Origin of the sequence: Gilliamella sp. W8145 (assembly GCF_016101145.1) — a bacterium.
In the GTDB taxonomy this organism is placed as follows: domain Bacteria; phylum Pseudomonadota; class Gammaproteobacteria; order Enterobacterales; family Orbaceae; genus Gilliamella; species Gilliamella apis_A.
Genome location: NZ_JACFRC010000003.1, coordinates 1 through 57671, shown reverse-complemented (window position 1 = coordinate 57671; position 57671 = coordinate 1). Strand labels below are relative to the sequence as shown.

General features: G+C 34.1%; 56 protein-coding genes and 1 pseudogene. 35 read left to right on the top strand and 22 right to left on the bottom strand.

Annotation, left to right across the window (positions count from 1 at the left end):
- Nucleotides 1–11 precede the first annotated feature (11 nt).
- Nucleotides 12–1037: a flagellar assembly peptidoglycan hydrolase FlgJ gene (flgJ, locus tag H3T80_RS09300; protein WP_110448821.1), complete on the top strand. Its 1026-nt coding sequence runs from the start codon at nucleotides 12–14 to the stop codon at nucleotides 1035–1037.
- Nucleotides 1038–1329: 292 nt separating this feature from the next.
- On the opposite strand, the gene flgL is transcribed toward flgJ, so the two are convergent.
- The 8 genes from flgL to H3T80_RS09260 form a co-directional block, all read right to left on the bottom strand.
- A complete protein-coding gene (gene flgL, locus H3T80_RS09295; RefSeq protein ID WP_198201503.1) occupies nucleotides 1330–2268 on the bottom strand; it encodes a flagellar hook-associated protein FlgL in 939 nt (312 codons plus the stop codon).
- Nucleotides 2269–2283: 15 nt separating this feature from the next.
- Entirely contained in the window at nucleotides 2284–3927 is a 1644-nt protein-coding gene (gene flgK / locus H3T80_RS09290) for a flagellar hook-associated protein FlgK (protein WP_198201502.1), read from the bottom strand.
- A gap of 163 nt (nucleotides 3928–4090) precedes the next feature.
- On the bottom strand, nucleotides 4091–4978 hold the full coding sequence (gene motB, locus H3T80_RS09285) for a flagellar motor protein MotB (RefSeq protein ID WP_110448823.1): 888 nt from the start codon (nucleotides 4976–4978) through the stop codon (nucleotides 4091–4093).
- On the bottom strand, nucleotides 4978–5865 hold the full coding sequence (gene motA / locus H3T80_RS09280) for a flagellar motor stator protein MotA (protein WP_034900975.1): 888 nt from the start codon (nucleotides 5863–5865) through the stop codon (nucleotides 4978–4980). The genes motB and motA overlap by 1 nt, the downstream gene beginning before the upstream one ends.
- 58 nt (nucleotides 5866–5923) lie before the next feature.
- On the bottom strand, nucleotides 5924–6529 hold the full coding sequence (gene flhC / locus H3T80_RS09275) for a flagellar transcriptional regulator FlhC (protein ID WP_198201501.1): 606 nt from the start codon (nucleotides 6527–6529) through the stop codon (nucleotides 5924–5926).
- Nucleotides 6530–6542: 13 nt separating this feature from the next.
- Nucleotides 6543–6863, bottom strand: a complete 321-nt coding sequence (gene flhD, locus H3T80_RS09270) for a flagellar transcriptional regulator FlhD (RefSeq protein ID WP_034901072.1) — start codon at nucleotides 6861–6863, stop codon at nucleotides 6543–6545.
- Nucleotides 6864–7054: 191 nt separating this feature from the next.
- Nucleotides 7055–7771, bottom strand: a complete 717-nt coding sequence (locus H3T80_RS09265; protein ID WP_086357009.1) for an RNA polymerase sigma factor FliA — start codon at nucleotides 7769–7771, stop codon at nucleotides 7055–7057.
- A gap of 186 nt (nucleotides 7772–7957) precedes the next feature.
- Nucleotides 7958–8770 carry a flagellin gene (locus H3T80_RS09260; protein WP_034900970.1) on the bottom strand — a complete coding sequence of 271 codons (813 nt, stop codon included), beginning with the start codon at nucleotides 8768–8770 and terminating at the stop codon, nucleotides 7958–7960.
- A 557-nt stretch (nucleotides 8771–9327) separates the two neighbouring features.
- Between H3T80_RS09260 and fliD the strand changes: the two genes are divergently transcribed.
- The 3 genes from fliD to H3T80_RS09245 are packed head-to-tail and all read left to right on the top strand — an operon-like array spanning nucleotide 9328 to nucleotide 11513.
- Nucleotides 9328–10761 carry a flagellar filament capping protein FliD gene (gene fliD / locus H3T80_RS09255; RefSeq protein ID WP_198201500.1) on the top strand — a complete coding sequence of 478 codons (1434 nt, stop codon included), beginning with the start codon at nucleotides 9328–9330 and terminating at the stop codon, nucleotides 10759–10761.
- Nucleotides 10762–10770: 9 nt separating this feature from the next.
- Nucleotides 10771–11148 carry a flagellar export chaperone FliS gene (gene fliS, locus H3T80_RS09250; protein WP_198201499.1) on the top strand — a complete coding sequence of 126 codons (378 nt, stop codon included), beginning with the start codon at nucleotides 10771–10773 and terminating at the stop codon, nucleotides 11146–11148.
- A gap of 2 nt (nucleotides 11149–11150) precedes the next feature.
- Complete coding sequence (locus tag H3T80_RS09245; RefSeq protein ID WP_198201498.1) at nucleotides 11151–11513, top strand: flagellar protein FliT; 363 nt, start codon at nucleotides 11151–11153, stop codon at nucleotides 11511–11513.
- A 338-nt stretch (nucleotides 11514–11851) separates the two neighbouring features.
- Here H3T80_RS09245 and fliE read toward each other — a convergent pair whose 3' ends face one another.
- Nucleotides 11852–12154 carry a flagellar hook-basal body complex protein FliE gene (gene fliE / locus H3T80_RS09240; RefSeq protein WP_034900954.1) on the bottom strand — a complete coding sequence of 101 codons (303 nt, stop codon included), beginning with the start codon at nucleotides 12152–12154 and terminating at the stop codon, nucleotides 11852–11854.
- 175 nt (nucleotides 12155–12329) lie between these two features.
- On the opposite strand from fliE, the gene fliF reads away from it, so the two are divergent.
- From fliF to fliR, 13 genes are all read left to right on the top strand, one after another.
- Nucleotides 12330–14030, top strand: a complete 1701-nt coding sequence (gene fliF / locus H3T80_RS09235; protein WP_198201497.1) for a flagellar basal-body MS-ring/collar protein FliF — start codon at nucleotides 12330–12332, stop codon at nucleotides 14028–14030.
- Nucleotides 14030–15028 carry a flagellar motor switch protein FliG gene (gene fliG / locus H3T80_RS09230; protein WP_086358416.1) on the top strand — a complete coding sequence of 333 codons (999 nt, stop codon included), beginning with the start codon at nucleotides 14030–14032 and terminating at the stop codon, nucleotides 15026–15028. Before fliF ends, fliG begins: the two co-directional genes overlap by 1 nt.
- On the top strand, nucleotides 15021–15797 hold the full coding sequence (locus H3T80_RS09225) for a flagellar assembly protein FliH (RefSeq protein WP_198201496.1): 777 nt from the start codon (nucleotides 15021–15023) through the stop codon (nucleotides 15795–15797). Before fliG ends, H3T80_RS09225 begins: the two co-directional genes overlap by 8 nt.
- Nucleotides 15798–15819: 22 nt before the next feature.
- Nucleotides 15820–17163 (top strand): flagellar protein export ATPase FliI, encoded by a 1344-nt coding sequence (gene fliI, locus H3T80_RS09220; RefSeq protein ID WP_232350172.1) that lies wholly within the window; start codon nucleotides 15820–15822, stop codon nucleotides 17161–17163.
- 17 nt (nucleotides 17164–17180) lie between these two features.
- On the top strand, nucleotides 17181–17645 hold the full coding sequence (fliJ, locus tag H3T80_RS09215; RefSeq protein ID WP_198201494.1) for a flagellar export protein FliJ: 465 nt from the start codon (nucleotides 17181–17183) through the stop codon (nucleotides 17643–17645).
- Nucleotides 17635–18813, top strand: coding sequence for a flagellar hook-length control protein FliK (locus tag H3T80_RS09210; RefSeq protein ID WP_198201493.1), 1179 nt, complete (start codon nucleotides 17635–17637; stop codon nucleotides 18811–18813). Before fliJ ends, H3T80_RS09210 begins: the two co-directional genes overlap by 11 nt.
- Nucleotides 18814–19027: 214 nt before the next feature.
- Nucleotides 19028–19495 (top strand): flagellar basal body-associated FliL family protein, encoded by a 468-nt coding sequence (locus H3T80_RS09205; RefSeq protein ID WP_034900941.1) that lies wholly within the window; start codon nucleotides 19028–19030, stop codon nucleotides 19493–19495.
- Nucleotides 19496–19500: 5 nt separating this feature from the next.
- A complete protein-coding gene (gene fliM / locus H3T80_RS09200; protein ID WP_198201492.1) occupies nucleotides 19501–20538 on the top strand; it encodes a flagellar motor switch protein FliM in 1038 nt (345 codons plus the stop codon).
- A complete protein-coding gene (fliN, locus tag H3T80_RS09195; RefSeq protein ID WP_198201491.1) occupies nucleotides 20531–20911 on the top strand; it encodes a flagellar motor switch protein FliN in 381 nt (126 codons plus the stop codon). Before fliM ends, fliN begins: the two co-directional genes overlap by 8 nt.
- Before the next feature lie 20 nt (nucleotides 20912–20931).
- Nucleotides 20932–21333, top strand: coding sequence for a flagellar biosynthetic protein FliO (locus H3T80_RS09190; RefSeq protein WP_198201490.1), 402 nt, complete (start codon nucleotides 20932–20934; stop codon nucleotides 21331–21333).
- A gap of 6 nt (nucleotides 21334–21339) precedes the next feature.
- Nucleotides 21340–22080: a flagellar type III secretion system pore protein FliP gene (gene fliP, locus H3T80_RS09185; RefSeq protein WP_110448833.1), complete on the top strand. Its 741-nt coding sequence runs from the start codon at nucleotides 21340–21342 to the stop codon at nucleotides 22078–22080.
- A gap of 22 nt (nucleotides 22081–22102) precedes the next feature.
- Nucleotides 22103–22372, top strand: coding sequence for a flagellar biosynthesis protein FliQ (gene fliQ / locus H3T80_RS09180; protein ID WP_034900933.1), 270 nt, complete (start codon nucleotides 22103–22105; stop codon nucleotides 22370–22372).
- Nucleotides 22373–22377: 5 nt separating this feature from the next.
- Nucleotides 22378–23181 (top strand): flagellar biosynthetic protein FliR, encoded by an 804-nt coding sequence (gene fliR / locus H3T80_RS09175; protein WP_198201489.1) that lies wholly within the window; start codon nucleotides 22378–22380, stop codon nucleotides 23179–23181.
- 188 nt (nucleotides 23182–23369) lie between these two features.
- Here the strand turns inward: fliR and H3T80_RS09170 are convergent, their stop codons facing one another.
- The 6 genes from H3T80_RS09170 to miaB all read right to left on the bottom strand — a co-directional run bounded on the left by H3T80_RS09170 (nucleotide 23370) and on the right by miaB (nucleotide 30656).
- Entirely contained in the window at nucleotides 23370–24551 is a 1182-nt protein-coding gene (locus H3T80_RS09170; protein WP_198201488.1) for a serine hydrolase, read from the bottom strand.
- A 14-nt stretch (nucleotides 24552–24565) separates the two neighbouring features.
- Nucleotides 24566–25672 carry a peptidoglycan glycosyltransferase MrdB gene (mrdB, locus tag H3T80_RS09165; RefSeq protein WP_065579035.1) on the bottom strand — a complete coding sequence of 369 codons (1107 nt, stop codon included), beginning with the start codon at nucleotides 25670–25672 and terminating at the stop codon, nucleotides 24566–24568.
- Nucleotides 25673–25674: 2 nt separating this feature from the next.
- Nucleotides 25675–27615, bottom strand: coding sequence for a penicillin-binding protein 2 (gene mrdA / locus H3T80_RS09160; protein ID WP_198201611.1), 1941 nt, complete (start codon nucleotides 27613–27615; stop codon nucleotides 25675–25677).
- A gap of 29 nt (nucleotides 27616–27644) precedes the next feature.
- The gene (locus H3T80_RS09155) at nucleotides 27645–28658 is read right to left on the bottom strand and encodes a PhoH family protein (RefSeq protein ID WP_232350170.1); all 1014 of its coding nucleotides are present in this window, start codon (nucleotides 28656–28658) and stop codon (nucleotides 27645–27647) included.
- A gap of 31 nt (nucleotides 28659–28689) precedes the next feature.
- A complete protein-coding gene (locus H3T80_RS09150) occupies nucleotides 28690–29163 on the bottom strand; it encodes a hypothetical protein (RefSeq protein WP_198201487.1) in 474 nt (157 codons plus the stop codon).
- Between the two features lie 65 nt (nucleotides 29164–29228).
- A complete protein-coding gene (gene miaB / locus H3T80_RS09145) occupies nucleotides 29229–30656 on the bottom strand; it encodes a tRNA (N6-isopentenyl adenosine(37)-C2)-methylthiotransferase MiaB (protein WP_110448840.1) in 1428 nt (475 codons plus the stop codon).
- 254 nt (nucleotides 30657–30910) lie between these two features.
- On the opposite strand from miaB, the gene H3T80_RS09140 reads away from it, so the two are divergent.
- A complete protein-coding gene (locus H3T80_RS09140; RefSeq protein WP_198201486.1) occupies nucleotides 30911–32140 on the top strand; it encodes an N-acetylmuramoyl-L-alanine amidase in 1230 nt (409 codons plus the stop codon).
- Between the two features lie 29 nt (nucleotides 32141–32169).
- On the opposite strand, the gene rsmG is transcribed toward H3T80_RS09140, so the two are convergent.
- Nucleotides 32170–32769 (bottom strand): 16S rRNA (guanine(527)-N(7))-methyltransferase RsmG, encoded by a 600-nt coding sequence (gene rsmG, locus H3T80_RS09135; protein ID WP_198201485.1) that lies wholly within the window; start codon nucleotides 32767–32769, stop codon nucleotides 32170–32172.
- On the bottom strand, nucleotides 32747–34639 hold the full coding sequence (gene mnmG / locus H3T80_RS09130; RefSeq protein ID WP_198201484.1) for a tRNA uridine-5-carboxymethylaminomethyl(34) synthesis enzyme MnmG: 1893 nt from the start codon (nucleotides 34637–34639) through the stop codon (nucleotides 32747–32749). Before mnmG ends, rsmG begins: the two co-directional genes overlap by 23 nt.
- A gap of 512 nt (nucleotides 34640–35151) precedes the next feature.
- On the opposite strand from mnmG, the gene H3T80_RS09125 reads away from it, so the two are divergent.
- The 3 genes from H3T80_RS09125 to H3T80_RS09115 all read left to right on the top strand — a co-directional run bounded on the left by H3T80_RS09125 (nucleotide 35152) and on the right by H3T80_RS09115 (nucleotide 37839).
- Entirely contained in the window at nucleotides 35152–36171 is a 1020-nt protein-coding gene (locus tag H3T80_RS09125; RefSeq protein WP_198201483.1) for a putative type VI secretion system effector, read from the top strand.
- 202 nt (nucleotides 36172–36373) lie between these two features.
- Nucleotides 36374–37057, top strand: coding sequence for a DnaA inactivator Hda (hda, locus tag H3T80_RS09120; protein WP_065651976.1), 684 nt, complete (start codon nucleotides 36374–36376; stop codon nucleotides 37055–37057).
- Between the two features lie 2 nt (nucleotides 37058–37059).
- The gene (locus tag H3T80_RS09115; protein WP_198201482.1) at nucleotides 37060–37839 is read left to right on the top strand and encodes a Cof-type HAD-IIB family hydrolase; all 780 of its coding nucleotides are present in this window, start codon (nucleotides 37060–37062) and stop codon (nucleotides 37837–37839) included.
- A gap of 65 nt (nucleotides 37840–37904) precedes the next feature.
- Here H3T80_RS09115 and H3T80_RS09110 read toward each other — a convergent pair whose 3' ends face one another.
- Both H3T80_RS09110 and H3T80_RS09105 read right to left on the bottom strand, forming a co-directional pair.
- A complete protein-coding gene (locus H3T80_RS09110) occupies nucleotides 37905–39416 on the bottom strand; it encodes an MFS transporter (RefSeq protein WP_198201481.1) in 1512 nt (503 codons plus the stop codon).
- An 855-nt stretch (nucleotides 39417–40271) separates the two neighbouring features.
- Nucleotides 40272–40907 (bottom strand): RpiB/LacA/LacB family sugar-phosphate isomerase, encoded by a 636-nt coding sequence (locus H3T80_RS09105; RefSeq protein ID WP_110446869.1) that lies wholly within the window; start codon nucleotides 40905–40907, stop codon nucleotides 40272–40274.
- Nucleotides 40908–41157: 250 nt separating this feature from the next.
- Between H3T80_RS09105 and H3T80_RS09100 the strand changes: the two genes are divergently transcribed.
- The 4 genes from H3T80_RS09100 to kdgR all read left to right on the top strand — a co-directional run bounded on the left by H3T80_RS09100 (nucleotide 41158) and on the right by kdgR (nucleotide 44502).
- The gene (locus H3T80_RS09100) at nucleotides 41158–42330 is read left to right on the top strand and encodes an oligogalacturonate lyase family protein (RefSeq protein ID WP_110446870.1); all 1173 of its coding nucleotides are present in this window, start codon (nucleotides 41158–41160) and stop codon (nucleotides 42328–42330) included.
- 49 nt (nucleotides 42331–42379) lie between these two features.
- On the top strand, nucleotides 42380–43174 hold the full coding sequence (locus H3T80_RS09095; protein ID WP_110446884.1) for a gluconate 5-dehydrogenase: 795 nt from the start codon (nucleotides 42380–42382) through the stop codon (nucleotides 43172–43174).
- Nucleotides 43175–43269: 95 nt separating this feature from the next.
- Nucleotides 43270–43590 (top strand): cupin domain-containing protein, encoded by a 321-nt coding sequence (locus H3T80_RS09090; protein ID WP_110446871.1) that lies wholly within the window; start codon nucleotides 43270–43272, stop codon nucleotides 43588–43590.
- Nucleotides 43591–43707: 117 nt separating this feature from the next.
- The gene (kdgR, locus tag H3T80_RS09085) at nucleotides 43708–44502 is read left to right on the top strand and encodes a DNA-binding transcriptional regulator KdgR (protein ID WP_110446872.1); all 795 of its coding nucleotides are present in this window, start codon (nucleotides 43708–43710) and stop codon (nucleotides 44500–44502) included.
- 6 nt (nucleotides 44503–44508) lie between these two features.
- Here kdgR and H3T80_RS09080 read toward each other — a convergent pair whose 3' ends face one another.
- The 3 genes from H3T80_RS09080 to tusB all read right to left on the bottom strand — a co-directional run bounded on the left by H3T80_RS09080 (nucleotide 44509) and on the right by tusB (nucleotide 46619).
- Nucleotides 44509–45615 carry an anhydro-N-acetylmuramic acid kinase gene (locus tag H3T80_RS09080; protein WP_198201480.1) on the bottom strand — a complete coding sequence of 369 codons (1107 nt, stop codon included), beginning with the start codon at nucleotides 45613–45615 and terminating at the stop codon, nucleotides 44509–44511.
- 4 nt (nucleotides 45616–45619) lie between these two features.
- Nucleotides 45620–46183 (bottom strand): Sua5/YciO/YrdC/YwlC family protein, encoded by a 564-nt coding sequence (locus H3T80_RS09075; RefSeq protein ID WP_198201479.1) that lies wholly within the window; start codon nucleotides 46181–46183, stop codon nucleotides 45620–45622.
- Between the two features lie 154 nt (nucleotides 46184–46337).
- Entirely contained in the window at nucleotides 46338–46619 is a 282-nt protein-coding gene (gene tusB / locus H3T80_RS09070) for a sulfurtransferase complex subunit TusB (protein ID WP_110446875.1), read from the bottom strand.
- A 145-nt stretch (nucleotides 46620–46764) separates the two neighbouring features.
- On the opposite strand from tusB, the gene tsaE reads away from it, so the two are divergent.
- The 10 genes and pseudogenes from tsaE to purT all read left to right on the top strand — a co-directional run bounded on the left by tsaE (nucleotide 46765) and on the right by purT (nucleotide 57469).
- Nucleotides 46765–47238 carry a tRNA (adenosine(37)-N6)-threonylcarbamoyltransferase complex ATPase subunit type 1 TsaE gene (gene tsaE / locus H3T80_RS09065; protein ID WP_198201478.1) on the top strand — a complete coding sequence of 158 codons (474 nt, stop codon included), beginning with the start codon at nucleotides 46765–46767 and terminating at the stop codon, nucleotides 47236–47238.
- A gap of 59 nt (nucleotides 47239–47297) precedes the next feature.
- Nucleotides 47298–48002, top strand: a pseudogene (locus H3T80_RS09060) (N-acetylmuramoyl-L-alanine amidase); the annotation flags it as partial.
- A gap of 20 nt (nucleotides 48003–48022) precedes the next feature.
- Complete coding sequence (gene mutL, locus H3T80_RS09055) at nucleotides 48023–49882, top strand: DNA mismatch repair endonuclease MutL (RefSeq protein ID WP_198201477.1); 1860 nt, start codon at nucleotides 48023–48025, stop codon at nucleotides 49880–49882.
- A complete protein-coding gene (gene miaA / locus H3T80_RS09050; RefSeq protein WP_198201476.1) occupies nucleotides 49879–50790 on the top strand; it encodes a tRNA (adenosine(37)-N6)-dimethylallyltransferase MiaA in 912 nt (303 codons plus the stop codon). The genes mutL and miaA overlap by 4 nt, the downstream gene beginning before the upstream one ends.
- A gap of 317 nt (nucleotides 50791–51107) precedes the next feature.
- Nucleotides 51108–51353, top strand: a complete 246-nt coding sequence (gene hfq / locus H3T80_RS09045; protein WP_065555596.1) for an RNA chaperone Hfq — start codon at nucleotides 51108–51110, stop codon at nucleotides 51351–51353.
- Nucleotides 51354–51374: 21 nt separating this feature from the next.
- Nucleotides 51375–52670, top strand: a complete 1296-nt coding sequence (hflX, locus tag H3T80_RS09040; RefSeq protein WP_198201475.1) for a ribosome rescue GTPase HflX — start codon at nucleotides 51375–51377, stop codon at nucleotides 52668–52670.
- Nucleotides 52671–52693: 23 nt separating this feature from the next.
- Nucleotides 52694–53905, top strand: a complete 1212-nt coding sequence (gene hflK, locus H3T80_RS09035) for an FtsH protease activity modulator HflK (protein ID WP_110446880.1) — start codon at nucleotides 52694–52696, stop codon at nucleotides 53903–53905.
- Nucleotides 53906–53919: 14 nt separating this feature from the next.
- Nucleotides 53920–54879, top strand: a complete 960-nt coding sequence (gene hflC / locus H3T80_RS09030) for a protease modulator HflC (RefSeq protein ID WP_198201474.1) — start codon at nucleotides 53920–53922, stop codon at nucleotides 54877–54879.
- Nucleotides 54880–54898: 19 nt separating this feature from the next.
- On the top strand, nucleotides 54899–56197 hold the full coding sequence (locus H3T80_RS09025; RefSeq protein ID WP_198201473.1) for an adenylosuccinate synthase: 1299 nt from the start codon (nucleotides 54899–54901) through the stop codon (nucleotides 56195–56197).
- Nucleotides 56198–56287: 90 nt separating this feature from the next.
- Nucleotides 56288–57469, top strand: coding sequence for a formate-dependent phosphoribosylglycinamide formyltransferase (purT, locus tag H3T80_RS09020; RefSeq protein ID WP_198201472.1), 1182 nt, complete (start codon nucleotides 56288–56290; stop codon nucleotides 57467–57469).
- Nucleotides 57470–57671 lie beyond the last annotated feature (202 nt).

Below are 57671 nucleotides of genomic sequence, written 5' to 3'. Positions count from 1 at the left end.
GAACTATTGAAATGAAAAACCTAATAAATCAGTCTATAAATCGTTTTGCTTATGATTTTTCTAGCATTAATCAATTGAAACGTAATGCTGTTAGTGGATCAACTGACAGCATCAAACAAGTTGCCGATCAGTTTGAAACACTATTTGTAAATATGATGATGCAATCTATGCGCAAAGCGGTACCCAATGGCGGTTTATTTAATCAATCAGCAATGCAATTATTTACCTCTATGTTTGATCAACAAATTGCTCAACAAGCGGCAGGTAAAGGTTTAGGGCTATCTAATGTTATTGTTAAACAATTAACTAATCAGCCACATTCTACGCTTAATATTCATTCACAAGCTCAAGCGAATAATAATCAAACCAATATGCGATTGGCACAATCTTTATTTAGTGATAATTCATCCAATTTATCGCCAGCAGCATTAGGGCAAATGCTTTATCAACAGCATAAAGCCAACAATTTAACCAAAGCCAATGTTAATGAATCAACCTTGCCAACTTCGCTCAACAAAGTTGATAAAGACCATATTAGCCAATTTGTCGTCGAATGGTTTGAGCCAGCAAAGCAGGCATCCAAAATATCTGGCATCCCTTATGAAGTCATTATTGCTCAAGCAGCTTTAGAAACAGGTTGGGGTAAAAAACAGATAAAAACGGCTGATAATAAGCCGAGTCATAACTATTTCGGTATAAAAGCAACCTCATCATGGCAAGGTGATTCAACTCGGTTAACTACTCAAGAATTCTTAAATAACAATATGGTTAAAATTAAAGATGAATTTAGGGTATACAACAGTAAACAACATGCATTAACTGATTACCTTAATTTATTAACCAAAAGCCCACGTTATCGTGCAGTTGTTAATGCTCCCGATGCTAGAACAGCAGCCAAAGCACTACAAGATGCACACTATGCAACTGATCCTAACTATAGCGAGAAACTGATCCAAATTATTGGTCGAATCGAGCAAATTGCCAAAAATACACCGCAAAAATCAATATCTGGATTTAGACAAATTGCCTTTAAATAGTGCTTAAATAAATATAGCTGTTAAATAAATTACATTATCATCACAGCCAAAAAGTAGACCAAACTCTAAGCTATAGTCAATAATTAACCAATAATGTGTTAGTTGCATATATCGAGATCACCTATAATCACGTTTCTCACCCTTTGGCAAATAGCTGATCATCAGCATAGCAATATAAAAAACAGTATGACAAAAAATGATAGCAGTAAAAAATTTGATAATCAGGAGGTTGTAACCCCCCTGTTTGTTAGATGAATAGTCATGTTTAGGATGTGTAAAAATTAATAATAGATTATTTCATTTGAAATAATGACATGTTTTGCATGTTCATAAATGTATATTGTGCTGCTTGTAAATTTGCTTGTAGCATCACATAATCTGAAATCGCTTCATACCAATCAACATCTTCAATTTGACTAATTTGCGTTTCAAAATCAATATCTAAGGTTTTACCCAGTGCGGTTAATCTTTCGACTTCAGCCAATACATTTCCGCCTGCAGCTCTAACAGTCGAGATGTTTTCAAATGAGTTATCAACACCTTGACTGGCTTTAGATAAACCTAATCGAAACTGTTCAATAGCTTCAGGATCATTATCATCTAAACCAATTTGCAATGCCGCTATGGCATAATCGATACTCGCAAAGACATCACTTTCTACTTCTGTATTGGCGCCTGTCATAAAAATCTGTTGACCAGTAAAACTTAGCGATACTTCACGGGTATCATCGATGAAAACATTAATCGTGGTTGAACCACCGACATAATTCACTTTACCGCTTTCATCGACCACAAAAGGGGGGGTATCATTTTTATTACCAGCAAACAGATAATTACCATTGGTATCTTTAGCATTGGCTAACGAAATTAACTGATCTTTTAATCCTTGTAGCTTATTGGCTAAATCTTGTCTGTTTTCATCATTTAACGTCTCATTACCGGCATAAACTAAAGTTTCTTGGATTGATTGAATCACAGTATTCGCTTCTTTTAATACCGTATCTTGCCGACTTAATGATTTATCAACACTATCTCGTGCTGCTTGAAATTGGTTATTCCTTGATTGAGCTTGCCTTAAAATTAATGTTTGTGAAGCACCCATCGGATCATCTGAAGGTGATAATATTTTCTTGCCGGTTGCCAAATGTAATCCTGACTTTTGCCACTTGGTATTGGTATTTAAAATACTATTTAGATTTTTTTGATACATTGAATGAGTACTAAGTCGCATGTCTAAATCCTTTTATTATTTGGCCAAACCTAAAATGGTATCAAATATTGTCGTTGCCGCATCAATAACTTTGGCATTTGCTTGGTAATATTGCATATAAACTTGCATGGAAATATATTCTTCTTCGATATTCACACCAGAGATAGATTGATTCTGCTCATAAATTTCTTGAGTGATATTTTGACTCGATTGCGCTGAAATTTTAGCTGTCTGCGTCTCACTACCTATATAACTAACTAATGATGTATAAGCACTATTTAAGGTTTTAGTACCATTAACTAGTTTTTCATTTTGTATATCAAGTAGTTTTGCCACATTTCGATTATCACCACTACCATTTTCATCATCGTTAATACCGGTAGCGAGTTTATTTACATCTTTAACCAGTAACTGTAATGATGAGGCTACATCGGCAACAGGTTTAAGTAAAAAGCTATCACCAGCAACCGCATTGCCAGTAATTTCAATCGATAAGCCGTCAAACACTAACTTACCATCGCTAACTTGTGGGGTAATTTGTTGATTATCAGATAATCTGGTTACTACCCAATCATTGCCATTGAACTCTATTTTATAATCAGAAGCTTTGACTTCTGTTACCGAGTTATAATCCATTTTAACGGTAGCATTACCTTGATTTTGGCTATTAGCAATACTAGTTGGTTTGTGATAATCAAATAGTTTTTCGCCAGGATCGCCATTAACATCAACGCCAGCCGTATGTACTTCATTAAAGCGCTCAGCTAAATTTAACGCCAGCAACCCTAATTGATTGCGAGCTTCAAGGAGTGGTCCATCACGAAAAGCTAATAATCCATTTAATCGGCCTGATGCGATATTTTGACTTGTCAGTTCTTGTGTCGCACCAGAATTATGGGTGTAAATAATCGTATTTAAGGCAGGATCAGAGGCCGAAGGCTGCACCGCTAACTGATTTGTCGATGCGCCTTGTACTAAGCTTAAACCATTGCTAAGCGAAATATTATATTGGCCATTTTGCTCGCTAACAGTTATACCAATCAGTTCGCTTAATTCAGTTACCAATTGATCTCGTTCATCTAGTAAAGAATTAGGTTCATGACCACCACTGACAGCCTGTAATTTGGCAATTTTCTGATTGAGATCAGCAATTTGTTGGGTATAAGTATTAACTTTATCTATGTTATTCGTCAGTTCAGTATTGATATTGGCAATTTGATTTTTTAAATTCAATTCCGTTTTATTGAACTGACTGACTAAAGAGGTAAGATCGCTAATAACTGTCTGTTTGGTTGCTGCATCACCCGCATTGGAAGAGAGCTTATTTAAGCTAGCAAACAGATTATTTAATTGTGAGGAAATACTGTTTTCGTTTTCAGCTAGTAAATTATCGACTTTTGATAACTCATTGTAATAGGCTTTTATCGAACCATTTTGCGATTGTGATTGGCGTAATTGACCAACCACAAAACTGTTATATGCGCGGTTAACTGATGATACCGCAACACCATTACCTACAAAGCCAAAATTATACTTAGTGCCGTTTGCTTGACGCAAAATTTGCTGCTGGCGATTATAACCAACTGTATGTGCATTACTAATATTATTGCTAATCACATTAAGCATATTTTGTGCTGTATTTAATCCACTAATACCGGTATTCATCAATGAATTTGACATAAAGGCTCCTAAATATAATCTCAGTTAATAATAAAATTATTAAACTAAAGTGTTATTATTTATATCGGCCTACAATTTAAAAACTTTAGTTATTTTTAGATAAAAATGGATTTTTTTTGATTTTAATTTTTTAACCAGCTTAATCTGAGTATTTATGTTGATATTATTCTGATTTAATTTGTTTGGCCTGTTTTAAAAAATCGATGCCAGTCATGGTATTTTCATCTTCAATATACTGCTGTGCTGATTTGTTCAAAATTAAAATACTAATACGACGATTGGCATCTTTGCTGTAATTTGGGTTATTTAATCCCACCGTATCGGCTAAACCAATAATACGAATGATTTTATTGGAATCTAATCCACCAGCGATCAGTTCTCTTCTTGATGAATTTGCTCTATCTGCGGATAACTCCCAGTTACTATAACCACGATCACCGGTTATATACTGACGCTCATCAGTATGACCAGATAACGTCATTTTATTAGGTAACGAATTTATGATTGGCGCTAAAGCATACAAAATTTCTTGCATATTAGGATGAATAACCGCACTACCAACATCAAACATCGGTTTATCATCGGTGGCTAAAATCTGAATTCTTAGCCCCATTTCTGTTAGTTCAACAATAAGATTAGCGGCTAATTTCTGCAATCGAGGATCAAGTTCAAATACTTCATATATTTTATTCGCTGTATCAATTAATTGCTTTTTTTCATCTTGATTCAAATCAGACTCGACATTCAATATGGTATTTTTATCTTCACCTACATTTTTAGATACATCATCGCCACCACCCGGTATCGGACTTTCACTATCACTGATATTTTTGCCACCATTTTGACCTAATATCAATGGTGTTCTAAAGTATTCAGCAATGCCTTGTAACTCTTGTGGACTGGACTTAGCAATTAACCACATGACGAGAAATAGCGCCATCATCGCCGTCATAAAGTCAGCATAAGCAATCTTCCATGATCCACCATGATGGCCACCGCCATGACCGGATTTCTTTTTAGAAATAATTATTCTTACTGACTTCTTTTTCATTATTCATTATTTTCTGTTGGGTTAGCGTTTTTATCTTTCACTTCTTGAATATATTTTTCTAATTCAAAGAAAGATGGCCGTTCGTGGGAAAAAATTGTTTTGCGACCAAACTCAATACAAATTTGCGGAGCATAATCATGCATACTGGCAATAAGAATCACTTTAGTGCATTCTAAAATTTTTACTGTATCGGCATTTTTTTGCCTTAATAATGCTGCTAAAGGCGACACAAAACCATAAGCAAGTAAAATACCTAAAAAGGTACCAACCATAGCATGGGCAATAAGCTCACCCAATTCGCTAGCTGGTCGGTCAGCTTGTGCTAAGGTGTTAATAACCCCCATAACTGCTGCCACAATACCAAAAGCGGGTAAACCATCACCGACGCTAGCAATAGCATCAGCTGGTTTTTCAAGTTCATGAGTATAGGTTTCTATTTCCTCATTCATTAGTGCTTCGATTTCATATACTTCCATATTGCCACTGATCATCAAACGTAAATAATCAGTGATAAAATCACAAACTTGCGGATTGGCTAAAATAAGTGGGTATTTTTTAAATAACTCACTCTCTTTGGGATTATCGATATCTTCTTCAATCGATAAGCCACCACTTTGACGCACTTTAGTTAATATGGTGTACATTAAATTAATTAATGTTAAATAAAGTGTTTTATTATATTTTGAGGTTTTAAATAAATTACCTAGTGATTTAAGTGTCGCTTTGATAACTTTCTTTTCATTACTTACAATGAAAGCACCAATAGCTGTCCCACCAATAATGAGAAACTCTAAAGGTTGAAAAAGTACCGCCAAATACCCGCCACTTAGCACATAGCCTACTAAGGCTGAAGCGATAACCACAATATATCCTATAATTATTAGCATTGGCTTTCCTTTATCTCCATAAAATATAACTAACTCTGTTTTACTGCTTAATATTTACTTAAATTGTTACCTGATTTGCAGTAACTAAATTAAATGCATTTGGTATTGATAAAACTTGTAAACATTTGGCATGACTCTCTTTATGTGTTTTATTATTTTTTTCTGCTCTTGATGGTGGCTGACATAAACTGCACACAAAGCTATTATGCGGTTGATAAGCATGGGTAATAAATCGCCCTTTGCACTCCTTGCAACTTGACTGCTGCATAACATTACTTTCAACAAATTTAACTAAAATCCATGCTCGGGTTAATCCTAAAATAGGCTCTTCATCTTGAGGAAAGGAACACTGTTCTAAATAGAGTTGATAGGCTTTTAAAATGGCCTGAACACCAGGTTTAATGCCATTTTTAACTAAAAAATGGTAAGCATTATAAAACATACTTGAGTGAATATTGGGCTCCCAAGTCATAAACCACGTAGTTGAAAAGGGAAGTAAACCTTTAGGAGGAGGACATCCTTGAATTTCTTTATATAATTTAATTAATTTACCACGGCTTAAATTGGTTTCACTTTCTAACATTTGGATTCTAGCGCCGAGTGAAATTAATCGAATAGCTAATTGAACTTCTTTATACTTTTGAATAATACTTGTGCTACTCATCTTTATCATCTACCTACTTATTAATTGAATCTAAAAGTAAGCTTGATAGAAGGATCCCTGTATGCATCTGCTTTATATCACTAACGCGAGATTCCTCAGTTAATTTTTCCATCATTGCCGAATTTTTAAATCTAAATTGAAATGTTAATTGATTGGTTTCAGATAGAACCAACATTTGAGAAGCACTTAAATTACTCAAGATATCAGCTGTTTTTTCATCAATTCCTAATCGATACATCGCCATCACTTTATCTTTTTCAAGCATCTTTTGACTTAATAAAAGCGTTGAAAGATTTAAATGATGAATACATTTCAAAATATCGTCATCTTGTATATTTCCCAATTTAACCACCACAATCCATATCTGCTTGCGTTCGTATAAAAAAACGCAAAATTAATAAAATACAACTAATACCACTTTTTTAAACTTAAAGTTACATTTTTAAATTCGAAAGGTCAATAAAAAAATCATTTCAATTTATTTTCGATTTATTTTTCCATGTTTTACTGTTTTAATTCTTTTTTTTATAAAACAATTTTACTTTGTATTCGTTTAATTGCTTGGCTATGTAATTGACTTACTCGAGATTCGCTAATATCCAACACTTTTCCAATCTCTTTTAAATTTAATTCCTCTTGATAATAGAGAGCTAAAACCATTTTTTCTTTTTCTGGTAAGTTACTAATTTGTTGAACAATAATATTGCGAATTTCATCATTAATAATGGAAGCAAAAGGATTGTTATCTGCGTCAGGCTCAATTAACGCATCCAAATTATCGCCGAGTTTTTTGTGAATCTCATCATAAGAACAGATTTGGCTATAATTTGAATCTAATAATACTTTGTGATATTCAGTAAGAGATAATTGCAGATGTGCAGCTATCTGCTGATCATTGGGAGGTATGCCTAATTTTTGTTCTAATTCATTAATAGCATTAGTGACATCTTTAATTTTTTTCCGTGTTTGCCGTGGTAACCAATCTCGACTACGCAATTCATCTAGCATAGCCCCTTTTATTCTCGGAGTAGCAAAGGTAGTAAAAGTATAACCTTGAGATGCATCATAGCGTTTTATAGACTCTAATAAACCTATATAACCAACTTGCAGTAAGTCATCAAGTTCAATCGTTGTTGGCAATCGAACAGCTAATTTCAACGCTTCATTACGAACTAAATATAGATATTGTTGCCAATCGATTTGATTCACTACACCTTGAGAGTTATACAGGCTATCACTCATTTTTCTGAACCAATGTAAAAAAATGCTAATGATTATTATGACGATAATTGATTGAATTAATGGCAAGAATAAGATATTAAAAAATAGGTAATTAACATTATTAACAATAGTGGTATTAAAAAATACCACTATTGTTATCGTACAAAATTAGAGTGACCGAAATTCTAGTTATGTACTTGTATTGTTTTATTGTAATAAAGACAATACTGATTGTGGTACTTGGTTAGCTTGTGCTAATACTGAAGTACCTGCTTGTTGTAAGATTTGACCACGAGTCATATTAGATACTTCTTCAGCATAATCTGCATCTTCAATACGGCTACGTGCTGAACTTAAGTTATTTACAGTATTGTTGATGTTAGTTACAGTTGACTCAAAACGATTTTGTACCGCACCAAGCTCACCACGTAATTCATCAATTTTTGATAATGCCGCATCAATTGTTTTTAATGGATCTGCGGTTGGCGCATCTGATACATTAAAACTAGCTAAACCTAATTTGTCGCTGTCAATTTGTTTTAAATTGATAGCAATGATTTCACCATCATTTGCACCAACTTGAATGTTAAGGGTTTTGTCTTCTGATAATACTTTAGTACCATTGAAGTCAGTTTGTGCTGATACACGGTCGATCTCTTGTAAACGTTGATCGATTTCATTTTGGATTGATACAAGATCGCTTTCAGAGTTAGTACCGTTTGCTGCTTGAACAGTTAATTCACGAATACGTTGTACGTTATTATTGATTTCGTTTAACGCACCTTCTGTAGTTTGTGCAATTGAAATACCGTCATTGGCATTACGTGCAGCTTGAGTTAAACCACGAATACTAGAAGAAAAACGGTTAGCGATTGCTTGACCAGCGGCATCGTCTTTAGCACTGTTGATACGCATACCAGATGATAGACGCTCAATTGCAGTTCCAAGCACGCTTTGAGAATGATTAAGGTTGTTTCTTGCCATTAAAGACATAGTATTAGTATTAATTACTTGTGCCATTTTTATCTCCTTTAATATGATTAGTTAGATCAACGAGATATTGAAAAATAATTCAATATATATGCTGATGGTTTAGTTATCGGTATTAAAAAAAGAAACTTTAATATTTTTTTGAATTTTTATTTATTGAGGTTAAATAAAGCGGAATAACTAAGTTGTTTGATGAACATGATTAAAGGGCATCATAGATATTTATATGTATAGTAATCAAAGTTATGTATCGCTGAATCGACTGGTTGATAGCCTTAATTTGTGGCAACAAAACTTAAGTTTGTCCCCGTTTAATTCATAGCAATATATTTTCTAATCAATCAATAGTAATGATATTGGAAGTTTCACTACACAATTTTAATGTTAGGCAACATAAAGGACAGCTAACAACACTATTGATTGAGATAACTAACTCATTTTTTAATAGATAAAACTGATTATCAATATTCTCATTGCCAAAACCGACTTATTTATTAGTAAAGATAAAAAACTAAAAACAGCTAAACTTTTTACGGTATTGGTCGATAAAACAAGGGATGAAAGAATTTATATTAGGATAATCAATCATGGCAATGAATATATTAGGAATTGGTTCTGGTATTGATTTAAATGAAGTATTAGATCAATTAGAAGCCGTTGAGAAAAATCGTCTTACACCGATAAAAGCCCAACAAAAAGCTGTTAATAATAAAATAAGCGGTTTTGGTAAATTAAAAAGTGCATTATCAACATTCAACAGCGCAACAGCAAAACTGCAAAAAAAAGAGCTGTTTCAAGCGCGTTTTGCATCTGGTAATGACAACTATTTTACCACTAATGTAAATAGCAAGGCCCAATTAGGTAATTATGCAGTTAGCGTCGAACAACTTGCCACTGCACATAGTGTTGCCACGAATGCTATAAATGATAAAACATCAGCTTTAGGTAATGATAATGAAACCCGTACCCTCACAATAGAACAAGCTAATGGCCAAAAATTAAATATCACGTTAGGCAAAGATGATACATCGCTCGAATCAATAGCCAATGCAATCAATCAAGCTAAGGTGATTAATGAAGATGGTTCAACCAGTGACACAACGGTAAATGCAACTATTGTCCGTTCTGGAACTGATAGCTATCAACTGGTTATCACATCGAAAGAAACTGGTGAACAACAAGCCATTACTTCTATTTCATCCGATGATGATAAACTTAATTCACTAATTGGTTTTAATGCTAATCAAGCTGATTCATCAGCTATGAGTGAAGTAGCTAAAGCGCAAGATGCTAAATTTAGCTTTAATGGTATAACGATTAATAGCTCATCAAATACCGTTAAAGAGGTTATTCCTGGTGTCGATATCACATTAAAAGCAGTCACTACAACAGCGCAAAATTTAACCATCAGCGCTGACAATGACAAAGCTCAAGAAGCCCTTAAAGAGTGGGTTGATGCCTTTAATCAATTACAATCAACCATATCAAGCTTAACGCAATTTACCGCTGGTGATGCCAATTCAGATGAATTAAATAATAGTAATGGCCCACTGATTGGTGATTCAACTTTACGTAATATTGATCAAAGTATTCGCTCTATATTTTCTAAAGGTCAAACAGGAGAATTATCGGTACTAGCACAAATTGGTATCAATATGGATAGTAATGGCAAGCTGGTGATTAAAGAAAACGAATTAGAAAAAGCCCTTAAAGAAAACAGTGAAGCAGTCGCCATTTTATTTACTGGTGATGGTGAAACAACTGGCATTGCCAACGAAGTCTTTGCCAAAGTAAGTAGCTTTATTGATAACGATGGCATGATTGATACGGCAACTAACGGTTTAAATTCTACCTTAAAATCATTAGATAAACGCTATGACCAAGTTAATAACTCTATTGACCAAACTATCGAGCGTTATCGGGTACAATTCACAAAACTAGATATCTTAATCAATGAATTAAATGGTATGAGTAATTATCTTACCACCCAATTTGAAATGATGGCGAATTTGAAAAAATAAGGCATAACAATGTATAAAATGGGATCTCAAGCTTATAAACAAGTTAATTTAGAAACCAGCGTTGGTCAGGCTTCACCTCATCAGCTTATTGTTTTGTTATTTGATGGCGCATTAAATGCTATTCGCTTAGCTGAGTTATATATACAAAAGGGTAATATTGCTGGTAAAGGAAAAGCCATTTCTAAAGCTATCAATATCATTGATAATGGGCTTAAAAGTTGCCTTGATTTAGAGCAAGGCGGTGAAATTGCTGAAAATTTAGATCAGTTATATCAATACATCAGTCAGCAACTGGTTTTCGCTAATCTACATAATGATACGCAAATACTACAAACTTGTTTTGATCTGCTTAATAATATTGCTCAAGCTTGGCGTGAGATAGCATAGTTATGGATGTAGCAACATTGAATACCAGTCTAGTACTAGAACAATACGAGCAACTTAATTATGTTGTTGAGCAAATGCTAATTAATACACAACAAGAAAATTGGGAATTATTAATTAGTTGGCAAACTAAATATCAGCAGTTAGCACGTGATATTCAACTCAAAAATGGGTTAACTACTATTGATAATATACCATTATCACAACAAGATATTCTTCAAATGTATATCAATAATATTCTTAGTTATCATGAGCAATTAAAGCAATTAATCCATCTTCGACATAATGAATTAAGCCAATTAATTGGTGAGCAGGTTGATTATCAAGCCAAAATAGATAGCTACCAAACAATCGCCAATTTAGTTTAGATTATTCACAGAGTAGTTAAAAAAAAGAATAAAAATAATTGAGGAACGGGGTTTTTTAGCTATTTTTATCTGCCAAAAACCCCACTCCGCAAACTTTTTTTTATTAATTTTACATCGTTAATGTATACACTTTGCTTGTACTGGTGACTAGCTCACTTCGCAATAACTAAAGCATTTTTAACTTCAAAAATAATCTTATAACGAGTATCTCGATAGTCGTTGTAATAACAATAGTGGTGAGGTTAAGCCAATTTAGGATAAAAATTGGTGATTAATTAATACTATTTTTTAAACCAAAATATTATCATCTAGTCGATAAGTAACCATCCGATAAAGGTTTAAACATTCATATTCATAATTTCTTGATATGCTGCGACTAATTTATTGCGAACTTGAATACCAAATTGTAAAGAAACTGAAGACTTTTGCATGCTAACCATCACCTCATTTAATGCGATATTGGCTTCACCCATCTCAAATGCTTTGGCTTGCTGGCTAGCGTCTATTTGTGTTTGACTGATTTTATCTAATGCCATTTTTAATTCAGCCATAAAATTTTGTTCACTATGATTAATAGATTGCTTATGTGAAAAATCAAGTTGGGTTAATGTTGTGCTATTAAAGGCATCAATACTATTCATAATAAAGGTCACGGTTATTCGTCTTAATCAAGTTATAACGTAAATTATCATAAAGATAACAATCTAAAAGCGATAACTAAAGGGTAAAGCATATGCTTTTTTAGCTATTGATTTTTTTAAATACACAGATAATAAACCCTAGAATTAATCTAGTCAGTTTAGTGTTAGGATACATATGGATAGCCAGGCAGTTGGTAACAAAGGCGAATCAATATTGAGTAAGTTACCTTTTATTAATCAATTAAAAATAAATCGTAAAATGCTACTCCTTATTGTAGGAGTAATTGTAATAGCAATTAGTAGTATTACTTACTTATGGCTTAAAGACGATAATTATGGCGTATTATTTAGTAATTTGAATGATAAGGATGGCGGTGAAATCATTAGCCAACTTGATAAGTTAAATATTCCCTACAAATTTTCATCCTCTGGCACAACTATCTTAATTCCCCAAAATCAAATTTATCATACTCGTTTACGAATAGCCCAGCAGGGTTTGCCTAAAGGTGGTGCAATTGGTTTTGAACTACTCGACAAAGAAAGTTTTGGCATGAGTCAGTTTAATGAACAAATCAACTATCAACGAGCATTAGAAGGCGAACTATCGAGAACCATTGCAATTATTAGTAGTGTAGATGATGCCAGAGTGCATTTAGCGATGCCTAAACCCTCTTTATTTGTTCGAGAAAGAAAATTCCCTTCCGCCTCTGTTGCACTAACTTTATTACCAGGTCGAGCTTTATCTCAAGGTCAAATTGATGCCATCATCCATTTAATTTCGAGTAGTGTTCCAGAATTACAAGCGGATAAGGTGACGATTATTGATCAAAAAGGCAATTTATTAACCGGTGAAAGATACCGTGACAGTAACGTTAATATTGCCCAATTAGAATATAGTGAACGGATTGAAAATCTAATTCGAGAACGAGTAGAAAAAATTATTATCCCTATTTTGGGACAACAAAATGTTAAGGTACAAGTGAATGCGGATATCGATTTTAGTCGGCAAGAGTCAACATCAGAAATTTATGATCCCAATAGCGATGCCAGCAACCAAACTATTCGTAGTAAGCAACAAATTGAAAATAGCCAATTAGCATCAAGCAATATTATCGGTGGTGTGCCGGGCGCTTTATCTAATCAACCGGTACCAACGCCTAGTGCACCAATTGATGGTGAGAACGATAGCAAAGATAAAGACGATAAACAAAAAATGTATCATTTACAGTCAAATAAAACATTGAACTTTGAAGTTAATCGTCAAGTTATTCATAGCAAAATCCCTGAAGGTCGTATCAAGCGTTTATCTGTCGCTGTTTTAGTTAATTATAAATTTATTTCAGCCGATGAAATCACATCGGCAAATGAAGAAAATTCAGAACAGGAAGCTGTTGAAAAATGGGTAAAACTAGATCAAGAGGAACTCACCCATATTGAAGCGCTTGCCCGTCAAGCAATGGGGTTTTCTGACTTGCGTGGTGATTCATTAACAGTGGCTAATTTGAAATTTACCGATCAAATTGAAGATGAAAATGCCGCCATTGTCTTTTTACAAAAACATGAAGTTTTCGACATGCTGAAAGTCGCAATTAAATATCTGATTTATATTTTAATAATCTGGTTTGCATGGCGCAAAGTATTACGCTCGATATGGATTAAAATTCAAAGACAATATCTTAATACTGATAACAGATCATCTGATGGCACAATGGCTAGTGAAGATAAGCTTGATTACAAAGCACACAGTAAACTGCAACAGAAGATTTTTGAAGATAATATGCAACAACAGCAATACATCCGCAAAATTGTCGAGAAAGATCCTCGTGTAATGGCTCTGATTATACGTGGTTGGATGAACAAGAAGGACACCGAGTAATGAATTTAACTGAAGCGCAAAAAGCAGCGACAATTTTAATGATTTTAGGTGAAGAATTAGCAGCCAAAGTAATGCAATTTTTAAACCACAAAGAGGTACAAAAAATTAGTAGTGCCATGATGGGATTGCCACAATTAACTCAAGAACAACTGAAAAATATTCTTAATGAGTGTCAAAATACTCTTGATGATTGTGCAGTATTAAATACAGATACCAATGGCTATTTAAGAAAAGTTCTAGAAAAATCAATTGGTAGTGATAAAGCTAACCGATTGCTTGATGAACTATTAGATACCGATATCGAAGATACCACTGATGGTTTAAAAATGCTTAACTTTGTCGATGCTGCACGCGCGGTTGATTTAGTTAAAAAAGAACATCCACAAATTATCGCCACCATTTTAGTTCACTTAAATCGCGATTTGGCTGCTGAGATTTTAAATTTATTTGATGACCAATTACGTAATGACGTCATGCTACGTATTGCAACTTTCGGTGGCGTAGAGCCATCAGCATTAGAAGTGTTATCGACATCATTATCAACCTTACTACATGGACAAAATATTAAACTTAATAACATGGGTGGCATCCGCACCGCAGCAGAAATTATCAATCTGATGAAATCACAACAAGAAGAATTGGTTATCAATGCATTACGAGATTATGACAATGAGCTTGCTCAAAAAATCATTGATGAAATGTTCCTATTTGAAAATCTGATTGATGTCGATGATAGAAGTATCCAACGTCTACTCAAAGAGGTGGATAATGAAACCTTAATCATCGCTATGAAAGGGGCAACAGAAACGCTACGCGACAAGCTATTAGCAAATATGTCACAACGCGCTGCCTCAATATTACGAGAAGATTTAGAAAACAGACCACCAGTTCGCTTGTCGCAAGTCGAAACCGAACAGAAGAAAATTTTGGTTATTGCACGGCGCTTAGCAGAAACTGGTGAGATGATCTTAACAAGTGGTGATGATGAATATGTATAATCATACTAATAGTGTAAGTTGGAAACCATTGCATTTCCAAGATTTGGCACTTAGCGAATTGTCACCATTAACCAGCCAACAACAGTCAGAAGAGTTGGAAGAATTTGCGCCACCATTAGAGCCAGATAGCCAAGATGATCAAAATGAGGACTCTTTTGATATTAATAGCCCGACAATATTGCTAGAACTCGAAAATATTAAACAACAAGCAAGAGATGAAGCATACCAAGAAGGCTTTAATCTAGGTAAAGAAGAAGGTTTCAATATTGGCAAACAGACTGGCTATGAGCAAGGATTCACTCTCGGTCACCAAGAAGGGCTGGACACAATAGAACAACAGTTAACGGCAGAAAAATTAACTAGCATAAATGCCATCAAAAATTTAGCAATCAGCTTTCAACAATCGATTAGCCAAATTGATGAGAAAATTGTACCAAAGCTATTTGACTTAGCTTTACTTGCTGCCGAAAAAACAGTTGGTTCATTATCAAAAGTAAAACAAAAACAATTATTACATATTATAAAATCATTAATTGAACAAAATACAATTGTTAACCCACCAATTGTAGTACGAATTAATCCAACAGACTTGTTATGGCTTGAACCACAACTAAATAATGAGTTGCAACCACAGCAATGGCAGTTTATAGCCGATGCCAATATCGAATTAGGGGGTTGCAAAATATTTACCCAAACCAATGAGATCGACGCCAGTGTAACCCATCATTGGCAAATCATCTCAGATAATGTACATGGAGTTGAACATTAAGGTGGACTTTTGTAGGCAATGGATGACTAAAATTGATTGTGCGCAACAAAAATTACAGTCAATATCGTTAATCCGTCAATATGGTCGCTTAGTTAAAGCTTCGGGCTTAGTTTTAGAGGCCGTGGGTTTAAAATTACCTTTAGGTTCTAACTGCTTTGTCGAACGGCAATTAGATGGAAAAGTACAAGCTGTTGAGTGTGAAGTTATTGGTTTTAATGGTAAAACCTTATATCTGATGCCATTTGAATCAACCGATGGCATATTACTTGATGCCAGAGTATATACCTCACAATATGATTTAACCCATTTTAGCCATAAAGTTTTACCTATTGGTACGGGCTTATTAGGACGAATAGTTGATGCAATGGGCAAACCATTGGATGGCAAACCTTTACCAAAAAATATTGAATATGAAGGATTAATCAATAAATCACTAAACCCTCTGACTCGCACACCTATTCATCAAGTATTAGATGTCGGTATTCGTGCTATCAATGCATTATTAACCGTTGGCCAAGGTCAACGAATGGGGCTTTTTGCCGGTTCTGGTGTTGGTAAAAGTGTACTACTTGGCATGATGGCTAGGTATACCAAAGCTGATATTATTGTGGTTGGTCTGATTGGCGAACGAGGCAGGGAAGTAAAAGATTTTATCGAAAATATACTTGGTGAAGAAGGCTTAGCGCGTTCAGTAGTTGTCGCGGCACCAGCCGATGTATCGCCATTATTACGTCTACAAGGTGCAGCTTATGCCACAAAAATAGCCGAAAATTTTCGTGATCAAGGGTTTAATGTATTACTGATCATGGATTCACTAACCCGTTATGCCATGGCACAACGGGAAATAGCCTTAGCCATCGGTGAACCGCCGGCAACCAAAGGTTATCCACCATCAGTATTTGCAAAATTGCCAGCATTAGTTGAAAGAGCAGGTAATGATGCCAAAGGAAAAGGTGCAATTACTGCTTTTTATACTGTTTTAACCGAAGGTGACGACCAACAAGATCCTATTGCTGATTCAGCAAGGGCAATTCTTGATGGTCATATAGTGTTATCACGTTCACTAGCTGAATCGGGGCATTATCCAGCCATTGATATCGAAGCGTCAATCAGTCGTGTAATGACCGATCTTACCCCGCCAGAAAATGAAAAAAAATCACGGTTATTTAAACAATTATTTTCAAGTTTCCAGCGCAATCGGGACTTGATTAATGTTGGTGCTTACGTAGCTGGAACCGATCCATTATTAGATAAAGCTATCTCACTTTTTCCAGCTATGCAGCAATTTTTACAACAAGGAATCAATGAGCATTGTAGTTATCAAGACGCTTATCAACAATTAATCAATATTGTTGCTGCTCGCTGATAAATTAGGAAAGAATTATGGCCAATCAACATCATGGTAAATTTGCATTTATAACGTTAAAAAAGCTCGCTGAAAAAGCAGTTGATGAAAAATTGATTAAATTAAAACATGCACACGAAAATAAACATAATGCACAATCACAACTAAATGTATTAAATGATTATTATCACGAGTACCAACAACGGCTAAATAATGCTTTATCCAGTGGCATTAAGGGATCGGAATTAAATAATTTTAATGCTTTTATTACAGCTATTGAACAAGGTATAGCTCAACAAAAAAAACTACTATTAACTTTAGATATAAAACAAAAGCAGATCACCAATGAGCTTAATCAATCACAAAAAAGCCTAAATACTTATACTACATTATTAGATAAACAACATAAAAAACTGTTACTACAACAGAGTCGTTTACAACAAAAATTAACCGATGAATTTGCTCAGCAGCAGATAGCAAGGAGAACATTGAATGAATATTAATCAGTTTAGCGATATTCCATTAATCTCATCTCAACAATTTGAATTAAACGACAACCAGTTATCTATTCTTGATGATGATTTTTTCCAAAAATTATTACAACTTACCGAAAAACAACAATGGCTAAGTGATAATAATAATCACGTTAATGCTACAAACTTAAAAGACAATGAGTTAGAGCAGAAAGAACGAATGGAAAGTGAAGAGTTGTTCATACTATTTTCTATGCCACTCAATCAGCAAGAGGATATACAGCAAAATAGACAATCGGATGCTCAACCGAAAAATCAACCAATATATGAAACTAAACTATTATTAGAAGCTAATCCAACCATGATTGATCCAAAGTTGGATACACAATGTACTGATGATATCAAACAGCGCATCAATATTGATGAAAAAGCTGCCGAAATTATTGCTTCAATTAATCACAGTGAGCAATTAATCAACAAAACCAATAAACCAAACCCTAGTCATTTATTGGCTTGGGAAAATAATCAGCCACAAACGACCAAAAATGCACATTTGAGTATTAATCAAACACAGTCAACAGATACGCTGATAAATAATCATAGCAATGATCATCAAACTGATTTAGCGTCAACTCTGACAGATAAATTGTTTACTACTAATTTGACTAATACACCATCAGAAATGGCTTTATCAATAGATCTAAATGGCCAATCATCGTTATTTAATCCGCCAACCTCTACAACAAATCCAACCATCTTAAACTTAAATTTACCGATGCCCATGGATATTAGTAAGTGGCAAGCGTCTTTAAACGAACAAATTTGTTTGATCAGTAGACAAGGTATTCAAAATGCCGAAATAAAATTAAATCCACAAGAACTAGGTTCATTACATATTAAATTAGCCATGATTGATGACAAAATCGATCTGCACATGGCGGTTGCGCATAATATGGTTAAGGGTGTGTTAGAATCAGCACTCCCCATGTTAAGAACCTCATTGGAACAACAAGGTATCACTTTACAACACACTAACATTAGTGATTTTTCAATGATGAATGATTCTAAACAGTCATCTTCTTATCAACAACCACAACAATTTGAAACAGAACAACTATTAGATGATATCAATCCAATTCAACAAAAAATTGATCATCATACTGAGGTTGTTCAATCAGGATTAAGTATTTTTGCCTAAATAACGGTTATGGCAATATTTATAAAATGATTGATATCTAAGCGTATAACAGTGTTTAACGTTGATAACTTAATATTAAAAAGGTCGAATAGATAATATTTTTATTGCCTATTCTTCCGATTAATTCTTACGGCATGATTTATTATTTTGGTAATTTTTGGTTATTTAAATAGCTACAAATCTTTCGTTAATTTTCATTGAGACAATAATAAATATGCAAACCACCAATAAAAAAGTAAGAATTTTAAACCTAATACTTATTCTAATTACCTTACTCGCAATAGGTTCAGCAGCTTATTTATGGTTCGAAAATCAAGCTAAAAATACGACGCACACTCATCAAGAACCTCAAGTTTCATCACCAGTTTTTTTAACCTTAAAACCATTTACCATAACATTACCACCTTCTGAAGATAATTTAGATATCAATAAAATTCTATATGTTGGTATGGTGTTACGTGTCGAAGATGAAGATCAAAAAACGGTATTATTAGAATATTTGCCTGAAGTAAGAAGTGATGTATTGCTGTTAACCTCAAAACAATATGTCAATAATTTGAAAAAAGAATCTGGCAAACTCGAATTACAAGAGCAAATAAAAACAGCATTATCACGTCAATACGATGCCAAACATTCAGTAAAAATTGATGAAGTGTTATTCACTGATTTCATTATAAGGTAATTATCATGTCTGATAAGCTTCAATCTACTAGCGATAAAAGTGAATCTTTAACTAAACATTCACCGAATAATGCTGCCAGTATTGAAAAAAATATTGTGCAAAATTATCAATCACAGCAAAGTAAACGGACTGAAGTAAAACCTTATGATATATCAGTTAAACATAGTTTTATCCCTGAAAGACTAACAGCATTAGAAATCATTAATGAACGCTTTGCTCGTCAATTTCGAATTGGTTTATTTAATTTATTACGTCGTAACACGGATGTTATTACCTCGCCAATTGAGCCAAAAACATTTAAAGAGTTTTCGCATATTTCGGCAACTTACCATTTAAATTTAGTTCATCTTAATCCTTTACGGGGAAGCTGCTTATTTTCTTTTTCACCAGAACTGGTATTTATTGTTGTTGATACGCTTTTTGGCGGTGATGGACATACCACCAATATGGAAACGGAAGGACGTGAATTTACTCATACCGAACAAGAGATTATTAGACGAGTATTAGATCTTGCTTTAACTACATACCAAAATTCATGGATTGACGTATACAGTATTGAAACTGAATATATTCGTTCTGAAGTTGAGAGTAAATTTACTAATATCACCAGCTCTCCCGATGATGTTGTGTTAACTTCCACCTTTTTAATTGAAATTGGTAGCTTTAAAGCAACTTTCTGCATATGCATTCCATATACAATGGTTGAACCTATCAAAGAGCTATTAATTAAACCACCGATCGAAAGTCAAACCCATCAAGATGATAATGTCTGGATGAGTTCCCTCACTAGTGGTATTAAACAATCAACGGTTGAGTTAGTCGCTAATTTTACAAATATTCAAACAACTGTTGCCAAATTATTAGCATTAAAAGTAAACGACATTTTAGATATTGAAAAACCAACCAGCCTAGATGCCACTGTTGGTGGCGTACCGGTTTTAAAAGGCCAATATGGTAGTGTAAATAAACAATATGCAATTCAAGTAGAGCAAATAAGCAACCCTGTATTAGAACAATTGAATGAAGGAGTGTTCAATGAGTGATATGCCAAATAACAGTGATGATAGCCAAGCAATTAACTTAACTAATGAAGAATCGGTAACGACAGAAGCTATTTTTGAAACCCTTTCACCCCAACCATCAAATGTAAAAGAACAAGATATTAATCTTATTTTAGATATTCCGGTTAATTTAAGTGTTGAACTTGGCCGTACAAAAATGGCCATTAAAGACCTATTAAATTTAACTCAAGGCTCAGTTATCGCCTTAGATGGTTTAGCTGGTGAGCCATTAGATATTTTAATTAACGGTTACTTAATTGCGCAAGGCGAGATCGTGGTGGTGGGTGACAATTATGGTGTACGAATTACTGATATTATTACCCCATCAGAACGAGTACGTAGATTAAGTCGTTAATAACCATTAATGAGATAACCATGAGCGAATCAACAATCAACTCCGGTATACAAAACTTTTCTTCTATTCCTGCTGAATCAAGTTTATATAGCCAAATAGGAATAGCCTTTTTTACTGTCATCACCATTATTTTCGTTTTAATCTGGCTAATAAAACGGTTAGGTTGGCAAAAATCTACTAAGCAATTCATTGATGTTAAAGCAACTTACAATATAAATGCCAAAGATCGCATTATGCTGGTTTATGTTGATCATCAATTACTGGTGGTCGGAGTTACAGCCCAACAAATGACTTTACTCCATACTATCAATGAACAACGTACTGAAATGTTATTCGCAGATCCTGCTGACGTTGAACAACAGTCAAAAAATAATCTGTTCAATCAGATATTAAGATCTGTGTTAAACAGTAAAAAGGTGTGATTAATTGTGCGGTTAAAACTTGTTATTTTATTTAGCTTATTGCTGGCCAGCCAATATAGTTATGCTGAATTATCACCGTTAACAATTGTTACTCAAACCTCACTACCAGAAGGGCAAACTTGGTCATTACCAGTTGAAACTTTAGTTTTTTTAACCCTACTAACTTTTATCCCAATTATATTATTATTAATGACGAGTTTTACTCGTATCATTATTGTGTTAGGACTATTACGTAGTGCACTTGGTACCCAATCCGCACCGCCTAATCAATTAATTTTAGGTATTGCACTATTTATGACATTTTTTATTATGTCACCAACATTGGATAAAATATATCAAGATGCTTATATTCCCTATTCACAACAACAAATCACTATGCAACAAAGTTTGACGGAGGCAAGCAAACCACTGCGTGAATTTATGTTGAGTCAAACTCGTGAAAGTGATTTAACACTATTTGTTAATATGTCCCATACTGGTGATATTCAAACGCGTGAAGATATCCCGCTACGAGTTTTAGTCCCCGCTTTTGTGGTTAGTGAACTTAAAACCGCTTTTCAAATTGGCTTTACTCTGTTTATTCCTTTTTTAGTCATTGATTTAGTTGTTGCCAGTACATTAATGGCATTAGGGATGATGATGGTACCACCAGCAACAGTATCACTACCTTTTAAAATTATGTTGTTTGTATTAGCTGATGGCTGGCATTTATTGTTAGGTTCATTAGCACAAAGCTTTTTCAGTTAACAACAACAGTATAAGGGATTATATGCCTTCTGAATATATTAGCCATTTTGCCATTCAAGCAATCAAAGTTGCCGCATCACTTGCAGGTCCTTTACTACTCGCAGCATTAGTCACTGGGCTAATTATCAGTTTGTTACAAGCTGCAACCCAAATTAATGAAATGACCTTATCTTTTATTCCTAAGATTTTAGCGGTGGTGTTAGTATTAATCATTTTAGGCCCCTCAATGCTGACGACTATGATCGATTATATCCGTCTGGTTATTACTGATATTCCTAACTTAACTAGTTAACCTTAATGGACGCCGCGATTCACGATCTGTTTAATATTGATTTTTTTGCTTGGGTTCGATCAAGTTTTCTGCCTTTTACCCGTATTTTAGCGCTAATTATGGTCGCACCTATTGTCGGTGAAAAAGAGGTGCCAAATCGGTTAAAGATTGGTTTAGCAGGGCTGATCGTCATTTTATTACCTTTACCAAAGTTAGACGACAACCTTACCCTTTATTCATTACTCGGTATCTGGGTTATTGCCCAGCAAATCATGATTGGCATCATAATCGGTTTTACCGTACAACTTACTTTTTTAACGGTAAGATTTGCAGGTGAATTAATTGGTATGCAAATGGGGTTAGGCATGGCGACCTTTTATGATCCTATTGGTGGACCATCTACTTCTGTACTGTCACGTTTCATTAACATTATTGCCTTGTTGATATTTCTCAGCTTAGATGGCCATCTATGGTTACTGTATGGATTAGCTAACAGCTTTGAGATTATTCCTATTAGCGTTTCACCTTTAAAGGCCAACGGTCACTTAGCCTTAATCGAAACAACCGGTCTATTATTTAGTAATGGCGTTATGTTGGCATTACCATTAATGACGTTATTGCTGATTATTAATTTGTCGTTAGGGCTATTAAATAGAATTACCCCTCAGTTATCAATTTTTGTAGTGGGCTATCCACTCACCTTATTATGTGGCTTAATGATGTTAAGTTATTTATTTTCCACCTTGCCTTCATTTGTGGAATTTATTTTAGAACAGATATTTTCAACCACTTCGCAAATTTTAATCTATCTTGCAGCCACCAATAATTAAGCCAATTAAGCTTAATAAAATTCAGGGGTATTTTTTAACAAAAAATTTTGAGGAACGGGGTTTTTTAGCCTTAACATTAAAGGTTATTAACCATGTATATAACTAATGGTTGCTTATACGAGATAATAAAAAAAACCGCTGTGTAGCTTTGCGTTACACAACGGTTCAAGTTAATTATAAATTAAAAATTAATTAAATAATTTATGGAATTGTAAGCTTATCCAATCCCAAATATTTCCAAAGAAGCCTGCTTCTTCAACATTTTCAAGTGCAACTAAAGGTTGTTCGTTGATCACTTTATCATCTAATAAAAATTGAATTTTACCAACCGCAGCACCTTTGATAATTGGCGCATAGATGTAATCATCAATGGTGTATTGTACTTTAACATCAGCTGAACGGCCTTTTGGCACAGTAATATAAGCACCATTAATAGCCCCTAAATTTACTTTGTTTTGATCGCCATACCAAACTGACTCTGTCACTAATGGCGCATTAGGCTTAACTGGATTAGCCGTTTCAAAGAATCGGAATCCCCAAGTGAGTAATTTTTTACTCTCTTCTTCACGACCTTTAAAGGTTCGGCCACCAAGCACGGCTGAAATTAAACGGGTATTACCATCAACTGCTGATGCAACAAGGTTATAACCAGCAGCATTCGTATGACCGGTTTTAATACCATCTACGTTTAAAGTTGTATCCCAAAGTAAACCATTGCGATTCAATTGTGGTTTAGACAGGTTATAGGTGAACTCTTTTTCTTTATAGATAGCATATTCAGTTGGTAAGTCACGAATCAAAGCTTGACCTAATAGTGCCATATCTTTAGCTGTTGTATACTGTCCTGGCGCATCAAGACCATGTACCGTTTCAAAATGGGTATGTTGCAAACCTATTTTTTTGGCATATTCATTCATTAAATTAACGAAAGCACCCTGACTACCTGCAACATGTTCAGCCATAGCGATACATGCATCATTACCCGATTGAATAATGATACCTTTATTCAAATCAGCAACCGAAACTGTTTTACCCACCTCTAAAAACATCAATGATGAACCTTTTAAAACAGGATTACCGGTTGCCCATGCATCTTTACTCACCAGTACCATATCATCATTTTTAATACGGCCTGATTCTAATGCTTGACCAACAACATAACTTGTCATCATTTTAGTTAAGCTTGCTGGATCACGTTGTTGTTCAGCATTATATTGTGCTAGGATTTCGCCAGATTTGGCATCGATTAAAATATAGGCTTCTGCATCTAATTGAGGGATAGCAGGAATAGGAAATGCCATTTCCGCAGAGGCAGAAGAACATATTGCAAGCGCCAACAAGCCAAAAGATAATTTTAATTTCTTTTTCATTTATAAAAATTCCGTTAAATGTTTTTAGATAACATGTATCGATGAGTGTGAATAGACATCATAATGCCAAAACTTGCCATTAAAACGACCAGAGAAGAGCCACCATAACTTATTAGAGGTAATGGTACACCAACTACTGGTAAGATTCCACTGACCATACCGATATTAATAAATACATAGACAAAAAATACCAAAATCAAACCACCAGACAGTATTCGTCCAAACGTCGTTTGTGCCTGAGCAGCAATAATTAATCCACGTATAATTAAGCATAAAAACAAGACTAACAAAACAATAGAGCCAATAAAGCCAAACTCTTCAGCGATAACTGAAAAGATAAAGTCAGTATGTCTTTCCGGTAAAAATTCTAGCTGAGATTGCGTACCTTCAAGCCAACCTTTACCCCATATTCCCCCCGATCCTATCGCGGTTTTCGATTGCAAGATATGATAGCCAGCACCATTAGGATCACGCTCAGGATTAAATAATGTTAATACTCGTTCACGTTGATAATCATGCATTAAATAAAACCACATAATCGGTAAAAATATGGCTATCAATATCAAAGCAACAAGAATAAATCGCCAGTTAATCCCAGCTAAAAATATAATAAAAATACCCGACATAATAATTAAAATAGCCGTTCCTAAATCGGGTTGCATTGCTACTAATAAGGTAGGTACACCAATAATAGCTAAAGTTTGCAAAGTTGTTTTAAGCGGTGGTGGGCAGCCGTCACGATGAATAAACTTAGCTACCATTAATGGTACAGCAATTTTAGCAATTTCTGACGGTTGAAAACGAATGACGCCTAAATCTAACCAACGTTGAGCACCTTTACTGGTATAACCGAAAATATCAACTAATAGTAATATAATAATACAGGCAATATAGAGATAAGGTGCCCACTGTTCATAGCTTCGCGGTGAAATTTGGGCAAAAACAATCATCACAAAAAAACCAAGAATTATTTGGATTACTCGTTTTTGCATCATATCTACATTTTGGCCACTAGCACTCCATAAAATATAAAGGCTATAACCAAGTAGTAAGGTTATAAATAAGCAAAAAAGTGGATCGATATGTATCTTTTGCCAAAAAGATTTCTTAATATTGTTCATAATTAATCTTCATGTCCTGTCGTCGATGATGATGCATCATCTAATTCTGTTGAGTTATCACCCTCAAGATAATAATCCAATATTTTACGGGCTACTGCACCACCATTGGAGCTACCACCGCCACCATTTTCAAGGACTATAGCTAGCGCTATTTTCGGTTTATCATAAGGTGCATAAGCGATAAATAAGGCATGGTCACGTAAATGTTCGGGTATTTTATGGGCATTATAAGTTTCGTTTTCTTTTAAACCATAAACTTGAGCGGTACCTGACTTACCTGCCGCTTGATATTTAGCACCAGCATAAACTTTACGTGCAGTACCTCGAGCACCAAACATAACTCGATGCATACCTTCTTTAGCTAATGCCCAATAGGCTGGATTAACATCAACTAGGCTATTAGGTTCAACATATTTTTCGGGATCAATAGTTGGCTGATTCTGATTAGTATTAATAATGTCACTTTTTTTATAGAGTAAAAAGTGCGGCGTAAAAGTTTTACCGTTATTAATTAATGTGGTTAATGCTTTAGCCATTTGCATAGGTGTGGCAGTCCAATAACCTTGACCTATACCAACCGGAATGGTGTCACCTTGTAACCAAGATTTTTTATGGCGCTTCAATTTCCATTCGCGACTTGGCATAACCGCACGAGTCTCTTCATTAGCCGAAATATCAATGCCGGTACGCTCACCATAACCAAACTTAGTCATCCATAAATTTAGGCGATCAATACCCATATCATAAGCAACTTGGTAAAAATAGGTATCTACCGATTCTTCAATTGCTCGTAATACATCAACATGGCCGTGCCCCCATTTTAGCCAATCTCGATAACGTCTTTCAGTACCGGGTAATTGCCACCAGCCAGGATCATTAACCACACTTTTTGGTGAAACGACTCCTTCACTTAAAGCGGCTATCGAAATAAATGGTTTTACCGTTGAAGCAGGAGGATAAGCACCAAGTAAAGCTCGGTTAAATAGTGGTTTACTTGGATCATTAAGTAACTCACTATATTTTTTACTGGAAATACCACCAACAAAATCATTTGAGTCATAACTAGGGCTAGATACCATTGCTAATACTTCACCATTATTGGGATCAATAGCAACAACTGATGCTTTTCGTCCAGTAAGTAGTGATTCAATATAGAGTTGTAATTTAAGGTTGATGGATAAATAGATATCTTCACCAGCTTGTGGTGGATGTTGTTCAAGTAAGCGAACAATACGACCTCGGCTATTTACTTCAACTTTTTCATTACCAGCCGTACCATGTAAGACATCTTCGTAATACCGTTCAATCCCCATTTTACCAATATTGAAAGTAGCCACATAATCGCTGGCTTTATTTTCTTCTTCTAAACGTTGTTTATCTTGAGTATTTATTTTAGAGATATAGCCAAGAATATGGGTAAGTGAAGCGCCATATGGATAATATCGATGTTGAATTTTAACAATCGACACAAATGGAAAACGATGCTGATCAACAATAAAACGTGCTATTTGTTTTTCGGTTAGATTTTCTTTTAGTGGCACAGGTCGATGAGCCCGATAATTACGGCGTTCCTTTTGGAAATTCTCAATATCTTCATCAGTTAAATCAACAATCATTTTTAACTGTTCAAACTGTTCATTAAGGTTTTTGGTTTTATCAGGAACAATATTAAGTTGATAGGTAATATTATTTATCGCCAATGGTGTACCATTACGATCATAAATCATACCGCGACTAGGAGGAATAGGGATAATTTCAATACGATTGTTGTTTGATTTGGTACTGTAATAACTAAAGTTTGAAATTTGTAGATCAGCTAAATTGGCTAATAACACAAAAATTAATAGAATAATTACCACAAATGCAAACAACGCCCTACGCAAAAATAAGTTTGTTTCTGCTGAGTGATCGCGAATATTACCCTTTTTTGTTTTACCTGAAATAGAGATAATATAACTCCTCTAAATTCTGTTTATGACTGTTGTTGCTTGTGTTCTTGTTGTTCCCATTTTTCATAAGCATTAACAATTCTAGCTACGACAGGATGGCGAACGACATCTTCACTCTTGAAAAAATTAAAACTAATATCATCAACTTCGCTTAAGACTTCGATAGCATGGCGTAATCCTGATTTTTGGTGACGAGGTAAATCAATTTGCGTAATATCACCAGTGATGACCGCTTTAGAATTAAAACCAATACGCGTTAAAAACATCTTCATTTGCTCTATTGTGGTATTTTGGCTTTCATCAAGAATAATAAAGGCATCATTAAGAGTACGCCCACGCATATAGGCTAATGGAGCAACTTCAATAACACTTTTTTCGATTAGTTTTTCAACTTTTTCAAAACCAAGCATTTCAAACAATGCATCATAAAGTGGACGTAAATAAGGATCGACTTTTTGACTTAAATCACCAGGTAAAAAACCTAGTTTTTCGCCGGCTTCAACCGCAGGGCGAGTTAAAACGATACGTCTAATTTGCTGTTTTTCTAGTGCATCAACCGCTGCGGCTACCGCTAAATAGGTTTTTCCGGTACCAGCCGGACCAATACCAAAAGAAATATCATAATCTAATACATGAGCAATATATTGAGCCTGATTAGGTGTACGTGGTTTTATTACTCCACGTTTGGTTTTTATCATGACTTGCTTACTACCATGCAGATCAACATACGCAGGAAGATGCTCTTTAGCTTTTTCTAAAGCACCAGATTCTTTAATAGCTAAATGTATCTGCTCTGGCTCAATATCGATAATATTATCTTTTTGTTTAGTTTGCTTATAAAGCGATTGTAATATTTCTGATGCAGCTTTTACACAAATGGTATCACCAGTGATGGCAAAGAGATTACCACGATGATTTATTTCAATCCCTAAACGACGTTCAAGTTGTTTAATATTGTCATCATAAGGACCACAAAGACTATTAAGTCGCTGATTATCTGCTGGCTCTAGCACGGTTTCATGGGTCGTAATATTCAATGATAAGTCCTCTAATTATTCAGGTTAATGATCAAATACGCTCTTCACATAAAGAACATTTTTCAACACCTTTTAAAAAATCCATATGGCAATGATGACAAGTCACTATGTTGTCACCAACTACATTATTCACAGCACTAGTTGCTTGATTATTATCGAGCCCTTGGTTTTTCAACTTATTGATAACCATCGTGATAGGTGTACCACTTTTTAACTCTTGCTCGACATAAGATGCTACTTGCTGTTCAAATGTAGGTGGAATATAAGTTAAAACATTTTCATTAAAATCAGAATTACAGTGTTGGCATTTAATATATCGACCTAAAGTTTGAAAACTAAAAATAGGAATAAAAAATAGCGTAAAATATTTGGCTACCTTTATTTGCGTATACTGATGTTGTTTTTTATCACCAGCAATATTTTGCTGTGCACAACAGTTCGGGCAATTAAATGGTCCTGTATGTTCATTAACTTCACGTCCTTTTGTACCAAATATAATAAACACTTAATATTCCTTATTTATAAATTACCATCTTTATTATTAATTAAATTACACCACTATTTGTATAATTATGGTTGATAAATACCAACGCCTAAATTATTTTCTTTACGAGTTCGGGAAATAACTGATATTGGTGATTCACTAACCCGTAGATCCATCTGATCTTCAGTTCTCACTACTTTACCACGCAATGAGTTAGGATAAACATCGGTAATTTCAACATCAACAAATTTACCAATCATATCTGGATGTCCAGCAAAATTAACAATTCGATTGTTTTCAGTTCGGCCGGTTAATTCCATAAGATCCTTTTTAGATGGACCTTCAACTAAAATACGTTGTACGGTATTTAACATGCGACGACTAAATTGCATAGCTTGTTGATTGATTCGCTCTTGAAGAATATAGAGCCGTTGTTTTTTCTCTTCTTCAGAAACATTATCTTCCATTTCTGCAGCAGGCGTACCTGGACGAGCTGAATAGACAAAACTATAACTTAAGTCAAAATTAACATCAGCGATTAATTTCATAGTTTGTTCAAAATCTTCTTGAGTTTCACCAGGGAAACCAACAATAAAATCAGAACTGATTTGAATATCTGGGCGAACTTTACGTAATTTACGAATAATTGATTTATATTCAATTGCAGTATGAGTTCGTTTCATCAAATTCAATACGCGATCAGAACCACTTTGTACAGGTAAATGTAAAAAATTAACCAGTTCAGGCGTATCACGATAAACATCGATAATGTCATCTGTAAATTCAATTGGATGGCTAGTGGTAAAACGAATACGATCAATACCATCAATAGCAGCAACTAAACGTAATAATTCAGCAAAAGAACAGATATCACCATCAAAGGTTGGTCCGCGATAGGCATTTACGTTTTGCCCTAATAAATTCACTTCACGAACACCTTGTTCTGCTAACTGAGCAATTTCATAAATTACATCATCACAAGGTCTACTTACCTCTTCACCACGAGTGTAAGGTACCACACAATAAGTACAGTATTTGTTACATCCTTCCATTATGGATACAAATGCCGTTGGGCCTTCACTACGTGGTTCAGGTAGACGGTCAAATTTTTCAATTTCAGGAAAACTAACATCAACAACATGCTGACCATTACCACTGCGGATCTGTTCAATCATATCTGGCAAACGGTGAAAAGTTTGTGGTCCAAAAATAATATCAACAAAAGGCGCTCGTTTACGAATATGGGCACCTTCTTGTGACGCTACACAACCACCAACACCAATAATAATATTAGGATTATGTTGTTTTAAATTTTTCCAACGACCTAGTTGGTGAAAAACTTTTTCTTGGGCTTTTTCTCGAATAGAACAGGTATTTAATAATAAAATATCTGCTTCTTCGGCATTTTCTGTTAATGTTAAACCATGGGTGGATTCAAGGAGATCTGCCATTTTAGTTGAATCATATTCGTTCATTTGGCAGCCCCAAGTTTTGATATGTAATTTTTTGCTCATCAATAACTCAGCTATATTTAATTGTTAAAATGAAAACGGGTTTAAATCCGCGATTTTAGCGAGCCATATTGTAATCCTTTGTGATTGTAGGGTCTATAATAAATATAAAAAACTATATTTATTACTTTATATATAAAAAATAAACAATTAGTAATTAATTTATCGAAAAAACAACTAATTATAATAATCATTCTATTTATTTTATGTTATTATTCTCGTCCTATTAATATTATTAACAATATAAGTGTTTAGGTATGTCAAAAACATTTAGTCCAACAAAGCGCTTTTTGATTAAAGGCATTATGGCAACTTGTTTATTGTCGGTCACACGGGTTGGTTTTGCTGCATCAATGGCTCAGATTATTGCTGTGCGTGTTTGGCCATCATCAACTTATACACGAATAACGTTAGAATCGAACGCAAAACTTAACTATAAACACGCAAAGTTACACAACCCCGATCGTATTGTTATTGATATTGATAATCTCAATTTAAATCCAACGTTAAAAACGATTTCAACAAAAGTACTAAGTCGAGATCCTTTTATTAAATCGATTCGGACATTGCAGTTAGATCCCAAAACTGTTCGTTTGATGATTGAATTAAAACAAGGTATCGATCCAAATACATTTACATTACCACCGATTGCTGAATTCAAACATCGATTAGTCGTTGATCTTTATCCTTCTAAACCAGCTGTAACTGATGATGATCCGCTTTTAGCACTCTTAGAAGAGTATCAAAAAGGCGAGCTCAATAAAAAACAATCACAAATAAAATCATCTAATAAGAAGAAAAATTCACCTATTATCGTTATGCTTGATCCTGGTCACGGTGGTGAAGATCCTGGCGCTATTGGTTATAAAAAAACTCGGGAAAAAGATATAGTGTTGCAAATTGCACGCCGCACTTACAATTTGCTCAAAAAAGAACCTAATGTAAAAGTCTATATGACTCGTAAGGAAGATGTGTTTATACCTTTAAATGTTCGTGTGGCGAAAGCACGATCTTTACATGCAGATCTATTTATTTCTATCCATGCTGATGCTTTTGCTAATCGCTCAGTTAAAGGATCATCAGTATTTGCGTTATCTACCCGTGGAGCTAGTAGTTCAGCAGCCAGTTATTTAGCTCAAACCCAAAATAATGCCGATCAAATAGGTGGGGTGAGTAGAAGTGGTGATAAATATTTAGATAATACGATTTTAGATTTAGTACAAAAAACAACGTTGTCTAATGGGGTATTATTAGGTACAGCTATTTTAAACCGAATGAAGAAAGTAAATAAACTACATAGACCATCAATTGAAAAAGCTGGTTTTGCAGTATTAAAAGCACCAGATATTCCATCAGTTTTAGTTGAAACAGCCTTTATTAGTAATATCAATGAAGAACAAAAACTTAAGACTGCTTCCTTCCAAAATCAAGTATCTAAAGCAATAGTTGATGGTATTAAAGATTATTTAAAACGTCGTAAAAATTGATCTAATCATTTTTTAGATCAATTTTACCTTTACTGAATGATCATTAAACGTCGTTCAGCATTTAACTCCGGAATAGTCAGTTTAATATTTTGTTTAAGAGTAAACCCTTCAGGGATCACATCAAGATCGCTACCTTTTAATGCGTAAAATGATCCTTGTTGGTTAGGAAGATGTTTACACCAAGTCAGCATATCTTGCAAAGAAGCAAATGCTCGGCTAATAACTCCATCAAATTTTTTCTCATTATATTCTTCTATACGACTTTGAATAGGTTGAATATTAGTTAATTTTAATTCAAATTGAACTTGTTTTAAAAAACGAATTCTTTTACCTAAACTATCCACCAGATCAAATTGTTTATCAGGATTTATTATTGCTAAAGGGATCCCTGGTAATCCAGGGCCGGTTCCCACATCAATAAAAGTATTGCCAACTAAATAAGGCGAAACAACTAAACTATCCATAATATGTTTAATTAACATTTCACTAGGATCGCGCACTGCGGTTAAATTGTAAGCTTTATTCCATTTATTAAGCATTTCAACATAATCGATCAATAGATCAATTTGTTGAGAAGTGATCGAAAGATCCGTTTGATCAATAAGATTAATGAGTTTCTTTTTTAACATAGTTTTTCTTTTTTAAATAAACCAATAACATTGAAATTGCCGCTGGTGTAATACCAGAAATACGTGAAGCTTGACCAATTGAAACAGGTTTATGCTGTTTTAATTTAGCAACGACTTCGTTAGATAACCCTGATATTTCAGCATAATCAATGTGCTCAGGAATAAGAGTTTCTTCATTTCGTTTTTGTCTTTCAATTTCTTCAATCTGTAATTTTATATAACCATCATATTTTACTTGTATCTCAACTTGTTCAGCAGCTTGAGTATCAGTTAAACCAGGCGCAAAAAGCGATAATGATTGTAGTGTTTTATAGCTCATTTCAGGGCGTTTAAGTAACTCTTCACCATTGGCCTCTTTGGTGAGATTAGCACTTAAAACAGCATTCACTTCGTCGATGTTTTCAATATGAGGATGAACCCAGATATCACGAAGACGGGCTCTTTCTTGTTCAATAGCTTCAAATTTTTCATTAAATCGTTGCCAACGATAATCATCAACCATGCCTAATTGTCGGCCGATTTCAGTCAAACGGATATCGGCATTATCTTCACGTAACATTAAGCGATATTCAGCACGCGAAGTAAACATACGGTAAGGTTCGTTAGTGCCTAAAGTACAAAGATCATCAACTAATACCCCTAAATAAGCTTGATCACGAGTAGGGAACCATTGATCTTGATCATATACAAATCTTGCTGCATTTAAACCTGCTAACAGACCTTGAGCAGCTGCTTCTTCATAGCCTGTAGTGCCATTTATTTGACCAGCTAAAAATAAACCTTTGATCACTTTACTTTCTAAAGTTGGTTTAAGATCACGTGGATCAAAATAATCATATTCAATCGCATAACCCGGTCTTACGATATTCGCGTTTTCTAGTCCTTTCATACTACGAACAAAAGCTAATTGTGTGTCAAAAGGTAAACTGGTCGAGATCCCATTAGGATAAATCTCATTACTATCTAACCCTTCTGGTTCTAAATAGATCTGATGAGAATTACGATCAGCAAAACGCATTATTTTATCTTCAATAGACGGACAATATCGCGGGCCAACACCTTCAATCACACCTGTGTACATAGGACTTCGATCTAAGCTATTGCGAATGATCTCATGGGTTGTTTCATTAGTACTTGTTATATAACAAGGGATCTGTCTAGGATGCTGTTTAGCATCGCCTAAAAATGAAAATACTGGCACTGGATCATCACCATATTGAGTGCCTAATTTAGAAAAGTCTATTGTTCTGGCATCAATACGTGGTGGTGTTCCTGTTTTTAATCGTCCCATTCTAAATGGGTATTGATGCAAAGATTTAGATAAACCAATCGAAGCGGGATCGCCAGTTCTACCACCACTATAATTATCTAAACCTATATGGATCTTACCATCTAAAAAGGTACCAGTTGTAAGGACTACTGCTTTTGCTTTAAAAGAAACACCCATTTGGGTAACAACACCGGTGATCTGATCGTTTTCAATGATCACATCTTCAACAGATTGTTGAAACAACATTAGGTTTTCTTGGTTTTCCAGTGTAGTTCTTATTACTTTACGATATAAGGATCGATCCGCTTGAGCACGTGTTGCTCTTACCGCTGGCCCCTTACTGCTATTTAAGATCCGAAACTGGATCCCTGCAAGATCTATAGCTTGCGCCATTAATCCGCCCATAGCATCAATCTCTTTTACTAAGTGACCTTTACCAATACCACCAATAGCTGGATTACAAGACATTTGTCCTAATGTATTGATATTATGCGTTAAAAGTAATGTTTTTCGGCCCATTCTTGCTGATGCCATTGCAGCTTCAGTTCCGGCATGACCTCCACCAACAATGATGACATCAAAAAGATCTGGATAAAACATATAAAGCCTCGTTTTTTATATTACTGATAGATGATCACTATTTTTGATCAGGTGATTTGGTTTTATTTAGTGTTACGAATTTTACGCATCTTTTTTATTACGTCAAATGATCTATTTTGATCGCGATCTAAATTAAATAAGATCTTTTATATGATCTTTTTATTTTTACTATTATTAGCTTGGATCCTTTTTGTTGATAACTGGTTTTTATGTTTATTTTATATGATCTTATTGATCAGTTAATTCTGTTAATTGATCGGATCTTTTTTTAATTAAACTTGTTTATAACTCTCTTATTTATCCACAACATTGACTTCAATTAAGGTTATTAATGCGATCATAACAGCTTATGATCGTTGTTTGTCACAGAGTTATCCACAAAAAATAAATTTGTTTGCTTAAATTTTTATCTTTTATTGCTCATAAATTAAGCTAGCTAATTTAAGTTAATTAGAGGATTTTAGTTAAAAACAATTTATAATAGCAGAAGTTGTATAGATAAATATGTTGTTATGAGTATTAAACAGTTCTACAAAATTCAAAATAAGATCGTCAGTCGTTCTTGGCGCCATAAACCAACTTATCCTGTTCTACCGAGCTGGGAGACTGAATTTGTCTGCATTAAAGGAATAATTGAGCGTATAGATTTAGAAGAAGAGTATAATTATTTTGAATTCGTACCTAAAAGCGAACTTAAAAATAGGATAATTAATACTTATATTAATGATTTATCTCCTGAGTATAATTTTGAGGAATTAAAAAAAGATTTCTTAGCAAAAGAAGTTAATTCTTCTATTGATACAGCATCTCTTGAGTTTGATTTTAAGGAATTTAAAAAAAGCTTATTAGCAAAAGAGCCTTCTATTAATGCTGCATCTCTTGAATTTGATTTTGAGAAATTTAAAAAAAGCTTCTTAGCAGAAAAAGTTAATCCTTTTTTAATTAAGGCTAATTTTGTTAATGTTCAAATTGATGGTGTTATTTATCGAGGTTGGATAGGTGATTGCCCTTTTCAAGCGGGTGAAAAAGTTGCTGTTATAGCGCAGTGGCAAGAAGATCATTATGAACTTTATGCTTTAACTAAACCTGACGAAAGGATTATTAGTATATGTCCTAATTGCAGTAAAGGACGAATAGCTTATTTAATACATCAAGCTAAAGCGACATTATTTCTGATCCTTTTTTTTATGATTCTTTTTAATGTTTTTTATATTTTAGTTTGGGGTAGTCTCTATCAATTACTTCATTTAACAGCTGAATATATCTCTTTTATGAAACCTATATTCTTTGGTAGTAGTATTTTTTGCAGTATTGGTATGATTATTGAATCTATACCTAATGTTAATAAAAAAGCAAAAATAGCCGAGAAAATTTTTAAAACTTTAAATCTGCCGAAAATAGCTAGAATGGATTTAAGACGTTTTACTAATAAAAAAGTCGCTAAATTAAAACAAAAAAAGCAGCATAATAGTGTGAAACCTTCTAAAAGGTTCTTTCTTGGAAAAAATGAAAATAATTTATTTTATTATTAATGAATAATAATAAGTTAAAGTTTATAACTAAATAGCATTTTAGTTATGTTATTATTTGTTTTTTTGTAGGTTAACTAGTTTTTGTATATCGATTTTTAATAGCTGCTTTTGCTAACTTATTTTGTTCTCTATAAAAGTAATTGATTTTTGTGAAAGCAAATTTATACTTAGTATGATTGTATTTTTATTGTGAGGTCATTTTATTACTCTTTCACAGTTGCCTTTACCTTTTATATTACCTAATAACGAAACATTTGATAGTTTCTATGTGGGTGATAATCAGCTATTGTTTGATTCTTTGCAAACCTTACTTGATAGGGAAGGTTTTAATGTCTTTTATATATGGTCAGCAAGCGCAGCTGGTCGTACGCATCTATTGCATGCTTCAAGCCAAAATAAATTAGCTAGTTATATTCCATTAAAGCAACATGTTTTATTGGTTCCTGAAATTTTACAAGGTTTAGATAATTATGATTTGGTTTGTTTAGATGACATTGATGCCATAGCTGGTCATCGAGATTGGGAAGAGGCAATATTTGATTTATTTAACCGTTTAACTGAAAAAAATGTTAGTAAACTTTTAATTACTGCTTGTGCTCCGCCTAAACAAATTCCTTTTATCTTGCCTGATTTAGCTTCAAGATTAACTTGGGGACAGGTTTATCAGCTAAAAGAATTAAGTGATGAAGATAAACTAAAAGCTCTGCAACTTAGAGCGCAATTAAGTGGTTTTGAGTTATCAACTGAAGTTGGTTTGTTTTTGTTAAAACGTGTTAATCGCGATATGCGAACATTGTTTTCTTTAATGGAAAAATTTGAGGTTGCAACATTAGCTCAACAACGCAAATTAACTATTCCTTTTATTAAAAATATTTTGGATTTGTAAAAATGACTAAAAAACCTGATGCTATCGTTTTTTTCGATTTAGATGGTACTTTATTTGATAGTAATATAGAAGTGTTGCCAAGTTCTTATGCTGCAATTGAAAGATTAAAGCAAAATAATATTATACCTATGCTCGCAACAGGCCGAACCCCTATGGAAGCCGCTAAATTGATGAAAGAGACGGGCATAAATTCGATTATAGCAATGAATGGCCAAGCTGTTATTTATGAAAAAGAAGTCGTATTTACCAATAATATTGATAAAAATGTTATTACTAGATTATATGAATTTTCAAGGGAAAAAATGAATATTCCTTTGTCTTTTTATAATTATAATAAGATGAGAGTCAGTGAAATTAATCAAGCTACCGAACAGTTTTATCGTTCTTTAAAACTAGAAATTCCTCCGGTTGATGATCAAATTTATTTAAAAGAACAGATTCAGATGTTGTTATTGCTTTGTGAGCAAGGCGAATCGCCTTATCGAGAAGCTTTTCCTGAGTTAACTTTTATTCGTAATACTCATTATTGTGTTGATGTCTTTAACCATGGTGGATCGAAAGGTAACGGCATTAATGAATTATTAAAAACCAAAGGTTTTGATAATGTGCCTACTTATGCATTTGGTGATGGTATGAATGATTTAGAAATGTTCTTAACCGTTGATCATCCAATTGCTATGGCTAATGCAGTTGATGATTTGAAAGATAAAGCTGAGTATATAACCGATAATAATGATAATGATGGTATTGCTAAAGCGCTGCAAAAATTTGGTTTAATTTAAATTTAGATATAAAAAAAATCATCTAATCTTATCAATTAGATGATTTTTTATTTAATTATAAATCGTTATTTTGGATGATGTTGTTTAAAACCAACATTATTGTTACCAAAACAGTTATCATAATCAAAGCCAGTTAGTTCTTTAACTAAGCGTCTTATTTCTGGTGTTGCATCTTCTTTTTTACCACCAGTTTTTAATCTATCAAGTTCTTGAATAATAAGTGCATGAGTAGATTTGTCTAATTTCATTCGGTAAGTAAAGAAAATACCTAATAATGCCATTCCACACACGCCAAAGATAAGAACTAAGTTAATTGCAGTCACTGCACTATCTGGTTGAACGGTATTTACACCAGAGACAAAACCTGAGTATTTCAATACAATTCCTAGAATAAATACAATGGTCGCTCGCATTAGTTTTCCAGCCATAGTCATTGCACCTGCATAGATACCTTCACGACGTCTTCCGGTTAATACTTCATCGATATCTGCTAAGAAGGTGTATACACTCCATGGAATGTAATAAACGCCACCAGTTCCTAAACCAAACCAAATGGTAATACCAATAACAATCCAAGTAACATGAGGCATGTTAAAATGATAGACTCCGATATAACCAATTACTGAAGATATTACGATTAGTATAGCAATAACAAATGGTCTTTTGAATCCTCTTTTTACACACCAAGCCATAAAGAATGCCGTTGAAATTAACTGACATATACTACTTAAGCTATTCATTTGTGAAACAAACGTTCTAGGTTGGCCTAAGTTAAATACTACAAAATAGGTAAATGTTGCCGCAAATAGCCATTCAGCACCAAAACCAAATAGATACATACCTAAATGGTTTCTAAATGTTTTTAAACGGAAGGTTGAAAACACATCTGAGAATAATTTTACAATGCTTTCCCAAAGACCAGAGGTTGTTTCATCTTCAATTTCATCAATTGATTTTTCCCAACTATTTAGGTAAAGCAAGATTAATGCAATAGCCATGATAGTTGCATAAGTAATACCTGTTAGTAAGAACGGTAATGGGGAGTCTTTACCATCAAATAGATAGAAAAATACACCTGGAATTGCTGCAGCTAAGAAATTAGCAACTTTACCAAACATTGCTTTTGAACCCGCTAAGTAAGTTCTTTGATCGAAGTTTTTGGTCATCTCTACCGGTAAAGTATTATATGGAATCATAATCATGGTATAGATGAATTCAAATAAAATATAGGTAGTTAAGTAGTACCAAAAATTCATGCCATCAACCCAAAGTAATGGGTAAATAATCATACATGGAATGGCAAATAAAATGAAAAATCGGCGACGGCCAAATCGACGGCCAAGTTTTGTGTGGTTAAAATTATCAGTAATAAATCCCATTAATGGATTTAGAATGACATCTAAATAAGTAGCGATTGAAAAAATTAATGTTGCTTGAAATGCAGAAAGACCACAGAATGTTGTATAAAAATATAGTAACCAAGCAGCACTAATTGCTAGCGCCCCACTTCCTATCAAATTACCACTACCATACGAAAATCGAGTTAGTGTGGTTATTTTCTTTTGATTGTCAGCCATAAATTTATTTCCTTTAATAATTATGAAATACCGTTTTAAAAATATTATTAGAATGATACTAAATTTATACAAATTTATTTCAAAATTTTTTAAGAAATGTGACGTTGGTAACAATTTATTTAATTTGAAAAGTTAATATGTTGATATTATTTTAAATTAAATTGATAAATATCATAGTGTTATTGTTTTTCTGAAATTGTTTTCTGAAATTGTGATCTTATTAACAGAAAATATTAAAAAAATACCGCTTTTAATGTTTCTATCCACCTTTCCTATCTATTCTTTTGCGGGTTCAGATCAAACAACCTTTCAATATGAACATAACTGGAAATCAATGGATCGAATTCTTCGTGGTATTATTAAGTTAATTTATTAATACTTTGTATTAGTTGGCAAGCCGCAATAAAAGATTCATTTGGATCACAGATTAAAAGTAAAGATTTTAAATCTGTGACCAGCAGTGAATTATGGAAAGACAATGTTGATTTTAAAATAACTCGTGATCAAAATGGTAATATAGTCTTACCAAAAGAGTTAAAAATCTTAATTGAAAAGAATAAAGCTAAATAATTAAAGAGTTATCAATCTATAAGAACGCTAAGTCTAATAATCAGATTTAGCGTTTTTATTCTTTTTATTATCAATTCAATTTTACTTATTTCTATTCGTCAGTTAGTTTTTAATCTTGTTCAATAAGCTATTATTAATAAGGATATTTAAGTTTATTGCTAACCTTAGCTTAAATATTAATTTAATTGTTATGAAGAAATGTAGAAATAAAAAAGTGTCATTTCATCAATTGAGTTGAAATGACACTGACATTATAGGATGTAGTAACTAATTAATTAATATCAATTAAGCTAATAGGCTTTTGATATAAGCTGTTATTTCAGGATCTTGGCTGTTTTCAAATAAACATTTTTGGAAACGTTCGCCTTTGATTGCATCTTTAAGTAATGATTGATCAATTGATTTCAATGCTTCGATTAAACTTTTTCCTGCAGCATTTTTCATATCATTTAAAATTACCGCATTAGCATTTTGAGATTCTCGGCGTTCAGGTGGATAACCTAAACCTTTTTCACCATCAAATGCTTTTTCAAAAATATAACGAGCATTAAGTTCTGCACCCCAACCAAAGCCTTTAGCAAAAGCAAGTGATAATGCATTACCATTATTCACTTGTGCAAATAAATAAGCATCAGTAGGTTCGATACAATAACCACAATTAACACCAGGAAATGCATTTAATGCCATTAATGCGCCTTGGCCTGTGCCACATCCGGTGATAACAAAATCAACTGCTTTACTGTTTAATAAAATAGCGCTAATTATACCTAAATGAACATAAGTTAATTTTTTATCATTGTCGCCATCCATGCCAACATTAAAAACAGTATGTCCATATTTCTCAGTTGCATTTTTTAATTCATTTAAAATAATTGGATTTTTAGCTGCTTGGCTAAACTCGTTCATTAGTGCTATTTTCATGATTTCCCTCTATTTTCATTGAAATAATAACAAACCATCTAACAATTTTGTCATTTGTTATTAGTACTTACGCTTTAATTATAAGCTCGCAAAAAAATATATCAATTTTTTTAACTAAAATAAAACGATGTTTTAATAAATTTATTGCAATGTGATGAAAGTCACAAAACCATCATAGTTTTTATATTACTATATTTAACAAATCATAATATTTTGAACTTTTTATTATACTTATATTCAGGGAGTTTATATGGCTAAGGGAAATATCGTAAAGCTATCATATTCATCATTTACTGATGAAGATTCAAAAAATGAAATTATCCGGTTAACGCCAGAAGGTGTTTTATGCCATCGTAACTATTTTTATCAAAAATGCTTTACCAATGATGGTCAAAAGTTACTCTTTGCCGGTGAATTTGACTCTAATCGCAACTACTATTTGCTTGATATTGAAAATCAAACAGCAAAACAACTTACTGAAGGACCTGGCGATAATACCTTTGGTGGTTTTTTATCACCAGATGATAAATTTTTATACTATGTCAAAAATGAACGTAACTTACAACAAGTCAATCTTGAAACTTTAGAAGAAAAAAATGTTTATACAGTACCCGATGAATGGGTTGGTTATGGTACATGGGTTGCTAATAGCGATTGTAATGAAATTGTTGGCATTGAAATTGATAAAAAAGATTGGACACCACTCACTGACTGGACAATATTTAAAGCGTTTTACGATAAAAACCCACACTGCCGTTTAATCAAAATTGATATTGAAACTGGTGTTGCTAAAACGGTTATTGATCAAAATGTATGGTTGGGCCATCCAATCTTTAGACCTTTTGATGATAAAACTATCGCATTTTGTCATGAAGGGCCGCATGATTTAGTTGATGCACGAATTTGGTTAGTTGATCGTGATGGTAAAAATGAACGAAAAGCTCATGATAATTTACCTGGTGAAAGTTGTACGCATGAGTTTTGGGTACCAGATGGTTCAGGATTAGCTTATGTATCTTATATGAAAGGACAACAAGAGCGCTATATTCGTCTTTATAACCCAGTAACCAATGAAGATAAAGAGATTATGGAAATGCCTGCCTGTTCACATTTAATGAGCAATTTTGATGGCACGCTTTATATCGGTGATGGAACAGGAAGCCCTGTTGATGTTATTGATACTAGTGGTTATAAAATTGAAAATGATCCATGGCTTTATATTTTAGCGCCTAAAACCAAAACAGCACATAAACTCGTTAAACATAATAGTACATGGCGAGTTTTAGATGGTGACCGTCAAGTTACTCACCCTCATCCATCGTTTTCACCTGATAATAAATACGTTTTATATTCTTGTGATGCACAAGATGAACCTGCACTTTATTTAACCAAAGTGCCAGCTAACATATTAGAAGAAATGTGATAGAGCGATTTTGTCTGTCACAACTATAACGGAGAATATAATTATGTCGATTTTAAATAAATTTTCACTCAACAATAAAATAGCGCTGGTTACCGGCGCTTCTTATGGTATCGGTTTTGAAATAGCAAAATCATTAGCTGGTGCCGGAGCGAAAATCGTATTTAATGATGTGGTACCTGAAAATTTACAAAAAGGTCTTGAAGCTTATAAAGAAGCAGGCATTGATGCACATGGCTATTTATTTGATATAACCGATGAAGCTGCGGTTGAAAAATCAATTGCGCAAATTGAAAAAGAACATGGTGTGATTGATATTTTAGTGAATAATGCCGGCATTATTCAACGCAAATCAATGCTTGAAACAAGTGCTGCCGATTATCGAAAAATTATCGATATTGATCTTACAGGTCAATTCATTATGGCAAAAGCAGTGCTTCCTTCCATGATCAAAAAAGGCAGTGGTAAAATTATTAACATCTGCTCAATGATGAGTGAGCTTGGCCGTGAAACCGTTGTTGGTTATGCATCAGCTAAGGGCGGCTTAAAAATGTTAACTAAAAATATTTGTTCTGAATTTGGTCATGCCAATATTCAATGTAATGGTATTGGTCCTGGTTATATTGCAACTCCACAAACGGCACCATTACGCGAAAAACAGGCTGATGGTTCTCGTCATCCTTTTGATCAGTTTATTATTGCTAAAACACCAGCTGGACGCTGGGGAACTCCAGATGATTTAGCGGGTGCAGCAGTATTTTTAGCATCGGAAGCTTCAAACTTTGTAAATGGTCATATTCTTTATGTTGATGGTGGTATCTTAGCCTATATTGGTAAACAACCTTAATGCCATAACATTGAAAATTAATTGATTTAAGAGATAATAAATTAAAGGGAAGTTTTTATTATCTCTGTTTATTTTATAAATTTAGGAGTAATGCGATGTTTTGTTTTAATTCAGATATTGAATTAATTGATTTAGGAAATGGTGTTAAACGTAAAGTTTTAGCTCATGATGGTAATATGATGGCTGTTGAAGTTCATTTTGAAACTGGCGCTATTGGAGCCATGCATCATCACCCACATGAACAATTAACTTATGTTTTATCGGGTGAATTTGAATTTACTATTGGCACTGAGACCAAAATTGTTCGTGCTGGTGATACTTTGTATAAAAAACCAAATATTGAACATGGTTGTATTTGTAAACAAGCTGGTGTGCTACTTGATATGTTTACTCCGCAGAGATTGGACTTTTTATAAAATAGCTAGTAACTAGTCATTATTAATTATGATATACTTTCGATAATTTTGTGTTGTTCTAATTGATCATTAAATAATAGAATAATGACTATTTTTTAGTAAGGAGATGTGCTAATCATGAATGATAGCTCACCAGAATCGGTTGCTTCGGTTTTAAAAGTTTTCGGAATTTTAGAAGCTTTATCTGAATCTAAAGACATTGCTATTTCGGAATTATCGCAAAAAGTAATGATGCCAAAAAGCACTGCTTATCGCTTTTTACAAACCATGAAATCATTAGGTTATGTTAATCAAGAAGAAGATTCAGATAAATATTCTCTTAATTTAAAATTACTTGATTTAGGTAATCGAGTTCTTTATCACCAAAACTTTTTGGCTATTGCTGATTTAGAAATGAGAAAGCTAAGGGACAAAACGAAAGAAACAATCCATTTAGCTGTTCGTGAAGGTGATCAAATTATCTATATTAATAAAGTGGCATCAGAACAATATAGTCTTTGTTTGACATCTAAAATAGGTAATCAAGCGACGGTTCATGCTAGCGGTCTAGGTAAAGTTTTATTGGCATGGTTAGATGATGAAAGCAAAAAAAGCTTAATAAACAACATCGATTTTGTTCAATATACAGCTAACACCATTACTAATAAAGACGCATTTTTAGCTGAACTTGATGAAGTAAAACGTGTTGGTTATGGTAAAGATGATGAAGAGTCTGAACTAGGTTTACGTTGCTTTGCTGTACCAATTTACAATCGTTTAGGTAATATTATTGCTGCTTTAAGTTTATCAACTTCTATCTTTAGATGTAGTACAGCTGAAGATGAAGCTAATTTAGTCAGTGAAATTAGCCAATGTGCAGCTAAAATATCTGAATTAATTGGTTATGTTAAGCAATCAAAATCAACGGACTAAAGGTGGTTATTGATAAATAACCCCTAAACATACAGATTGGCTTGCTCCAGTAACTTCTGGAATATTAGAAGGAATATTATTCATTCTACAATAAGCAAGCCAAGCAAAAGCGATCGCTTCCATATCATCACTGTTTACTCCTTTTTTATCTGTAGCAGAAACTTGCCATTTCGGTAGTAATGCTGATAATTGTTGCATAATAAGTGGATTTTTGGCGCCACCACCACAGACTAATAACTGGCATGGCAAGTTATTTTTTATCGGTAATTTATCAATTTCATTGGCAATTGTAATGGCGGTAAATTCAACCAATGTCGCTTGAATATCTTGGCCATTTAAAGCAAAGTCAGTTAATTTTTGCATCAGCCAAGCTAAATTAAATAATTCTCTGCCAGTACTTTTTGGCGCTGGTAATTGGAAATAATCTTCATTACATAACGCACTTAATAAGTTTTGATTTACTTTACCTGATTTTGCCCATAAACCATCTTTATCATAGCTTGTTCCGAGGCTTTTATTTATCCAGCCATCAAGTAATACATTACCAGGGCCGGTATCGTAGCCAATTACTGGTTGGTCAGGTATTAACACAGAAATATTACTGATACCGCCAATATTTAAGACTACACAGTTAATTGCCGAGTTTAAAAATATTGCTTTATGAAAAGCAGGAACTAATGGCGCACCTTGACCTCCATAAGCCATATCTTTACGACGAAAATCTGCAATAGTCGTAATACCTGTTTGGGCGGCGATGATATTGGCATCACCTATTTGCATGGTAAATGGATTATCACCATTCGGCGAATGATAAATAGTCTGTCCATGACAGCCAATCGCTTTAACTTGTTTGTTATCAATATTATTTTGTTTTATAAATTGATTAATACTTTTAGCGTAAAGTATGCCAAGTTGATGATCAAGTTCGCCTAAATCTTGTAATGTTGTTTGTTTGCTATTACAAAGCGTTAATAATCGAGTTTTAATTTCGTTTGGCATTGGATAACAATCACTAGCAATAGCGGTAATTTTTCCATTGCTGATATCAACTAATGCGATATCTACTCCATCCATACTGGTACCCGACATGACACCAATATATAAATTTTGCATAATATTACCCCTGCCGAATGATAGTGCCAGTTTGCACATCGCGAATGATTGATGGTTGTGAACGATTGCCTGTTTGACCAGCTAAAATGGGGAAATTATTACCGAATTGGTTCGCCACTTCTAACGCTGTTTTACAAGCTGGATGGCCAGAAAGGTTGGCACTGGTTGAAACTAATGGCTTAGCAAATAAATCACACAATTTACAAACTAAAGGATGATTGGTAACACGAACAGCAATGGACTGATATTTTCCACTTAAAAAATCAGGGGTATTAGCATTCTTGGGAAAAATCCAAGTATTTGGTCCTGGCCAACTGTTAAACGCCATTTGTATCTGTTCTTTCGTTACTGCCGATTGATCAATATAAGGGATCAGTTGTTGATAATGACTGGCAATTAAAATCAATCCTTTATCAACTGAACGTTGTTTTAGATTTAACAGTTTATACACTGCTGATTCACTGTCAGGATCACAACCTAAACCAAAAACGGCTTCAGTTGGATAAGCAACAACTTCACCTTTTTGTAACAGTTGATTAATTTCTAGTAGAGTTAATAAGTTTGCCATCAAATTTTTATGTTTACCCAATATCATTAAAATTTATATTAAACTGAGGTAAGACTATTTGCAAATTGGCAACAAAAGAATTAATAATGTTATTACAATGAATATCGCTTATTTGCTGTGATAGATAAATTAGCATTTATCGAAAATAGCAAAATTATTCCCAATTCATTTGCGGAAAATAGTTAACTGTTAAATCAATAACCTGTTGCAGGTTGATAATTTTAACTCTTGAATCGATTAAGTCGCCTAAGCCTCGAGCATTAATGTCGTTATCAAGTACATAACAATGATGGGTGTTTTGCAAAATAGCATTTAATGTAGAGTTATCTTGACAACACATAATTACACCATTTTGCCAAAATAGTACGGCATCTTGCGCTGAAATTAACGTTGGATCGATTGTTGATTGGTTCGGTGTTGCAATGGTATGTAACATTTTTCCTCTTTTAGCGTTAAATTTACCCTCAAAAAACCCCGTTCCTCAAAATTTTTTTGGTAAAAATTCAACTTAATCTTAGTTGGTACATCTTTAATGGTTATTAGTATATAATAAGGGCTATTTATTGAGCAAAGAATTCGTTATGAAACCCATTATTTTAGCTAACGAGCAAGAGACAATATTGTTTGGTAAACAGTTGGCAAAACAGTGTTTAAATTATTTATCTAATCATGATAGTACAATTGTCATTTATCTGATTGGTGATCTTGGCGCTGGTAAAACCACTTTTAGTCGTGGTTTTTTGCAACAATTAGGTCATCAAGGTAATGTTAAAAGTCCAACTTATACATTAGTTGAACCTTATCAATTTGATACATTTTCAGTTTATCATTTTGACTTATATCGCCTTGGTGATCCAGAAGAGTTAGAATTTATGGGCATTCGCGAATATTTTTCCTCAAGATCTATTTGTTTAATTGAATGGCCTATGCAGGCAAGAGGTATGTTACCTGCTGCCGATATTGAAATTCATTTGGCATATTTAGCGCTTGAACGTACGGTTTGTGTGCAAGCTAATAGTGAAAAAGGTCGAGCTATTATCAACCCATTACTATAAAAATTAGTGAAAAAACAATGAAGAAAATATTAACTTTTTTTATATTATTACTACTATGTAGTTCAGCTTATGCTGCAAAAGTTGTTATTGCCGTCGATGCTGGACATGGTGGTAAGGATTCTGGTGCTGTTGGTAAGAATAAGTTATATGAAAAAAATGTAACTTTATCGATAGCTAAAAAATTAACTAATTTATTAAATAAAGATCCTAATTTTAAAGGGGTATTAACCCGTAATACCGACAATTTTATTTCAGTCCCTCAGCGTTCTGATATTGCGCGTAAAAATAAAGCGAACTTGCTAATTTCTATCCATGCTGATGCCGCACCGAATCGTAATGCTTCTGGTGCATCAATTTGGGTATTATCTACCAAACGAGCTGATACTGAATTGGGTCGTTGGTTGGAACAAGATGAAAAACAGTCACAGTTATTAGGTGGCGCTGGTGATGCATTAAGTGATGATCACGACCAAAATTTAAGCCAAGCAGTACTCGATTTACAATTCTCTTATTCGCAGCGTGTTGGTTATGAACTTGCTACTCAGGTTTTAAAAGAGATGAAAGGTGTTATTAAATTGCATAAAGGTGTACCTGAACATGCTAGTTTAGGCGTATTACGTTCACCTGATATCCCTTCAATATTGATTGAGGTTGGATTTATTACTAATCAAGCTGAAGAAAGTTTGTTGGCTAGTAATGCTCATCAAGACAAGATCGCTAAACTGATTTATCAAGGCATAAAAAATTATGTCAAAAAAAATCCTAATTTTGGAGAACAGCATTAATGGCAATTCAAATTCTATCACCTCAACTAGCGAATCAAATTGCTGCTGGTGAAGTGGTAGAACGACCTGTATCGGTAATTAAAGAGTTAGTTGAAAACAGCCTTGATGCAGGTAGTACACAAATTGATATCGACATTGAACAAGGCGGTAGTAAATTAATTCGCATCCGTGATAATGGTGGTGGTATTGCTAAAAGCGAATTAGCATTAGCTTTAGCACGTCATGCGACTAGTAAAATTAGCTCGTTGGATGATTTAGATACCATAATGAGCCTAGGTTTTCGTGGTGAAGCGCTAGCCAGTATTAGTTCTGTTGCTAGGTTAACTTTAACGTCACGTACTGCCGATCAATCTGAGGCATGGCAAGTTTATGCTGAAGGTCGAGATATGAAACCAACCATTAAACCTGCGGCACATCCTGTTGGTACTTCGGTTGAAGTTCTGGACTTATTTTATAACACCCCTGCTCGGCGTCGTTTTCTAAAGACCGAAAAAACTGAATTTATGCATATTGAAGAATTTGTTAGGCGTATAGCTCTGGCTCGGCCTGATGTCACTTTCAATCTGCAACATAATGGAAAACTAATTAAACAGTATCGAGCATCTGCACTTGAAAAACGCGTTGAATTAGTTTGTGGACGTACATTTGTACAAAAAGCAGTAAAATTAGATTGGCAACATGATGATTTGTTAATTCAAGGGTGGGTAGCAAGTAATGAAATTAGTGATCTGCAATATTTTTATGTTAATGGTCGAGTAATAAAAGATAAATTAATTAATCATGCGCTGCGCCAAGCTTATATTAGTCGAACTAATGAACAACAAAGTTATGTGGTTTTTCTACAAATCGATCCCAAACAGGTTGATGTTAATGTTCATCCAGCTAAACACGAAGTGCGTTTTCATGAAGCAAGATTAGTACATGATTTTGTTTATCAAGCTATTGTTATGGCTCTCGAATCAAACCAACAGCTTACCGATGATGAAAAAGTGGTAATAACACCAAATCGACAAGCTGCTGGTGAAAATATTTTTAATCAAAAAATAGCTACGGAGCCTAAAGGCTATTCTGCGACTAACATATTACCCAAAAAACCGATTAATCATGTTAAAGAAAATGTAATTTATGGTCAGTTAATCGATACTAAAGCAAGCTTTGAAATTGAAAAGACGCAGTCTAATCAATTGCCATTAGCCGGTGATAATGGTTCAATAACTGCACCGCAACAAGCGGTTATTGAGACGCTGTTTCCTAAACGAAATGTACCATTACAATTACTGCAACAGCAACTTGATAGTTCTTCATTAGTACAGTTTGGTCGAGTATTAACCGTTATTCAACCTGATATCGCTTTACTTGAAAAATCGCAAGATTGTCAGCAAACATTTATGCTTATGAAGTTAAATATTGCTCAGCAAAAAGTAAAAGCAATAAAATTATTAACTCAAGAGTCAGAAAAATTACTGATTCCACTAACAATTTTAGTCAATCAAAAAGAACAACAGGTATTAAGTGATTATCGTCCGCAATTAAATTTTTTAGGATTTGATTTTTATATTGATAAAGCCAAATTACATTTGCATAATGTGCCGAAAATGTTACGAACCACTAATTGGCAACAATTATTACCAAGTCTAATTGCTTTTCTTTTATCTGATCAATCGGCTGTTATCGATCCTACGCAAATTGCGATATGGTTGGCAGAAAATAGTAGTGATAATTATGCGGAGAATTGGAGCGTAACGAAAGTTATTCAGTTATTAGCACAACTAGAACAGATAGATATTAATTTATTACAGCAAGATACATTTTTATATCCGATTGATCTTCAATCTTTATCACAATCAATTTTATCATGAATAAAGCAAAAATTATTTCATTAATGGGGCCTACTGCGTCCGGCAAGACGGCCTTTGCCATGGAACTTTATGACAAGTATCCGATTGATATTATTAGTGTTGATTCGGCACTTATTTATCGCGGTATGGATATCGGCAGTGCGAAACCCACTAAACAAGAGCAGCAAAAATATCCACATAAACTGATTGATATCTGTGATCCAGCTGAAAGTTACTCGGCAGCTAATTTTCGGCATGATGCGATTGAAGAAATTGAAAAATCGTTAAGTAATGGTCGAACACCATTACTAGTTGGCGGAACGATGCTGTATTTTAAAGCTTTAATTGAAGGACTTTCACCTCTTCCTGCTGCGGATAGTGAGATACGGCAGCAAATTGAGGAAAAAGCCAATAAATTAGGTTGGCAAGCGATTCATGAGGAGTTAAAGAAGGTTGATCCTGTGTCAGCTCAGCGAATTCATCCGAATGATCCGCAACGGCTTAATCGCGCATTAGAGGTTTATCTCATTTCTGGTAAAAGTTTAACCGAGCTTACTCAAGAAAGTGGCGAAGCATTACCTTATGACATCATGCAGCTAGCTATTATGCCGGAAGATAGAGCTGAGTTGCACCAGCGTATTGAGCAGCGTTTTTTACAAATGCTAGATCAAGGCTTTGAAGATGAAGTAAAAACACTTATGTTGCGATCTGATCTGCATACCAATCTACCTTCTATCCGTTGTGTTGGCTATCGTCAAATGTGGGAATATCTTAATGGTGATATCAGTTATGATGAGATGGTATTCAAGGGTATTTGTGCTACTCGTCAATTAGCGAAACGGCAAATTACTTGGCTTAGAGGTTGGAAACAACCGATAACATGGTTAAATCAAGATAACAAAGATACCGTTTTTAAGCATATTTTTTAAATTATAAATTGCAGCGATAGGTATTAGTGTTTTTTCTATTGATTATAATACTAAACAGAAATTTTTCATTTCGAAAGCCTTTCTAAATTTATGATATCTATCATGCGTATTTTTTTGTATAAATTTCGTTAATTTATTAAATTTTTAGTTATTTGTGCATAAATTGCAGTTGATTAGTTTAAGAGCTGGGTTTTTTATGTTATTTTGATACTTACTACATAAGTATGTTATGTTGCAATCGGATAGATCATCATTTTGATTGTAAATTTATTTTATCTTTATCTTTATATTTTTATTTCATCTTAAAGGATAAACTCATGTCAAAAGGGCAGTCATTACAAGATCCTTATTTGAATTTGCTTCGTCGCGAGCATATTCCAGTATCAATTTATCTTGTTAACGGTATTAAATTACAAGGACAAATTGAATCATTTGATCAGTTTGTTATTTTATTAAAAAATACTGTTAGTCAAATGGTATACAAACACGCAATCTCTACAGTTGTTCCTTCAAGACCTATTTCTGGTTTGGTGTCTCAACCTGAAGAGGAAAGCGAAAGCTAATTATTTGAGTGGAGAATGTGATTGTTTGAGCGATATAAAGGCGGCGAGTCCGCTTTATTAGTCCATGTATTCTTCCCTCAAGAAAGCGATATCGAGGATTTAAAAGAGTTTGAAGTGTTAGTTTCTTCAGCTCAAATTGAAATTCTCGATATTGTGACAACCTCAAGAAAGTCTCCGCAAGCTAAATATTTTATTGGTGAAGGAAAAGCGTTAGAAATCGCCGATAAAGTAAAAGAGCTGAATGCTTCAGTTATTCTAGTCAATCATACCTTAACCCCAACTCAAGAACGAAATTTAGAACAACTATGTGAATGTCGTGTAGTGGATAGAACAGGATTGATTCTGGATATTTTTGCTCAACGTGCTCGAACCCATGAAGGTAAGTTGCAAGTTGAATTAGCGCAATTACAATATCTGTCAACACGTTTAGTTCGAGGTTGGACTCACTTAGAACGTCAAAAAGGTGGTATAGGCTTACGAGGTCCTGGGGAAACTCAGCTAGAAACCGATAGACGATTAATTCGTCATCGTATTCAGTTAATCTTATCAAGACTTGCGAAAGTTGAAAAACAACGCAATCAAAATCGTCAATCTAGACAAAAAGCAGATTTATCAACGGTATCACTAGTTGGTTATACCAATGCTGGCAAATCGACACTATTTAATGCACTAACTAATGCTGATGTTTATGCTGCCGATCAATTATTTGCTACGCTGGATCCAACCTTAAGACGCATTATGGTTGACGATGTTGGCGAAGTAGTTTTAGCTGATACGGTTGGATTTATTCGTCATTTACCCCATGATCTGGTTGCTGCTTTTAAAGCGACTTTACTTGAAACACAAGAAGCATCATTGCTATTACATGTTGTTGATGCTGCTGATCCTAATTTATTAGATAACATTCAAGCTGTTGATGAAGTTTTACTTGAAATTGATGCCCATGATATTCCTACTTTGTTGGTAATGAATAAAATTGATTTAATGGAAGGTAAGCAACCAAGTATTGATCGTGATGAAAATGGCGTGCCAATTCGAGTTTGGATTTCAGCACAAAATAGTTTAGGATTAGATCTCTTATTTACTGCATTAAAAGAAAGGCTTGCCGGTAAGATTCAAGTTTGTCAATTAAACTTGCCTATCCATCTAGCAAAACTTAGAAGCCGTTTATATAAATTAAATGCGGTAGAACATGAAGTCATCAATGATGACGGTAGTTTTCTGCTAAATATAAGAATGCCTTTAATTGAATGGAATCGCCTCTGTAAACAAGAGCCAGATCTGTTATACTTAATCAATACGCAAAATAACAACTAATTGTTAAATGGAGCATATAAAATATGGCGTGGAATCAGCCCGGCAATAACGGACAAGATAACGACCCATGGGGAAATAATAAGAAACCTTCCAATTCAACTGGAGGGATATTTAACCAACTCAAAGATCTCTTTAAAAAAGGGAGTTCAGGTAATAATCGAGGACCTTCTGATATTAAGCTATCAATGAATAGTTCGAAAATTATTTTGGCAGTGATAGTTGTTCTTATCCTAATTTGGGCGGTAAGTGGTTTTTATACTATCAAACAAAATCAACGAGGTGTGATAACTCGTTTTGGGCAAGTTCAACCTGAAATTATTCAACCTGGTTTGAATTGGAATCCATCATTTATTGATAAAGTTTATAAAGTCGATACGCAAGGTACTTATAACTTCAATGTGCATGGCGATATCATTACAACAAGTGAAAAAGGTGAAAACTTAGTCTTTGTTGAAATGAACGTACAATATCGTATTAGTGATCCAGTTAAATACTTATTTAATGTGACTAATGTTGAAGATAGTTTACGTCAAGCTGCGGATAGTGCACTTAGGACTTCAGTAGGTAGTTCTAACATTGATGCTATCATTTCAGATGGTCGTTCAGATTTAGAAGATAGTACTAAAGATGAATTAATTAATGTTATTTCTCATTATGATATGGGGATTACTATTGTCGATCTTAACTTCCAAGTTGCTCGTCCACCTGTAGAAGTGCAAGATGCTTATGCAGATGCAATTAGAGCTCAGAATGATAGTGAACGCGAAATAAAACAAGCTAAAGCTGATAAAGTTCAATTAGTTCAGCAAGCAGAAGGTCGTTCGGCGACCATTTTGGCCGATGCAAATGCTTATAAAGTAAAAGTAGAATTAGAAGCAATTGGTGATGTTGCTCGGTTTGAAAAATTATTACCACAATATAAAGCTGCGCCCGAAATTACTAAAGATCGTTTATATATTGAAACGATGGAAAAAATATTAGCTAAAACGCAGAAAGTTATTGTTAATGATAAGAGTGGTAATTTATTAGTACTACCGTTAGAACAATTATTAAAAAATAAAAATGAGCAATCATCTGAATCAATCACAGCAAATTCAGACAGTGATTATAATATTAATCTGCCAAATCCTTTGGATGCAGAAAGTGCTCAACAAAATAGTATTGATGTGCAAAATCATAGCTCAACGACTAATAATAATTCTAATAATCGCACTAGACGGACTATGGGTCGATAAGGAGAAAAAAGAATATGCGAAAATTATTGATTCCTATAGTTTTAATTTTAATTGGCGTACTTTTTTCAAGTATCTATGTGATAGAAGAGGGTACTCGTGGTGTCGTTTTACGTTTTAATAAAATTATTGGTTTATCTGAACCTGGATTACATTTTAAAATGCCTCTAATCGATAGCGTTAAAACGATTGATGCTAAAATCCAAACTACCAATAGTTCAAATAATAATGAACAACGTTTTTTTAATGTACAAAAGAAAGAACTAATTGTGGACTATTTTGTGCAATGGAAAATTGTTGATTTTAACCGTTATTATGAAACTATTGCTGGTGGTAACGATGTTAACGACTTAATTTTGGCTCGGTTAAATGGTCGTTTACGTTCTGAGATTGGTAAATTAAGTAATCGAGATATCATTAATGATTCTAATGCCGATACCAAATCAAGAAATTCATTAATGGCGCGAGTTAAAGATTCGTTAAATGGTTCATCACAAGATGGTGAAGAAAATTTACCGATTGATAAATTAGTTACTGACGCGAAAAAAGATCCTGAAAACAGTAAAACCAGTTTAAGGGCTTTCGGTGTTGATGTAATTGACGTTCGAATTAAACAAATTAACTTCCCTGCTGAAGTCTCTGAATCGATTTATGCTAACATGAGAGCTGAACGTGAAGTTATTGCTCGTGACAAACGTTATGATGGTATCAAACAAGCTGAAGAAATAAGAGCTGAAGCTACATTTGAAAAAACCAAAATTATATCAGAAGCCGAACGTCAATCTCGCTCAATTCGCGGTGAAGGTGATGCTAATGCAGCTAAACTTTATGCTGACGCTTTTGGTAAAGATATTGAGTTTTTTAGCTTTATTCGTAGTTTAAAAGCTTATGAACAAAGCTTTACAGGTAATGATGTTATGGTCATTAGCCCTGATAGTGAATTTTTCCAATACATGAAATTAAAGTCTAACAAATAATACAATGAGTAAATAAACTATGAGTAATAATGTTGTTGTGCTAGGTACACAATGGGGTGATGAAGGCAAAGGTAAAGTTGTTGATTTACTCACAGAAAAAGCCAAATATGTAGTACGTTATCAAGGCGGACATAATGCCGGTCATACTTTAGTTATTAATGGTGAAAAAACAGTATTACATTTAATACCATCAGGTATTTTACGTAATGATGTCATAAGTATTATTGCTAATGGTGTTGTACTCTGCCCTGATGCACTTATGAAAGAGATGAAAGAGCTTGAAGATAACGGTATTCCGGTGAAAGAAAGGCTACTTATTTCAGAATCATGTCCGTTGATTTTGCCTTATCATATTGCATTAGACCAAGCACGAGAAAAAGCCCGAGGTAAAAATGCGATTGGTACGACTGGTCGCGGTATTGGCCCTGCATATGAAGATAAAGTTGCTCGTCGAGGATTGCGTGTTGGTGATTTACGTGACCGTCAGGCATTTGCTGAAAAATTAAAAGAAGTTATGGAATATCATAATTTCCATTTAGTCAATTACTATCAATCAGAAGCTGTTGATTATCAGAAAGTGCTTGATGACACATTAGCGATTGCTGATATTTTAGTGGCAATGATTGCAGATATTCCAGCACTACTTGAAAATGCACGCAAAAATGGCGACAGAATTATGTTTGAAGGTGCGCAAGGTACTTTACTCGATATCGATCATGGTACCTATCCTTATGTGACTTCTTCAAATACTACTGCCGGTGGCGTAGCAACAGGATCAGGATTTGGTCCTCGTTATGTTGGTTATGTATTAGGAATCGTTAAAGCTTATTCTACCCGTGTAGGAGCTGGCCCTTTTCCTACAGAATTGTTTGATGATGTTGGTGAATATCTCTGTAAGCAAGGTAACGAATTTGGTGCAACTACCGGTCGTCGTCGTCGTACCGGTTGGCTTGATGCTGTTGCGGTACGTAAAGCAGTGCAACTTAACTCTGTCTCAGGTTTTTGTTTAACTAAGCTAGATGTTTTAGATGGACTTAAAGAAGTCAAAATCTGTGTTGGTTATCAATTACCGAATGGTGATGTTATCCAAAATGCACCAGCGGCGGCTGAAGATTGGAGTTTAGTCAAACCAGTATATGAATCTATGCCTGGTTGGAGTGAGTCAACTTTTGGTGTCAAAAGTTATGACGCATTACCGGCAGCAGCTAAAGCCTATATTAAGCGAATTGAAGAATTAACTGAAACACCAATTGACATTATATCAACTGGACCGGATCGAAGTGAAACCATGATCTTACGTGATCCATATTCAGTCTAATTTTGCATACAGAAAATCGGGGTAATTATCCCGATTTTTTATTTTTTGCTTGTTAATAAAGTATAATCATTAAATCTCTAAGAGGATACTATGGCAAAAATAGGGACACCACTCTCATCAAGTGCTACCAAAGTATTACTTTGTGGTGCCGGTGAATTAGCCAAAGAAGTTGTTATTGAATTACAACGTTTTGGCTGCGAAGTTATTGCAGTTGATCGTTATGCCAATGCCCCCGCTATGCAAGTAGCCCATCGTTATCATATTATCAACATGCTAGATGGCAATGAGTTAAGAAAAATAATTGAAGCAGAAAAGCCTGATTATATTGTTCCTGAAATAGAAGCAATTGCTACTGACACCTTAGTAGAATTAGAAAAAGAAGGTTTTACTGTAATCCCTACTGCTAAAGCGACGCAATTAACGATGAATCGTGAAGGTATTCGTCGTCTTGCTGCTGAAGAACTTAAATTACCAACCTCTCCATATCGTTTTGCTGCAACTGAAAGTGAATATAAACTTGCGGTTAAAGAAATTGGTTTTCCTTGCTTAGTTAAACCGGTTATGAGTTCTTCTGGTAAAGGACAATCTTTATTAAGAAGTGACGCTGATATTGAATCTTCATGGAAATATGCTCAAGAAGGCGGTCGTGCCGGAAGTGGTAAAGTTATTATTGAAGGATTTGTTGACTTCGATTATGAAATAACGTTATTAACCGTTAGACATATTAATGGTGTTTCATATTGTCAGCCTATTGGTCATCGACAAGAAAATGGTGATTATCGAGAATCATGGCAACCTCAGCCGATGTCGGCAAATGCATTATCTTTAGCGAAAGATATTGCTACCAAAATAACTGAAGCTTTAGGTGGTTATGGATTATTTGGCGTTGAATTGTTTGTAAAAGGTGATCAAGTCTGGTTTAGCGAAGTATCTCCTCGACCGCATGATACCGGCATGGTAACATTAATATCGCAAAATCTTTCTGAGTTTGCATTACATGCTAGAGCAATTTTAGGGTTACCAATACCTTTAATAGAACAATATGGTGCTAGTGCATCAGCAGTATTAATTGCAAATGGTGATTCTGACACAGTTACATTCTCGAATTTAGATAAAGTATTAAGTGAAGCAGACACTGATCTACGTTTATTTGGTAAACCTGAAGTAAAAGGTATAAGAAGAATGGGTGTTGCATTAGCTAAAGCGCCAACTGTAGAAAAAGCGGTTGAAAAAGCTGTTAATGCTATTAAACAGCTAAAAATAACCTTTTAAATAGCCTTTTTGATTAAAAAGCAATCGGTTGAAGAAAAAAAAGCAAATTTTGTAAAATAGGGGTTGACGTAGGCAAGTGAAATGCGTAACATACGCAACCCTTGAGACAGCAAACTAAAACAAGAAATTGTGAAGTAAATTAAAAAGCTGTCAGCTCTTTAAAAAGAAGAAACAGACAATCTGTGTGGGCACTTGCGAGACG

What these genes read in the sequence shown, in the direction of transcription:
- H3T80_RS09190 (WP_198201490.1), top strand. Translation starts at nt 20,932, where the DNA reads ATGAGCGAATCAACAATCAACTCCGGTATACAAAACTTTTCTTCTATT.
- flhC (WP_198201501.1), bottom strand. Translation starts at nt 6,529, where the DNA reads ATGAGTAGCACAAGTATTATTCAAAAGTATAAAGAAGTTCAATTAGCT.
- H3T80_RS09265 (WP_086357009.1), bottom strand. Translation starts at nt 7,771, where the DNA reads ATGAGTGATAGCCTGTATAACTCTCAAGGTGTAGTGAATCAAATCGAT.
- H3T80_RS09210 (WP_198201493.1), top strand. Translation starts at nt 17,635, where the DNA reads ATGAATATTAATCAGTTTAGCGATATTCCATTAATCTCATCTCAACAA.
- tsaE (WP_198201478.1), top strand. Translation starts at nt 46,765, where the DNA reads ATGAAACCCATTATTTTAGCTAACGAGCAAGAGACAATATTGTTTGGT.
- H3T80_RS09205 (WP_034900941.1), top strand. Translation starts at nt 19,028, where the DNA reads ATGCAAACCACCAATAAAAAAGTAAGAATTTTAAACCTAATACTTATT.
- H3T80_RS09225 (WP_198201496.1), top strand. Translation starts at nt 15,021, where the DNA reads ATGTATAATCATACTAATAGTGTAAGTTGGAAACCATTGCATTTCCAA.
- H3T80_RS09245 (WP_198201498.1), top strand. Translation starts at nt 11,151, where the DNA reads ATGGATGTAGCAACATTGAATACCAGTCTAGTACTAGAACAATACGAG.
- H3T80_RS09260 (WP_034900970.1), bottom strand. Translation starts at nt 8,770, where the DNA reads ATGGCACAAGTAATTAATACTAATACTATGTCTTTAATGGCAAGAAAC.
- motB (WP_110448823.1), bottom strand. Translation starts at nt 4,978, where the DNA reads ATGAAAAAGAAGTCAGTAAGAATAATTATTTCTAAAAAGAAATCCGGT.
- flgL (WP_198201503.1), bottom strand. Translation starts at nt 2,268, where the DNA reads ATGCGACTTAGTACTCATTCAATGTATCAAAAAAATCTAAATAGTATT.
- H3T80_RS09115 (WP_198201482.1), top strand. Translation starts at nt 37,060, where the DNA reads ATGACTAAAAAACCTGATGCTATCGTTTTTTTCGATTTAGATGGTACT.
- mutL (WP_198201477.1), top strand. Translation starts at nt 48,023, where the DNA reads ATGGCAATTCAAATTCTATCACCTCAACTAGCGAATCAAATTGCTGCT.
- H3T80_RS09110 (WP_198201481.1), bottom strand. Translation starts at nt 39,416, where the DNA reads ATGGCTGACAATCAAAAGAAAATAACCACACTAACTCGATTTTCGTAT.
- mrdB (WP_065579035.1), bottom strand. Translation starts at nt 25,672, where the DNA reads ATGAACAATATTAAGAAATCTTTTTGGCAAAAGATACATATCGATCCA.
- fliE (WP_034900954.1), bottom strand. Translation starts at nt 12,154, where the DNA reads ATGAATAGTATTGATGCCTTTAATAGCACAACATTAACCCAACTTGAT.
- hfq (WP_065555596.1), top strand. Translation starts at nt 51,108, where the DNA reads ATGTCAAAAGGGCAGTCATTACAAGATCCTTATTTGAATTTGCTTCGT.
- fliJ (WP_198201494.1), top strand. Translation starts at nt 17,181, where the DNA reads ATGGCCAATCAACATCATGGTAAATTTGCATTTATAACGTTAAAAAAG.
- kdgR (WP_110446872.1), top strand. Translation starts at nt 43,708, where the DNA reads ATGAATGATAGCTCACCAGAATCGGTTGCTTCGGTTTTAAAAGTTTTC.
- H3T80_RS09170 (WP_198201488.1), bottom strand. Translation starts at nt 24,551, where the DNA reads ATGAAAAAGAAATTAAAATTATCTTTTGGCTTGTTGGCGCTTGCAATA.
- miaB (WP_110448840.1), bottom strand. Translation starts at nt 30,656, where the DNA reads ATGAGCAAAAAATTACATATCAAAACTTGGGGCTGCCAAATGAACGAA.
- fliD (WP_198201500.1), top strand. Translation starts at nt 9,328, where the DNA reads ATGGCAATGAATATATTAGGAATTGGTTCTGGTATTGATTTAAATGAA.
- fliN (WP_198201491.1), top strand. Translation starts at nt 20,531, where the DNA reads ATGAGTGATATGCCAAATAACAGTGATGATAGCCAAGCAATTAACTTA.
- flgK (WP_198201502.1), bottom strand. Translation starts at nt 3,927, where the DNA reads ATGTCAAATTCATTGATGAATACCGGTATTAGTGGATTAAATACAGCA.
- H3T80_RS09090 (WP_110446871.1), top strand. Translation starts at nt 43,270, where the DNA reads ATGTTTTGTTTTAATTCAGATATTGAATTAATTGATTTAGGAAATGGT.
- H3T80_RS09105 (WP_110446869.1), bottom strand. Translation starts at nt 40,907, where the DNA reads ATGAAAATAGCACTAATGAACGAGTTTAGCCAAGCAGCTAAAAATCCA.
- mnmG (WP_198201484.1), bottom strand. Translation starts at nt 34,639, where the DNA reads ATGTTTTATCCAGATCTTTTTGATGTCATCATTGTTGGTGGAGGTCAT.
- motA (WP_034900975.1), bottom strand. Translation starts at nt 5,865, where the DNA reads ATGCTAATAATTATAGGATATATTGTGGTTATCGCTTCAGCCTTAGTA.
- fliR (WP_198201489.1), top strand. Translation starts at nt 22,378, where the DNA reads ATGGACGCCGCGATTCACGATCTGTTTAATATTGATTTTTTTGCTTGG.
- H3T80_RS09025 (WP_198201473.1), top strand. Translation starts at nt 54,899, where the DNA reads ATGAGTAATAATGTTGTTGTGCTAGGTACACAATGGGGTGATGAAGGC.
- H3T80_RS09140 (WP_198201486.1), top strand. Translation starts at nt 30,911, where the DNA reads ATGTCAAAAACATTTAGTCCAACAAAGCGCTTTTTGATTAAAGGCATT.
- purT (WP_198201472.1), top strand. Translation starts at nt 56,288, where the DNA reads ATGGCAAAAATAGGGACACCACTCTCATCAAGTGCTACCAAAGTATTA.
- fliI (WP_232350172.1), top strand. Translation starts at nt 15,820, where the DNA reads ATGACTAAAATTGATTGTGCGCAACAAAAATTACAGTCAATATCGTTA.
- fliF (WP_198201497.1), top strand. Translation starts at nt 12,330, where the DNA reads ATGGATAGCCAGGCAGTTGGTAACAAAGGCGAATCAATATTGAGTAAG.
- H3T80_RS09075 (WP_198201479.1), bottom strand. Translation starts at nt 46,183, where the DNA reads ATGGCAAACTTATTAACTCTACTAGAAATTAATCAACTGTTACAAAAA.
- fliG (WP_086358416.1), top strand. Translation starts at nt 14,030, where the DNA reads ATGAATTTAACTGAAGCGCAAAAAGCAGCGACAATTTTAATGATTTTA.
- H3T80_RS09080 (WP_198201480.1), bottom strand. Translation starts at nt 45,615, where the DNA reads ATGCAAAATTTATATATTGGTGTCATGTCGGGTACCAGTATGGATGGA.
- fliS (WP_198201499.1), top strand. Translation starts at nt 10,771, where the DNA reads ATGTATAAAATGGGATCTCAAGCTTATAAACAAGTTAATTTAGAAACC.
- fliQ (WP_034900933.1), top strand. Translation starts at nt 22,103, where the DNA reads ATGCCTTCTGAATATATTAGCCATTTTGCCATTCAAGCAATCAAAGTT.
- hflK (WP_110446880.1), top strand. Translation starts at nt 52,694, where the DNA reads ATGGCGTGGAATCAGCCCGGCAATAACGGACAAGATAACGACCCATGG.
- H3T80_RS09125 (WP_198201483.1), top strand. Translation starts at nt 35,152, where the DNA reads ATGAGTATTAAACAGTTCTACAAAATTCAAAATAAGATCGTCAGTCGT.
- miaA (WP_198201476.1), top strand. Translation starts at nt 49,879, where the DNA reads ATGAATAAAGCAAAAATTATTTCATTAATGGGGCCTACTGCGTCCGGC.
- rsmG (WP_198201485.1), bottom strand. Translation starts at nt 32,769, where the DNA reads ATGTTAAAAAAGAAACTCATTAATCTTATTGATCAAACGGATCTTTCG.
- flgJ (WP_110448821.1), top strand. Translation starts at nt 12, where the DNA reads ATGAAAAACCTAATAAATCAGTCTATAAATCGTTTTGCTTATGATTTT.
- fliM (WP_198201492.1), top strand. Translation starts at nt 19,501, where the DNA reads ATGTCTGATAAGCTTCAATCTACTAGCGATAAAAGTGAATCTTTAACT.
- hflC (WP_198201474.1), top strand. Translation starts at nt 53,920, where the DNA reads ATGCGAAAATTATTGATTCCTATAGTTTTAATTTTAATTGGCGTACTT.
- tusB (WP_110446875.1), bottom strand. Translation starts at nt 46,619, where the DNA reads ATGTTACATACCATTGCAACACCGAACCAATCAACAATCGATCCAACG.
- H3T80_RS09100 (WP_110446870.1), top strand. Translation starts at nt 41,158, where the DNA reads ATGGCTAAGGGAAATATCGTAAAGCTATCATATTCATCATTTACTGAT.